Source organism: Chromobacterium piscinae, from assembly GCF_021129175.1.
GTDB lineage: Bacteria > Pseudomonadota > Gammaproteobacteria > Burkholderiales > Chromobacteriaceae > Chromobacterium > Chromobacterium piscinae.
Genome location: NZ_JAJOHV010000035.1, coordinates 56207 through 113190, shown reverse-complemented (window position 1 = coordinate 113190; position 56984 = coordinate 56207). Strand labels below are relative to the sequence as shown.

Annotated in this window: 47 protein-coding genes and 1 tRNA gene (2 of these 48 running past the window's edge); 24 read left to right on the top strand and 24 right to left on the bottom strand. The window is 62.0% G+C overall.

Annotation, left to right across the window (positions count from 1 at the left end):
• Together LQR33_RS11910 and LQR33_RS11905 are read left to right on the top strand one after the other, a co-directional pair.
• A protein-coding gene (locus LQR33_RS11910) for a CesT family type III secretion system chaperone (protein ID WP_166440193.1) crosses the window boundary here: on the top strand, positions 1 to 388 show its 3' portion. It extends 14 nt beyond the left edge of the window; 388 of the gene's 402 nt are visible here — the last part of the coding sequence; its start codon lies beyond the left edge, outside the window; it ends in the stop codon at positions 386 to 388.
• 23 nt (positions 389 to 411) lie between these two features.
• A complete protein-coding gene (locus LQR33_RS11905) occupies positions 412 to 1215 on the top strand; it encodes a hypothetical protein (protein WP_166440194.1) in 804 nt (267 codons plus the stop codon).
• An 81-nt stretch (positions 1216 to 1296) separates the two neighbouring features.
• On the opposite strand, the gene bcsG is transcribed toward LQR33_RS11905, so the two are convergent.
• From bcsG to LQR33_RS11880, 5 genes are all read right to left on the bottom strand, one after another.
• Positions 1297 to 2892: a cellulose biosynthesis protein BcsG gene (gene bcsG / locus LQR33_RS11900; RefSeq protein ID WP_231469090.1), complete on the bottom strand. Its 1596-nt coding sequence runs from the start codon at positions 2890 to 2892 to the stop codon at positions 1297 to 1299.
• A 6-nt stretch (positions 2893 to 2898) separates the two neighbouring features.
• Entirely contained in the window at positions 2899 to 3114 is a 216-nt protein-coding gene (locus LQR33_RS11895) for a hypothetical protein (RefSeq protein ID WP_221668545.1), read from the bottom strand.
• Between the two features lie 11 nt (positions 3115 to 3125).
• Positions 3126 to 4739 carry a cellulose biosynthesis protein BcsE gene (gene bcsE / locus LQR33_RS11890; protein WP_221668544.1) on the bottom strand — a complete coding sequence of 538 codons (1614 nt, stop codon included), beginning with the start codon at positions 4737 to 4739 and terminating at the stop codon, positions 3126 to 3128.
• Positions 4740 to 4837: 98 nt separating this feature from the next.
• Positions 4838 to 5896, bottom strand: coding sequence for a type 1 periplasmic-binding domain-containing protein (locus LQR33_RS11885; RefSeq protein WP_221668543.1), 1059 nt, complete (start codon positions 5894 to 5896; stop codon positions 4838 to 4840).
• 124 nt (positions 5897 to 6020) lie between these two features.
• Positions 6021 to 7937, bottom strand: coding sequence for an amidohydrolase (locus tag LQR33_RS11880; protein WP_231469088.1), 1917 nt, complete (start codon positions 7935 to 7937; stop codon positions 6021 to 6023).
• Positions 7938 to 8141: 204 nt separating this feature from the next.
• On the opposite strand from LQR33_RS11880, the gene LQR33_RS11875 reads away from it, so the two are divergent.
• Together LQR33_RS11875 and LQR33_RS11870 are read left to right on the top strand one after the other, a co-directional pair.
• Positions 8142 to 10961 (top strand): valine--tRNA ligase, encoded by a 2820-nt coding sequence (locus LQR33_RS11875; RefSeq protein ID WP_231469086.1) that lies wholly within the window; start codon positions 8142 to 8144, stop codon positions 10959 to 10961.
• 56 nt (positions 10962 to 11017) lie between these two features.
• A complete protein-coding gene (locus tag LQR33_RS11870) occupies positions 11018 to 11716 on the top strand; it encodes an SLATT domain-containing protein (protein ID WP_231469084.1) in 699 nt (232 codons plus the stop codon).
• Between the two features lie 655 nt (positions 11717 to 12371).
• Here LQR33_RS11870 and LQR33_RS11865 read toward each other — a convergent pair.
• Positions 12372 to 13202 carry a hypothetical protein gene (locus LQR33_RS11865; protein WP_231469082.1) on the bottom strand — a complete coding sequence of 277 codons (831 nt, stop codon included), beginning with the start codon at positions 13200 to 13202 and terminating at the stop codon, positions 12372 to 12374.
• Between the two features lie 450 nt (positions 13203 to 13652).
• Here LQR33_RS11865 and LQR33_RS11860 point away from each other — a divergent pair, with 450 nt between their 5' ends.
• Together LQR33_RS11860 and LQR33_RS11855 are read left to right on the top strand one after the other, a co-directional pair.
• On the top strand, positions 13653 to 14327 hold the full coding sequence (locus LQR33_RS11860) for a BRO-N domain-containing protein (protein ID WP_231469080.1): 675 nt from the start codon (positions 13653 to 13655) through the stop codon (positions 14325 to 14327).
• 332 nt (positions 14328 to 14659) lie between these two features.
• Complete coding sequence (locus tag LQR33_RS11855) at positions 14660 to 15739, top strand: calcium:cation antiporter (RefSeq protein WP_221664969.1); 1080 nt, start codon at positions 14660 to 14662, stop codon at positions 15737 to 15739.
• A 622-nt stretch (positions 15740 to 16361) separates the two neighbouring features.
• On the opposite strand, the gene LQR33_RS11850 is transcribed toward LQR33_RS11855, so the two are convergent.
• From LQR33_RS11850 to LQR33_RS11820, 6 genes are all read right to left on the bottom strand, one after another.
• Positions 16362 to 17327 (bottom strand): sensor domain-containing diguanylate cyclase, encoded by a 966-nt coding sequence (locus LQR33_RS11850; RefSeq protein WP_166440208.1) that lies wholly within the window; start codon positions 17325 to 17327, stop codon positions 16362 to 16364.
• Between the two features lie 88 nt (positions 17328 to 17415).
• Positions 17416 to 17676 carry a hypothetical protein gene (locus LQR33_RS11845; RefSeq protein ID WP_231179599.1) on the bottom strand — a complete coding sequence of 87 codons (261 nt, stop codon included), beginning with the start codon at positions 17674 to 17676 and terminating at the stop codon, positions 17416 to 17418.
• A gap of 1009 nt (positions 17677 to 18685) precedes the next feature.
• On the bottom strand, positions 18686 to 20278 hold the full coding sequence (locus LQR33_RS11840; RefSeq protein ID WP_231469078.1) for an FAD-dependent oxidoreductase: 1593 nt from the start codon (positions 20276 to 20278) through the stop codon (positions 18686 to 18688).
• Positions 20279 to 20778: 500 nt separating this feature from the next.
• Complete coding sequence (locus LQR33_RS11835; protein ID WP_021476426.1) at positions 20779 to 20958, bottom strand: hypothetical protein; 180 nt, start codon at positions 20956 to 20958, stop codon at positions 20779 to 20781.
• Positions 20959 to 21368: 410 nt separating this feature from the next.
• Positions 21369 to 22505: an NHL repeat-containing protein gene (locus tag LQR33_RS11830; RefSeq protein WP_231469077.1), complete on the bottom strand. Its 1137-nt coding sequence runs from the start codon at positions 22503 to 22505 to the stop codon at positions 21369 to 21371.
• 97 nt (positions 22506 to 22602) lie between these two features.
• Positions 22603 to 24381, bottom strand: a complete 1779-nt coding sequence (locus LQR33_RS11820; RefSeq protein ID WP_221668526.1) for a methyl-accepting chemotaxis protein — start codon at positions 24379 to 24381, stop codon at positions 22603 to 22605.
• 194 nt (positions 24382 to 24575) lie between these two features.
• On the opposite strand from LQR33_RS11820, the gene LQR33_RS11815 reads away from it, so the two are divergent.
• The 8 genes from LQR33_RS11815 to LQR33_RS11780 all read left to right on the top strand — a co-directional run bounded on the left by LQR33_RS11815 (position 24576) and on the right by LQR33_RS11780 (position 30565).
• A complete protein-coding gene (locus LQR33_RS11815; RefSeq protein WP_221668525.1) occupies positions 24576 to 25085 on the top strand; it encodes a hypothetical protein in 510 nt (169 codons plus the stop codon).
• Positions 25086 to 25502, top strand: a complete 417-nt coding sequence (locus LQR33_RS11810) for a PaaI family thioesterase (protein WP_021476421.1) — start codon at positions 25086 to 25088, stop codon at positions 25500 to 25502. It begins immediately after the preceding gene.
• 162 nt (positions 25503 to 25664) lie between these two features.
• Complete coding sequence (locus LQR33_RS11805) at positions 25665 to 26402, top strand: Phenylacetic acid catabolic protein (RefSeq protein WP_221668524.1); 738 nt, start codon at positions 25665 to 25667, stop codon at positions 26400 to 26402.
• Between the two features lie 34 nt (positions 26403 to 26436).
• Positions 26437 to 27240, top strand: a complete 804-nt coding sequence (locus tag LQR33_RS11800; RefSeq protein ID WP_231469075.1) for a hypothetical protein — start codon at positions 26437 to 26439, stop codon at positions 27238 to 27240.
• 195 nt (positions 27241 to 27435) lie between these two features.
• A complete protein-coding gene (locus LQR33_RS11795) occupies positions 27436 to 28848 on the top strand; it encodes a cytochrome P450 (protein WP_231469073.1) in 1413 nt (470 codons plus the stop codon).
• A gap of 15 nt (positions 28849 to 28863) precedes the next feature.
• Positions 28864 to 29316: a GFA family protein gene (locus tag LQR33_RS11790; RefSeq protein WP_231469071.1), complete on the top strand. Its 453-nt coding sequence runs from the start codon at positions 28864 to 28866 to the stop codon at positions 29314 to 29316.
• Between the two features lie 117 nt (positions 29317 to 29433).
• Positions 29434 to 30144, top strand: a complete 711-nt coding sequence (locus tag LQR33_RS11785) for a helix-turn-helix transcriptional regulator (RefSeq protein WP_231469069.1) — start codon at positions 29434 to 29436, stop codon at positions 30142 to 30144.
• Positions 30145 to 30220: 76 nt separating this feature from the next.
• Positions 30221 to 30565 (top strand): tRNA-binding protein, encoded by a 345-nt coding sequence (locus LQR33_RS11780; RefSeq protein ID WP_021476415.1) that lies wholly within the window; start codon positions 30221 to 30223, stop codon positions 30563 to 30565.
• Between the two features lie 46 nt (positions 30566 to 30611).
• Here the strand turns inward: LQR33_RS11780 and LQR33_RS11775 are convergent, their stop codons facing one another.
• Entirely contained in the window at positions 30612 to 31016 is a 405-nt protein-coding gene (locus tag LQR33_RS11775) for a hypothetical protein (protein ID WP_221664958.1), read from the bottom strand.
• Between the two features lie 411 nt (positions 31017 to 31427).
• Here LQR33_RS11775 and LQR33_RS11770 point away from each other — a divergent pair, with 411 nt between their 5' ends.
• Positions 31428 to 32060 carry a 4'-phosphopantetheinyl transferase family protein gene (locus LQR33_RS11770; RefSeq protein WP_231179689.1) on the top strand — a complete coding sequence of 211 codons (633 nt, stop codon included), beginning with the start codon at positions 31428 to 31430 and terminating at the stop codon, positions 32058 to 32060.
• Between the two features lie 16 nt (positions 32061 to 32076).
• On the opposite strand, the gene LQR33_RS11765 is transcribed toward LQR33_RS11770, so the two are convergent.
• The 5 genes from LQR33_RS11765 to LQR33_RS11745 form a co-directional block, all read right to left on the bottom strand.
• Positions 32077 to 32535: a hypothetical protein gene (locus tag LQR33_RS11765; RefSeq protein WP_221664955.1), complete on the bottom strand. Its 459-nt coding sequence runs from the start codon at positions 32533 to 32535 to the stop codon at positions 32077 to 32079.
• Between the two features lie 20 nt (positions 32536 to 32555).
• Positions 32556 to 33623: an extracellular catalytic domain type 2 short-chain-length polyhydroxyalkanoate depolymerase gene (locus LQR33_RS11760; protein ID WP_221664954.1), complete on the bottom strand. Its 1068-nt coding sequence runs from the start codon at positions 33621 to 33623 to the stop codon at positions 32556 to 32558.
• 173 nt (positions 33624 to 33796) lie between these two features.
• Entirely contained in the window at positions 33797 to 34714 is a 918-nt protein-coding gene (gene dsdC / locus LQR33_RS11755; protein WP_231469066.1) for a DNA-binding transcriptional regulator DsdC, read from the bottom strand.
• A gap of 6 nt (positions 34715 to 34720) precedes the next feature.
• Complete coding sequence (dsdA, locus tag LQR33_RS11750) at positions 34721 to 36067, bottom strand: D-serine ammonia-lyase (protein WP_231469064.1); 1347 nt, start codon at positions 36065 to 36067, stop codon at positions 34721 to 34723.
• Between the two features lie 83 nt (positions 36068 to 36150).
• Entirely contained in the window at positions 36151 to 36336 is a 186-nt protein-coding gene (locus tag LQR33_RS11745) for a hypothetical protein (protein WP_221664951.1), read from the bottom strand.
• Positions 36337 to 36363: 27 nt separating this feature from the next.
• Between LQR33_RS11745 and LQR33_RS11740 the strand changes: the two genes are divergently transcribed.
• From LQR33_RS11740 to LQR33_RS11725, 4 genes are all read left to right on the top strand, one after another.
• Positions 36364 to 37533: a methyl-accepting chemotaxis protein gene (locus LQR33_RS11740; protein ID WP_221668517.1), complete on the top strand. Its 1170-nt coding sequence runs from the start codon at positions 36364 to 36366 to the stop codon at positions 37531 to 37533.
• Between the two features lie 93 nt (positions 37534 to 37626).
• On the top strand, positions 37627 to 37935 hold the full coding sequence (locus LQR33_RS11735) for an STAS domain-containing protein (protein WP_221664949.1): 309 nt from the start codon (positions 37627 to 37629) through the stop codon (positions 37933 to 37935).
• Between the two features lie 7 nt (positions 37936 to 37942).
• Entirely contained in the window at positions 37943 to 39640 is a 1698-nt protein-coding gene (locus LQR33_RS11730) for a fused response regulator/phosphatase (RefSeq protein WP_231469062.1), read from the top strand.
• A gap of 32 nt (positions 39641 to 39672) precedes the next feature.
• Positions 39673 to 43953: a response regulator gene (locus LQR33_RS11725; protein ID WP_231469059.1), complete on the top strand. Its 4281-nt coding sequence runs from the start codon at positions 39673 to 39675 to the stop codon at positions 43951 to 43953.
• 214 nt (positions 43954 to 44167) lie between these two features.
• Here LQR33_RS11725 and LQR33_RS11720 read toward each other — a convergent pair.
• Positions 44168 to 44252 (bottom strand) — tRNA-Leu (locus tag LQR33_RS11720).
• 182 nt (positions 44253 to 44434) lie between these two features.
• Between LQR33_RS11720 and LQR33_RS11715 the strand changes: the two genes are divergently transcribed.
• Positions 44435 to 45124 (top strand): Bax inhibitor-1/YccA family protein, encoded by a 690-nt coding sequence (locus LQR33_RS11715; protein WP_231469057.1) that lies wholly within the window; start codon positions 44435 to 44437, stop codon positions 45122 to 45124.
• A 210-nt stretch (positions 45125 to 45334) separates the two neighbouring features.
• Positions 45335 to 45766, top strand: a complete 432-nt coding sequence (locus LQR33_RS11710; RefSeq protein WP_231469055.1) for a cupin domain-containing protein — start codon at positions 45335 to 45337, stop codon at positions 45764 to 45766.
• 110 nt (positions 45767 to 45876) lie between these two features.
• On the opposite strand, the gene LQR33_RS24320 is transcribed toward LQR33_RS11710, so the two are convergent.
• Entirely contained in the window at positions 45877 to 48735 is a 2859-nt protein-coding gene (locus tag LQR33_RS24320) for a GGDEF domain-containing protein (protein ID WP_231469053.1), read from the bottom strand.
• 247 nt (positions 48736 to 48982) lie between these two features.
• Here LQR33_RS24320 and LQR33_RS11700 point away from each other — a divergent pair, with 247 nt between their 5' ends.
• The gene (locus LQR33_RS11700; protein WP_231469051.1) at positions 48983 to 50389 is read left to right on the top strand and encodes a purine-cytosine permease family protein; all 1407 of its coding nucleotides are present in this window, start codon (positions 48983 to 48985) and stop codon (positions 50387 to 50389) included.
• 4 nt (positions 50390 to 50393) lie between these two features.
• Here the strand turns inward: LQR33_RS11700 and LQR33_RS11695 are convergent, their stop codons facing one another.
• The 3 genes from LQR33_RS11695 to LQR33_RS11685 form a co-directional block, all read right to left on the bottom strand.
• The gene (locus LQR33_RS11695) at positions 50394 to 51632 is read right to left on the bottom strand and encodes a M23 family metallopeptidase (protein WP_231469049.1); all 1239 of its coding nucleotides are present in this window, start codon (positions 51630 to 51632) and stop codon (positions 50394 to 50396) included.
• 159 nt (positions 51633 to 51791) lie between these two features.
• Positions 51792 to 52232: a cytidine deaminase gene (locus LQR33_RS11690; RefSeq protein ID WP_166440232.1), complete on the bottom strand. Its 441-nt coding sequence runs from the start codon at positions 52230 to 52232 to the stop codon at positions 51792 to 51794.
• Positions 52233 to 52313: 81 nt separating this feature from the next.
• Positions 52314 to 53252, bottom strand: coding sequence for an ArgP/LysG family DNA-binding transcriptional regulator (locus tag LQR33_RS11685; RefSeq protein WP_231179637.1), 939 nt, complete (start codon positions 53250 to 53252; stop codon positions 52314 to 52316).
• Between the two features lie 254 nt (positions 53253 to 53506).
• Between LQR33_RS11685 and LQR33_RS11680 the strand changes: the two genes are divergently transcribed.
• Both LQR33_RS11680 and LQR33_RS11675 read left to right on the top strand, forming a co-directional pair.
• The gene (locus LQR33_RS11680; RefSeq protein ID WP_231469047.1) at positions 53507 to 55843 is read left to right on the top strand and encodes an EAL domain-containing protein; all 2337 of its coding nucleotides are present in this window, start codon (positions 53507 to 53509) and stop codon (positions 55841 to 55843) included.
• A 65-nt stretch (positions 55844 to 55908) separates the two neighbouring features.
• Positions 55909 to 56544, top strand: coding sequence for a LysE/ArgO family amino acid transporter (locus tag LQR33_RS11675; RefSeq protein ID WP_166440235.1), 636 nt, complete (start codon positions 55909 to 55911; stop codon positions 56542 to 56544).
• Here the strand turns inward: LQR33_RS11675 and LQR33_RS11670 are convergent.
• A protein-coding gene (locus LQR33_RS11670) for a LysR family transcriptional regulator (RefSeq protein WP_231469046.1) crosses the window boundary here: on the bottom strand, positions 56514 to 56984 show its 3' portion. It continues 381 nt past the right edge of the window; 471 of the gene's 852 nt are visible here — the last part of the coding sequence; its start codon lies beyond the right edge, outside the window — the gene reads right to left on this strand; its stop codon occupies positions 56514 to 56516. The two genes, LQR33_RS11675 and LQR33_RS11670, sit on opposite strands and share 31 nt — an antisense overlap.

Sequence of the window (56984 nt, the reverse complement as noted above, 5' to 3'; positions counted from 1 at the left end):
TTTTGATGCGTTGCTGGCAGAGCTAGGCCAGCGTGTTGGTTTGAGCGGGCTGATTTTTGATGCCCAGGGGCATTGCGATTTGCTGTTGGATGGCGCTGCGCCGGTTGCGTTGCGAAAGGATGCCGGCAGTGGCCGGCTGATCCTGATCATCCATATCGGCAGCGAGCCGCCGTTGTTTCTGGAGCCGGAGCAGTTGTCCGCGATGCTGGAAATGGCGCTGAACCCGTTGCTGGGCCAGGAGCCGGGAATAGGCTGGAACCCGGAGCTGGGGCTGGTGGCGTATCAGTCGCTGGCCGCCGATGCCCTGTCTGCGGCCAGAGTGGAGGATTGTCTGGCTGGTTTGGCGCTATGCAGGGAAACCATCATGCAACAAGTGCTGAGCCGCTAGCGGCTTGCCGGGAAAGGGCGGCAGTGATCAATTTCAATAGTGTGTCATCTCCTCGCTTGGTGGACACCGATGTGGTGGGCGAGGTGGTCGATCGCGGCGGATTCTCGGTGGCTGGTCGCGAGTTCTCGATAAGCGTGGCGACCGATCATGGGCAGGTGAGGCCGCAGGAGAGCGCCGCAGGTCGTTTCTTTGAAGGCGCGCGGCGGCTTTGCGCGACCGGCTCTTGCGCTTCGCAGACGCGCGCGCTGAACGCCGTATTGTTTCCCAAGCCTGCAGAGGTGCTTGGCAAAAGCCAGGCGGCGTTGAACCGATTGGGAGAGTACGCCTGCACCGATGCCCGCACGTTTGTCCGCCCGAGCCATCCCCGCTATGCGCAGATCATGTCCAGATTGGGAGACTTCGGCCAGGATGCCAACCGCATGCGGGCCAATCAGCAGGCGAATATGAGCGCCAATGTCGCCGCGGGTTTCGAGGTGGATCGTTCCAAATTGGACCGGATAGCCAGACTCGTGGACGAGGCTCAGGCGGGCTGCTGCTCAACTCTGGCCTATGCCGGAGCGGCGGAGTTGCTTAAGCATGCGGGCGCTTGCCGCGTCGAGGTCGTCGCGCACCATCAAGGACACAACACGACGCATTGCTTCATCATCGTCGGCAGGGCCCACCCCAGCGATCTCGCTCAGGTGGGAAGCTGGGGCGCCGACGCGATTGTGGTCGACCCCTGGGCGGCCACGATAGGGGGCCAGTTGTCTGGCCCGCCGTCCCATCCTCCCATCAGCAATCTATGGCCACCGACTCAGTCGCTGTTTGACAGCCGCGGACACGCCTGATCGCGCCGGCAAGCGAGGGGCTGAGTTGCGGGATTCTGGACGCGCCGCGGCTCAGGCGTTTTCAGGTGCTGCTGGCCGTGTTTATTGCACCGGGTATTCTGTCCAGCCGCCGCCATCCTGTTGCAGCAGGAAGCGTTTGCCGCTCTGCATCACGATGGAGCTGGCGCTTTCCGACACATACGGCGTGGCGGGGAGGTCGCGGCCGAAGTCGGCAGGTTGGTAGTCGGCGCCGAATGGGCTCTTGTTCATCATCCGCGACAGGATGCTGGATATCGCCAGGTAGCTGCTGGGCTGGTCTATCCGCATCTGGCTCGGATGGCCCTGGCCGCCGATCACCTTGATCGCCGCCGGCACGATGGTGATGCGCGGCGTGGGAATCTCGCGCAAGCCGCTGAACTGTTGCTTGTCGCCGCGCAAGGCCGCGCCGTGTTCCGGCACCATCACCAGGATCAGCTTGCGATGACTCTTTTCCAGCTGGTCGATGAACTGGGCCAGGTCGGAAAACAGCCGGTTGGCGCGGTACTTGTAACTGTCCATGGTATTCAGCCCCGGCGCGGCGGGGATGGTGTTGCCGTCGTGCAGGCTGATGGTGTTGTAGTAAACCGCCACATGGGCGCTGCTGTCTTGCTGGCGCAGCTCCAGCCAGCGATTGAGCACCGCGTAGTCGCTATAGATCGGGCTGCTGTCGAAAGAGCGCAGGCCGACCGGCAGGCCCTGCTGCGACATCAGCGGCTGGTTCAGCCGGCCATCGGCGCGGATTTGCTTCAGAAAGTCGTCGAAGCTGCCGTCGTGGTTCAGCGCCAGCTCGGTTTTGAACCCCAGCGCCGCCAGATCCTGGAACAGGTAGCAATTGCCGGGCGCGCTCTGGTACAGCTCGCTGTGTTTTGGTTGGCCGCAGCTGGCGCGCAGCACGCGCAGCGCGGCCGGGCCGCTGTATGGCGTGACGGAGTTGAAGTTGCTGAACAGGAAGTCGAAGCGACTCAGCAAGGGGTGCTGGTCCATGCCTATCGCGCGCAGGTCGTCCCAGGCCAGCGAGCAGATATGCAGCAGCAGCACGTCGAAGCCGGGGTCGGCCAGCGGCCCCTGGAATTTCACGATGCGTTGGCCTTCGCTTTTGAAGAAGGCCGCCAGTTGCTGGTCCGGCGTCTGGGGCGCGGCTTGCGCGGCGGCGCCGCTGTCCACGGCCGCGTTTGCCGGCGCTTGCGGCCGGTCCTGCCACAGCTGGCGTCCGCTCAGGCCCAGCAGCGCGATCACCACCAGCGTCCCCAAGCGCAGATAGCGCGACAGCAGCCAGTAGCCGCATAACAGGATCACCGCGCCGGTCAGCAGCGGCAGCGACAATACCCGGCCGGCCAGATCCAGCAGGTAATGCAGGCTGAAGCCTTTGAGCGTGGACAGCTGCTGCAATGCGATTTCCGGCGATGGCAGCCAGCTGTCGTGGTAAAGCAGGGCTGCGCCCGCGATCCAGGCCAGCGCGGCGCGGACGCGCAGCCAAATTCTGCCGGAGACCGGCATCAGCAGCAGCAGCGCGAAGGCGAGGTTGGGCGCGGGGTGGAGATTGAGCGTGCCCTGCCAGGACAGCAGCAGCTTGGCGATGAAATAGACGCTCCAGGCGCCCAGCCCCAGCGACGGGGCGGCTTCGGGAGCGCTGGCGGCGGCGGAGTGGCTGGGCTTCATGTCGGTTTACGGCTCGGCGCGGCGGCTTTGGGCCAGCGGCGCGTCGTCCCGCCGCCTCAGCTTTTGCAGATAGGGGTGGGGCTGGAAATGGCGCAGCCGGCGCAGCAGCAGGCTGCTGAGCCAGGGCAGCAGCCGGGCGCGCAGCTGGTAGCCGGCGATGCCGGCGGCCAGCGCGGCCAGCAGCACCATGAATTGCAACTGGCTCAGTTCGGGGTTGAACATGGGTTTTTCCTTTACTGGCCGCCGTGGCGGCGCAACGGCGCGCGCTGCAGGACGGGCGCGGCATAGGCGTGCCGGCTCTCGCGCAGGTGCGGCTCATCGGACAACTGGTGGCTCAGGTCCGGCAGTTGGTCGAAGCCGGGCTGCCGGGCGAGTTGCGACAGCGCCAGCAGGATGCTGTCGCAGTCGGCGCTGCGGACTTCCGACTGGGCCACTTCGCCTATAGGCATGCGGAACAGATTGCCCAGCGCGGCGTCGGCGTCGCTTTCGCGGCAGGCGAACAGAAACAGATAGGCGTGGCCGCGGTCGGCGGTGCACAGATCGCCGGCGCGCTGGAAACGGCCCAGCGCCAGCAGTTCGGCCGGCGTGGCGCCCAGCGCGGGCTGCAGCTGGATCAACATATTGCTGACATCGATGGCGCGGCTGCGCTGCACGGCGTTCTCCACCATCTCGACAAAGCGCGCGGGCGGCAGGTAGCCGCGGTCGGCCTCCGGATGGCTGGCGGCGTGCAAGTCTTCCGCCTCCACGCCGCCGCCTTGGTAGACGGCCTGGCGCAGCGAATGGATGATGCCGGCCAGGCTGGCGAAGCGCAGTTCCGCCGGCAGCACGGCGTTGGCGCCCAGCCGCAACAGCAGTTGTTCCTCGTTCTGGCGCAGCCGGCGGTTGCCCACTTCTCGCACCATGATCTTCAGCAGCTTGCCGTTTTGCCGCCGCAGTTGCGCGACTGCCTGGCCCAGCGCCTCTTTCTTGGCGCTGGCGGTATCCAGCAGGACAGTGGCGGCCACCGCGTCGCGGGCCGCTTCCAGCAAGCGGGGCAAGTCGTCGAATGTCCGCCACTGCGGGGTTGGCGGCGCATGGCCGCTGAGGGCGGCGCTGGTGGCGAGCACCTGCAAGGCGTCAGTGGCGAGGCGGGCGGCATGCTCCGCGCCGCTGTCGGCGGACCCGTCGCAATCGCCGATTTCCGCTTGCGCGCTCAGCGTATGGCGTAGGCTCATTTCCAGCACGCGCAGCCTGGCGGTTTCTCTGGGAGGCGCGCCAAGCCAATGCGAGATCTGCCAGCTGTAGAGCCCGTTGCCCAGTTGCGCGGCGTAAGCCATGCCGGCGCAGTCGCGGCCCAGTTGGCTCAAGGTCACCAGCGCGGCGGCGTCCAGCCGGGAGCTGTCCAGCAGCAATAGCAGCGCATGGCCGTGGCGGGCCGCCCAGTCGCCGCAGGCCTGCAACGCCCGGCGAGCCGAAGCGGGTTGCTGCAGCGGCAGATAGTCTTCGGCATGGTCCAGCGCTACGGTCATGCCGCCGGCGGGCGGCAGCAGGGTTTTGCGGCAGCGCGCCAGTTCATCCAGGCAGGCGCTTGTCAAATGGAGCGACGGCTTGCGCAGCCGGCGCGGCGACAGCAGTTCCAGATTGCCGGCGTGAATGCGGCGGTCGAGCCAAACGGTGTCTTGCTGCGGAGCGGGTTGCTGTCTGCTGACGCAGAGCAGGGGCTGGCTGCCGGTGGAGGGAAGGTTGGAGAACAGCAGCGCCTGGGCCAGTCCGGAATCGGGCGAGGCGACCAGGTAAAGCGCGCCGCAATTCAGGGTGGCGGCGGAGGGCGGGAGGCCCTCTATGCCCAGGCTTTGGGAGATGTCCATTGCGGTGTTCTGTTCCCGGATCATTTAACAGTATCAGCCGAATGCCGCGCAATCAAACCCGTTGAGCTTGGGCGGCGGAGTGGAATATGCGCCGGGAATCAGGGCTTTTTGAACCAGATGCCCAGGTAGGCTTGGCGGTAGCTCTGGTTGTCTTCGATATCGCCATCGCGGCCATGGCTCAGCAGCCTCTCCTGCGTGACCAGTATCGGTTTGCTGACGAAGCCGCTGGGCGGCTGACGGGCGAAGCCGCGGTTCAACTCATCGGCCATCTGCCAGCCTTGCTGGTTGCACGGTTCGGCCACGGTGGCTTTTTGCTGCGAGATGCCTTCGCGGATGCGGTTCATCGCCGAGTTGGAGCCGTCTCCGGCTGAAATATTGACGATGTCTGCACGCCCGGCCTGGTGCAGCGGGAAGTTGATGTTGTCGTAGTAGAGGTCGTTGATGGCGAGGGTGTGCGTCCATGCCTTGCCGTATTGCCGCGCCAGCTCCGGCACCAGCTTGGGGATGATCTGCGTGGTCTGGCTCAGGTCCACGTCGCGCACCGCCAGCACCTTGCAACGTTTGCAGCGCTCTAGCGCCGTCTTCATCGCCTGGGCCTTGCGCATGGCGATGGAAAAGTGGGAATCGGTGAAGATGACGGCGCCCATCGGCCCCGCGCTGCTGCCTATCGCGTAGTCCACCGCGGTTTGCGCGACGGCCAGCGGATCGGTGGTGATGTTGGCGAACAGCTCGGCATTGGCGCCGGGGGCGCTGCCGGCGTGCCAGCCCACCGCGATCTTGCCCATCCGCTTCAGCATGGCCAGCTCCAGATGATAGCCGGCGCTGTCGGCGCCGATCAGCGCCACCCCGGCGATATCCTTGGCCGTGGCCTGCAGCAGCAACTGTTCGCGCACCGCGTCGTTGCTGCTTTTGGCGTCGGCAACTTTCACCTGCCAATGCAGATAGCCGGCGGCGTTCAGGAAGCTGCGGGTGGTCTTGGAAATGCCGCCGTTGCGCAGGTCGTAGGCGATCAAGAGCACATGACGGCCGGTCTGGGCCGGCGGCCCGGAGACTGGGGCGACGGCGTCCGGCAAGGCGGCATTCGTCGAGTAGGCCGGCCAGACTGTTGCTAGAGCCAGGATGAGACACCGGGTGGCGCGGACAAGCGGCGTGGTCATGGGGACTCCGGCAAGGCGCGGGGCGGCGAGGAGGCGGCTCCATGCTCAAATATAGCAAGCGGCCTGTCCGTTGCCGGACAAGCCGCCGCGTTGCGTCCGGCACGCGCCGGACTTTGCAGTTTGCTTAGTGAGTGTCGGGGTTGGCGTATACCTTAGCGCCCCCGCGCCAGGTTTCATGGACGTTGATGTGGCGCAGATCGGTCACGCTGTCATCCAGCGGATCCTTGCCCAGAATGACCAGGTCTGCCAGCTTGCCCGGTTCAAGCGAGCCCACTAGATGGTCCATGTGGCACTGCCAGGCCGCATCCAGCGTCACGGCGTCCATCGCATGCCGATGGCTGAGGCATTCCTCGGCGTTCAGCACTGGCTTTACCTCCTGTTGAGCGCCTTCCATCTTGCGGTAGATTGCTTGCTCCGCCATCCGCAGCGATCCCAGCGGAGAGACGAAATGATCCGAGTGCAGGCTGATGCGCATGCCGGCGGCGCGGGCCGACTCGCAGCGGTCCAGCAGCTCCGAGCGGGCTTCTCCCAGGATTTGGGTGAGGAAGGCGTCTCCCCAATAGCCGACGTGGCCGATCAGAAAGCTGGGTGACAAGCCCATCTTGGCCATGCGGCTCAGAGAGGTGTCGGTGAGCAACGACGCATGCTCCACCCGCAGGCGAAGGCTGCGCGCGTCGGCGCGGGTTGCGCTGATCGCCTCCTGGTAACTGTCCAGCACCAATTCCATCGCCTGTTCGCCATTCGAGTGAACCAGCACCGGCCAGCCGCGCCCCAACGCCAGTTGCAGGTAGCTGGAAAGAGCGTCCGGCAGCCGTTTTGCGTTTTCCGGGCTGGGATCTGCGGGGACGTTGAAGTTGAACAGACCGATGGGCGATACATCCGGCACCGGATGCTGCCTCGCGTTCTTGTAAGGGCGGTACTGGAAGCCGGTCAGGCCCTGGTTAGAGCCGTCCGCCACCAGTTTCAGCGCCTTGATGCTGAAATTGCTGTCGGTTTGGCTGTGCAGGTCGGGTTGGTAGTCTTTCATCCACTGCAGCATTTGCGGCAGCTCATTGGAGTACAGCGCGCCGGCGATGCGTACCGGCGACAGGCCGAGTTTGGCGATCTGCCTGAGCAGCTTGATCTCCACGTTCTTCAAGGATGAGCCCAGGCCGGCATCGAACAGAGTGGTGTTGCCCCTGGCGGCGGCGTCATGCAGCACGCCCAGCAGGTTGCGCAACAGGTCTTTTGCCAACAACCGTTTGGGAATCTTGCCCATGATCTGGACAATGTTGGCTTCCGTGAGCACGCCCTTGCAATCCTGGATTTGCACCGGCGTGAGTCCGGCTTCCTTCATCGCCGTGGTGTTGGCGTAGCCGATGTGGCCGGATGCGTTGAGCAGGAAGATGGCGACGTTGTCGTCAGGCGGAGCCAGCTCATCCAGTTTGAGAGAGTCGATATCGATCCACTCCCGCATCAGCGAAGGATCTATGCCGAAGCCGAGCACCCAGTTGGACGGAGCGCCGGGTTGTTTGGCGTTCTTAATAGCTGGCCCGAGCTTGTCCTTGATCTGCTGGTAGCTGTAGTCCGGGTTCAGCATTTGTGAGTCTTCGCCTTTTTGTCCGGCTGGCGTGACGCCGAAGGCGCTCAGGGAAATCCAGCTTCTGAAAACCGCGCTGGGGGTGATGTGCATATGCGGATCAATCAGGCCCGGCAGCAGGGCGCGGCCATTCAGGTCTATTTCTTTATAGGGACCATGGCTGCTCATCGCCGCGCGCACGCCGTCCAGCTCCCCCATCGCGATGATTCTGCCGCCGGAAATGCCTAGCGCGGCGACTTGATCCGGGCCGGACGCAGCCAGAGGGCGGATGACGCCGCCGTGAAAGATGGCGCTTTCCTGCTTGCTTGAGTGAGGAAACAGCTTGCCCAGTTCAGGAGCCAGCGCTTCCAGCTCCCGCAGCCAATCGTCCTGGGATAGCTGGGGCTGATCCAACTGCGCCAGCAGCGGCAGGCTACAACATGCGCAACCCAGATGGTGATCGTGGTGGTGATGTTCGCTCATGGCATTCATCCTTCTTGCGTGGGCCGGCGCCGTTAGCCGGCATCATGGACGGCTTGCGAATAATCGCATGGCATTGTTCGGCCGTCCCGCGTCTGGCCGCAATTTGGATAGTTAGGCCGGGAAGTGGGCCTGGGCCGTCTTTGGGCAGCCAAAACCGGGTATAATCGACCCATTTTTCCATCCAGAAAACCAAGATTCAGCACCATGGAACAACTTGCCAAAAGCTACGAACCGGGCGACCTCGAGCGCCGCTGGTACCAACACTGGGAACAGGCCGGCTACTTCAAGCCGAGCATGGACACCTCCAAGCCGTCCTTTGCCATCCAGCTGCCGCCGCCCAATGTGACCGGCACGTTGCACATGGGCCACGCCTTCAACCAGACCATCATGGATGGCCTGACCCGCTTTTACCGGATGAAGGGCAACAACACCGTGTGGGTGCCGGGCACCGACCACGCCGGCATCGCCACCCAGATCGTCGTCGAGCGCCAACTGGCCGACCAAGGTCTGAACCGCCACGACATGGGCCGCGAAGCGTTCACCAGCAAGATCTGGGAATGGAAGGAAAAATCCGGCGGCACCATCACCAGCCAGATGCGCCGCGTCGGCTGCTCGGTGGATTGGGATCGCGAATACTTCACCATGGACGACGTCCGCGCCGAAGTGGTGACCGAAGTCTTCGTCCGCCTGTACGAGCAAGGCCTGATCTATCGCGGCAAGCGCCTGTCCAACTGGGACGCCAAGCTGGGCACCGCCATCTCCGACCTCGAAGTGGTATCCGAGGAAGAAGACGGCCACATGTGGCACATCAAGTACCCGGTGGTGGGCAGCGATGAGTTCGTCACCGTCGCCACCACCCGTCCGGAAACCCTGTTGGGCGACGTGGCCGTGGCCATCGCCCCGGACGACGAGCGTTACCAGCACCTGCTGGGCAAGCAGCTTGAGCTGCCGCTCACCGGCCGCACCATTCCGGTGATCGCCGACAGCTATGTCGACAAGGAATTCGGCACCGGCTTTGTCAAGATCACCCCGGCGCACGACTTCAACGATTACGAAGTGGGCAAGCGCCACGGCACCCAGCTGATCAATGTGATGAGCCTGGAAGCCAAGATCCTGGCCAAGGCGCAGATCTTCGGCTTCGACGGCGCCGCCCAAGGCGCCATCGAGCTGCCGGCCGCCTACGCCGGCCTCACCGCCCAGGAGGCGCGCAAGGCCATGCTGGCCGATCTGCAAGCCCAGGGCCTGCTGCTGGAAACCAAGCCGCACAAACTGATGGTGCCGCGCGGCGACCGCACCGGCACCGTGATCGAGCCGCTGCTCACCGACCAATGGTTCGTCGCCATGAATAAAGTGGGCGAAGGCGACCCCACCGGCCAGTCCATCGCCGCCAAGGCGATCGAGGCGGTGGAATCCGGCGAAGTGCGCTTCGTGCCGGAAAACTGGGTCAACACCTATAACCAGTGGATGAAGAACATCCAGGACTGGTGCATCTCGCGCCAGCTGTGGTGGGGCCACCAGATCCCGGCCTGGTACGACGAAGACGGCAACATCTACGTCGGCCGCACCGAAGCGGAAGCCCAGGCCAAGGCCGGCGGCAAAACGTTGCGCCGCGAACAGGACGTGCTGGACACCTGGTTCTCGTCCGCCCTGGTGCCGTTCTCGACGCTGGGTTGGCCGGAAGAAACGCCTGAGCTGAAGGCCTTCCTCACCTCCAACGTGCTGGTGACCGGCTACGAAATCATCTTCTTCTGGGTCGCCCGGATGATCATGATGACCAAGCACTTCACCGGCAAGGTCCCGTTCAAGGATGTCTACATCCACGGCATGGTGCGCGACCACGAAGGCAAGAAGATGTCCAAGTCCGAGGGCAACGTGATCGACCCGGTGGACCTGATCGACGGCATCGCGCTGGAGCCGCTGGTGGAAAAACGCACCACCGGCTTGCGCCGCCCGGAAAAGGCCCCGCAGATCGCCAAGGCCACCGAGAAGCTGTTCCCGGAAGGCATCCCGGCCTACGGCACCGACGCGCTGCGCTTCACCATGGCCAGCTACGCCACGCTGGGCCGCTCGGTCAACTTCGACTTCAAGCGAGCCGAAGGCTACCGCAACTTCTGCAACAAGCTGTGGAACGCCACCCGCTTCGTGATGATGAACGTGGACGGCAAGGACTGCGGCCAGGACGAAAGCCTGCCGCTGGAATACAGCTTCGTCGACCAATGGATCATCGGCCGCTTGCAGCAGGCCGAGATTGACGTCACCAACGCGCTGGAAACCTACCGCTTTGACATCGCCGCCCAGGTGATCTACGAATTCATCTGGAACGAGTACTGCGACTGGTACGTGGAACTGGCCAAGGTGCAGATCCAGGGCGGCAACGAAGCCCAGCAGCGCGCCACCCGCCGCACCCTGGTGCGCGTGCTGGAAGTGGCGCTGCGCCTGAACCACCCGCTGATGCCCTTCATCACCGAAGAGCTGTGGCAGACCGTGGCCCCGCTGGCCAACGCGAAGAAGACCGACTCGCTGATGCTGGCCCCGTGGCCGGTGGCGGACGAATCCAAGATCAGCGCCGCGGCCAACGCCCGCATGGATGCATTCAAGGACATGGTCAACGCGGTGCGCAATCTGCGCGGCGAAATGGGCATCGGCCCGGCCGTGAAGGCCCCGCTGTTCATCGAAACCGCCGACGCGTCCATCGCCGACTTCGTGCCTTACCTGAAGCTGCTGGCCCGCCTGACCGAAGGCACGCTGGTGGCCAAGCTGCCGGAAGACGATGCCCCGGTGGCGATGTCCGGCGAAGCGCGCCTGATGCTGAAGGTGGAAGTGGACAAAGCCGCCGAAACCGCGCGTTTGACCAAGGAGCAGGGCAAAGTGGAAGCCGAGCTGGCCAAGCTGACCGCCAAGCTGGAGAAGCCGGGCTATGTGGACAAGGCACCGGCGCATTTGGTTGAGCGCGATAAGGCTCAGTTGGCTGAGCTGAATGACAAGTTGGAGAAGGTTAGGGCGCAGTTGGCCAAGCTGGCTTGATAGTTAAATGTCATTTGTGATAAAACCCCCATCATCGAAAGGTGATGGGGGTTTTTATGTCTACTGAAGGCGAGATAAGGGTTGCTAAAGCGAAAGGAGTTCCACTCTACGCGCAACAAGAATACGACAAACAACTTAACTATGGGTTGTGGTCAACATCAAGGACGCGTTTTATTGCTGCGCGGCGTCTGAAGTCTAAGGATTCAAGATCATCCAAGACAATATCATTTTTATCGGCATATATGATCTTGTTTACTCTATTGGATTTTCTCTTTTTAAATAAATTGAATGGATATAATTCGGGGTATGTGATTTTTTTCAATATTTCATGCTCTATTATGATATTGATATTTAGTCAATTTGAAAGCTCTGCTTCTTATGCTGTTCGGTCGCATAAGCACCACCAGTGCGGCCTGGAAATTTCAACATTATATAAGAGATTGAGGAAATTAAAGTCTCAGCATATGGGGGAGCGTGGTGAGGATTTCTATCGGGAGCTGGAGGAAATAGACAAGCAGTATGATCTTATTCTTATTCAAAATGATAATCATGAAATGATAGACTATGATCTTTTTAAAGCTACATACCCAAAGTATGAGGATCATAGTCTCAACTGGTTTGACGTTTTCCTAATTCGGATTCGTCATTACATTGGCAATGTGGCATTTTATCACTTTGCTATGTTTGTCCCTGCAGTTTTGATTTTGGGCGTTTTTATTCTTGTGGTTTTTAAGTCTGGGATCGTAAGTCTCTGATCATTCCTATGATTCTCTAATGGAATCTTCATTCTCTCCGCGTATCCATAATAATTAATTGGTATTTTGTATGCGATGCGTGACCGCATCGTGGTGGAACTCCCTGCGTTGCTGGGATTCCGCCCTACGGGTCGTGGTCGGGGTGTCGCGGTAGGGTGGATGCCCCGGAGGGGCGATCCACCGTTGCCCACTGCTGCTGATGGGGTGTGCAAACCCTGTGGCTGAGTTTGTCGCTGGTCTTTTGACGGCTTGTAATGACCCACTAAAAACCTGCTCAGGTCATAATTCACACAGGAGCATGTGATGAGGGCCGTAGGTTGGGCTGAATGTAATGAAGCCCAACGTTTACCGCGTTGGTTTGTTAGGATTTTTGTGCCCGCTCCGCGGGCGGATGTTTGAGTGCCGGTTCCGCCCGGTTGACGGGTCCATTTCTTTTGCTCCGCCAAAAGAAATGGACGAAAGAAAAGGCGGCCCAGCAGCGCTGCGAAACCCCGTCTTCAAAGCCATTTTCAAGGAGTCGCCGGAACTAGCGGCGCGCTACCGTCGCGCCGCGTCGAACAGCCAGCGACTTAAAACCTTGAAAATGGCTTCGAAGCCGGCTTGCGCTGATGGGGAGGGGTGAAATGATTCGATTCTACGATCTTGATCCGGTTTTCTAGATGCAATTTTCCAAGATGTGCTGTACTAACTCTTTGGGTGTCACTATTTTAATTTCAAAATTTTCCTGAAGCCATTTTCTGCGGCTATGGTGCAGGACAGAGCTACTGCCAGCACTTTTACCACTATCAAGTGTACAGAAGAAATCATGCTTATGGGCATAGTGAGCGGCAAGAGCATCTCCATCAGCCCATTCTGCAATGGCTTGGGCTAGCTCTTTTTCAGACTCTTTTCCGTGTGAAAAAGCACGGTATGGTCCTAAGTTACTTAAGCCGGGATCATTTTCTATTGCCAGGAGACCTAGTTTGTAAACTTGGTATGATCCAAGCCCTTCCTTTTCAAATGCTAAGATGGCTTCATTACTTCTGGCTAGTCTTTCAGATAGTTCTTCCTCGTTGCTTTTAATTGGTTTATATAGTTTTTTATCAAGTCGGAGTGAGCCAATCCGAGGAGCATTTATGAAAGTAAAGCCCAATTCTAATGCTTTCCGAGTGGCGACAAGGAGTGTCTCGCATAGTCCTGTGTGATGATCATATTGGGGTGTTAAGGTTATCTTGTAAGGTTTGGCAATGTCAGTTTTTGTGTCGGAGTTGGCTGAAGGCGTTAAGGTTGTTTTTATAGTGATATCTTTATGGTACCTTTTTCTATCTAATTTTCTTATCGATTCCAGTGTTATTATGACGTCGGATATGTAAGGCGTTATCATTTTGCTTTGTATGAGTAGTACTATTGTGGATAGTGCTTCCTTCTCTGAATGTTCTTTTAATTTCCCTTCAATTACAATTGACTCCCAAATGTTTGAGTCAAAAGTTACATGTATTGATTTCATTCAGTCGCCCTGTCTAATTTTTCCGCCCAATCTTAATCTGCAATGCCAATAAAATATTTTCTTTTTACTTTGCGCGTGTTTTATTTGGGGGTGTCTCTCATCTAATAATTTTATACATTTTAAAAATTTCCGCTGTAATGGTTGCCTGCTGTACTTCTTGCCAGCCCATCCTTTGTCATTTACTCTTGCACCTTCTGTGCCTGGGTTCTAGCCTAGTCCGATCGTGTTCAACAGCACGATCAGGTTTGGCGACCTGGGACACATGGCAGACATTGCTGGTATAGGCGGTGTCTGTCGCGCTTGCGCGCGCTCATGCACTCCATGGCGGGCCGGGCGGGGAGACCTCCGGGTCTGCCGGGTCCATGTGTCCGGTTCGCCAACCCCGTTTCGGCCTGCCACCCCGTTTGGCGACGAGGGGGCAGTGGCTAATACCCACATGGAGCTTTCCCAATGGTACAGTCCATCCAATCACCCGCGTCCTCATTTTTGCGGGAATTCACATTTCTCGATAAACCCTTCCATCTCTTGCATCGCCACAACGGCCTATGGTTCTTTGCCGATGATGTCGCGGCGGCGATCAAATGCCGTACTACGGCGGCCTTGCTAAGCAAGCTGAACAAGGAGGAGGTCCGCGCCATGCCGGTGGGTGGCGGGGAGGTGGTTTGCCTGTCGGAAACTGGTGTGGCCATGGCGATTCGGCGCTATCGCAAGCCGGCGGCGCGGCGGTTTCGGCGTTGGCTGGAGGAGGAGTTGTTGCCGGCCTTGCGGCGGGAGGGCGAGGAGGCGCTGACGGCGGATCAGCTGGAGCTGGCCTTGGCGCTGGCGGCGGAAGCGGCGCGGCAGGTGAGCCGGGCGGTGCTGGATGCGGTGCTGGAGAATGGCGAGGCGTGCTGGCAGCATACACGCTGGCTAGTGACGCTGGACTATGAGCGCCACAACCGTCAAAAACACCCGCTCGGCCGCATGATGGGCCTCAACAGTTCCGTCGCCACCCTGGATGCGCTGGCCGAGCTGATCGCCGTGCCTGACGGCATGCCGGCCAGCGACACCGAGCTGGTGAAGTTGGCGGCGGCCTGCCATTTGAGATTGGCGGAGCGGATGAGCCTGCGCATAGGGGATGAGTGATGTAGGGCGCGTCACCCCCTTCTTGGCGGCGCGACGCACAGATTGCGTCTCACGCGGCGAGATGTGTTGGCGGTGCGTCGCCCCTGCGGGGTGACGCACCCTGCCTTAACCGAGTGGATTTCGCCTTCCCAGCGGAGCGACGCGCCGTTTGTTTACAAAGCCTGAACCCATGGGCCGCGTCATGGTCTATTTACTTAATGCTGCTATGCTGTGGCTAAAGCAGCCTCCATGCTGGTTTCTCGATCGCTCTCCCAGAACGGTTGTCCCCTTGTTCCGGCCAAGCCTTTGCCCGGCGAGGCAGGCCGCTGTTCGTCAACAATAAGGAAAATCCATTGATTCATAACTCGATTCCGCGCTGGACCATTGTCACCCCTGTTGTGGCCTGGGCCGCCATCGCCGCGTCTTCGGCGGCCGGCGGACACGCTTTCTATCTGACGCTGCTGGCGGCGTTGCTGGCGGGAACGGTGTTTGCCGCCGTGCACCACGCCGAGGTGGTGGCGCATAAGGTGGGCGAGCCTTTCGGCACCTTGATCCTGGCACTGGCGGTGACGGTGATCGAGGTAGCTCTGATCATTTCCTTCATGCTGGGCGGGGGCGAGGAGAAGCTGGCGCTGGCGAGGGACACCATTTTTTCCGCCATCATGATCACCTGCAACGGCATTCTGGGCATTTGCCTGCTGCTGGGCGGCTTGCGCCATCGCGAGCAGAACTTCCAGCTTAGCGGCGCCAAGGCGGCGTTGACCGTGCTGGCGGCCATTTCGGTATTGGCGCTGGTGCTGCCCAACTATGGCACTAGCCAGCCGGGGCCGTTGCTGTCGTCCTCGCAACTAGCGTTCACCGGCGTGGTGTCGCTGGTGCTGTATGGCGCTTTTGTGTTTGTGCAAACCATCCGCCACCGTGATTATTTTCTGGTGGAAGGCAGCCATGACGAGGACGAACACGCGCCGCCGCCATCCAACAAGGTGGCCATGCTGGCCGTGGCGATGCTGCTGATTTGCCTGGTGGCGGTGGTGACCCTGGCCAAGCTGCTGTCGCCGTCGATTGAGAGTTTTGTGGTGGACGCCGGCGCGCCGGCCGCGGTGGTGGGCATCATCATCGCCGCCCTGGTGCTGTTGCCGGAAGGGCTGGCCGCCGCCAACGCGGCGCGGGCGGATCGGGTGCAGACCAGCCTGAATCTGGCTTTGGGTTCGGCGCTGGCATCCATTGGCCTGACCATTCCCACGGTGGCGATGATTTTCGTGTTCATGGGCGAGCCGCTGATCCTGGGCTTGGAAATCAAGGAAACCATCTTCCTGCTATTGACGCTGGTGGCGTGCTCATTGTCGCTGTCAGTAGGGCGCACCACCATTCTGCAGGGCATCGTGCATCTGGTGATCTTCGCGTCTTTCGTGTTCTTTGCGATCAGCCCCTGAGCGAAGCTCTGCGAGGTAAAGCAAAAGCCGCCAGCTCAAATGCTGGCGGCTTTTCTGTTTATGAGCTTGCCGGTGTTCTGGCCGCGTCCCAATTGCCGTGCTCTCTCATGTGGTCTGGGCCATTGCATTTCTCTTTTTGGTCATGCCCCCCCCATCTCCTGTATCGCCACATGGTTTGCGGTTCTTTGCCTGATGATGGCGTAAGCAGGGAGGGGGGTACCTTGCCGGAGGCGCAGCGGTTTCGGTGTTGGTTGCTGATGTTGGACTGGGGGCGCCGCTGCAGTCAGACGGCTGCCTGGATGTCGTCAATGGAAGTATTTTTCCAAAATCTTATTTCCATTCATAAGAGTATGGGCGGTTAGGGGTGAGCCGTACTTCTCCTCTAGTCGAATAGTTTCAGTCTCTGCCATGTCATATCGTGGATAAATGGATGAGACAAGCACATCTTCGTTAGTGTGTACGGACCAGCCAAGGAACAAACCGTCCAAGTTGCGTTCGCATGTAATATGATAGTTTTGCATCTGGTATTCCTTTCGGAATATTGCTCTGCAAGGAATGTGCTCAATGTTGAGAAAGTCCATTTTCCTTGATGAGTGAGTTATGGCTGTGTCTTGTGGGCAGGTCAGGCAAGTTTTTTATGGTGATAGATGGTGTGATTTCCGCCTAATGCTTTTGCGCGATACATGGCGGTGTCAGCCAAGGCTACTAAATTGTTTGGGATGGTTGCATCCGTCGGATAGATGGCCACCCCAATGCTGGCTGTCGGGAAAATCGCATTGGCAGGCAGCGGGATCGGCTGGCAAGCCATGTGTGTGATTCTTTTCAGGATTGTTGCGCATTCCGAGCTGTTTTTGAGCCCCAGCAACAATAGGATGAATTCATCTCCGCCAAGTCTTGCAGCGGTATCCCCCGTTCGGATTGCTGTATCTAGCCGAATGGCAAATTCTTTTAGCACCGCGTCACCACTTTGATGGCCATGGACGTCGTTGATCTTTTTGAAGTGATCCAAGTCCAAAAAGCAGACTGCCAAGAACGTTTTATTCCGATCTGCTTGGGCAACCGCTTGAAGTAGTCGGTCGGTAAAAAGCAATCTATTGGGTAATCCGGTTAGTGAGTCTATATGAGCGCTTTTGGTTATTGCCGCTAAATCTAGTTTTTGCTGCGTAATGTCGCTCATTATTCCGATGTAGTGAGAAATTTCTTGGCGCACATCATAGACGGCAGAGATGTTCAGTTTGATTGCGTATAGCGAGCCATTTTCCTTTTGGTTCCAAACCTCCCCTTGCCATTGGCCGTGCTCATCGATGGCTTGCCACATGGACGTGAAGAAGGTTTTGTCGTGAATGCTGGAGGAAAATATACTGGGTTTTCTTCCTATTATTTGGGCATGACTGAATCCTGTAATATTGCAGAGTGCTTGATTTGCCTGCAATATTTTCTGTTGATTATCAGTTATGCATACTCCTTCGCTGACGCTATGAAAAAGGGAGTCGGCAAGTTTCAATCTGGCTTGCGTCGGCCACACTTCGCATTGCTCATTGTTTTTCGCGGGCGAAATGGTTCTTGATTCATCTCTCAACTGGTTCATTTTTATACTCCTTTGTAAGGATTGCTATTTATGCATTAGGGGTCCATTTTAATTCTCTCTTGCATGGTAATATGGTTGGGTTGTGGATCTATGGTGTGATTGGTGTGTGGATTTTAATTACATTTCTTGGATCTTTGACAAGGGAAAGGGGTGGGAATTTTTTATTGCTTCCGCCTGTCTCAAGAGGTTGCTTGGTTTGAGGGGGTGTGGTAGTGGTTTCTTTGTTTGACGAGAAAGTGGCAATGTATCGCGAGCCTACTTTTTGGATGCATGCCACTTGGAAAAGAACCATTTTCCCATCAATGCTTTGAGTGACTAAATCTCCCTCTTTTAAGTCTTGAATTTTCATTTGATACTCCATTCGCGTGAAGTGGTGTGCTGGTGAATGATGGTTAGCTTTTATTGTTTCAAACCGTTATTCTGGCGCGGCGAGAAGGGGTTTTAATTGGGCTGGATTGTTTGGCTTGTCGCGCAGTTTGAGATGGGGCATGCAAAAGCATGCTTTGGCCATTGCTTAATGACAAGAATTTAACCCTATTGCGTTATTGCATTGTCAATAGATTAATTGCAAGCAATGCCATTTGGGTATGACCTGTGGGGCGGGGTGACTGTTGACTGCGCAACATGTAAGGATTGGCTTATTCAGTCTTCGCCTTTTTTTATGGGTTGTCAAATGTATTTTCAAGCGCGGTGATGTCGCCGGGCGCAATTCTCAATTTTGGTTTTCGTTTCCTACGCGGATGTTTTTCAAGGCATAGCCGCGCTGCTTAAGGCTGGGAAGGGGGGATGTCGAACTCGACTTTCTCGTTTGGCTGAGGAGGTCATATTTGCGCGCTATTTTTAAAGTGCGGAAAAGTTATTTTCCTGCTCTTTTTGTCAGGTCTTTTTCCATCATTTAATTCTGGCGCAGGGAGTCCAGGCTTTAATCTTGATCTAATTGAGACAGATAACATGACCAAGTCCAGTATCTGGCGGCGTGGCAAGCATGGGTGTGAAGCGCTTCTCGCCATGTCGGCCATGGCAGGTCCGGCTTTGTAGCAGCCTATTGAATCCGGACACCAACTCATGTTGTGCAGTCACCACCTCAACCAAGGTGAACCATGAGCAGAACACGTCCGCGTTCAAACTCGAAATCCGGCACGCTACGGCCTATCAGAGGATGCCGGCGGCAAGGTTGTAGCGAGGGAGCACGCTCCATACCACGCTCGGTGGAGTAGCTTGTGCCGTCGCGAGCGGCGATGCAGGGCTTCAGGAACGGGCATGGACAGGCCGCGCATGCCGAATGGCAGACGCTTCAAAGGCGAGCGCGAATCCGCCGCCTGCTCCAATAAAAGGCGGAATAGGCGAGATTGCCCAGCCTACTTGATCGGGATGGACTGCGCGTGGTGGAAGTAGTCTTGCGGGTCCCATTGCCGTTTCACCTGTACCAGGTTGCGCGGCGCACTGCGGTAGTTTTCCTTGAAATATAGCTGCATGGCCTGATCGATCTTCCCGTCTTCATGGGTGCCCAAATCGCAGTCCGGGTAGTTGTAATAGCAGCCATCCACCACGCCGTTCTTGTCTTGCTCCGGATTGGGCGTGCCGCCATATTCGGCGTACACCGCCTGATAAAAGCCGCGAATCCAGTTCAGATGCGTCCGGGCCTGTTCCTGATAACGGGATTGTCGGCTTTGCCCCGGCGCGGAGGCGTTGTTCCAATAAGTTTGATATTGCAGTTTCAGGATGGAACTGCGTTGCGGCACCGGGGTGGCGCTGCTGCTGCGCTCGTTGACCGCGCCGCCGTAGCTATCCACTTGCAGCAGACTTTGCGCCAAGGCGCCATTCGCCAGCCCTTCCGGCTTCTCATGCAGCCAGCGGAAAATCTCATCCTTTTGGTTTTGTGGGAAGCCTTTATTCATATATGCGGACTTGTATTTGCCAAACTGGTTGGGGCCGGAGCCATTCACCGTTTGCAGCGCTTCCAGATAGGTCAAATGCTGAGCGCTGAGATTGGCGTGCAGCGTGTTCATCCAGCCGGGATGGCCGCCCATGGGGCGGCGCAGGACGGTTGCGGGGGCAATGGCGGCAAAGCGTTGCTGCAGGCTTTGGATGCGCGCTTCGGCCTGTTGGCAATGCTGGTGAAAGCTGGCGCCGATGGGCGAGGCGATTTGTACAAGCAGGCCGATTTGCCCGTTATCGACATGGTTCAATTTCAGCAAGCTGAAATCGTTGTTGGACATGCGCATGACGAAGTCGGCGTATTCGTCCAGCAATTGGCTGAAGGCTTGTTTGTTGATTTGATCCCAATCCCAGGCAAGCGTGAACTGAGTGGCATGGTCTGGCGCATCCGGCAGCGCGGCAAAATAATAGCGAACGATCACGCCGAAATTGCCGCAGCCGGCGCCGCGCAAGGCCCAGAACAAATCGCGCCCCTCCTGGCTGCCGCTTTGCTCGGATACATGGCGCAATTTCGCCTGGCCCTGTGCCGCATCCCAGGTGACGATATCGACGGCGGTCAGATGGTCTACGGTCAAACCGTGCAGTCGGGACAGCAGGCCGTAGCCGCCGCCGGTGATGTGCCCGCCCGCGCCGACCGAATAGCAGGAGCCGGCCGGCAGGGTTTTGCCATGGCCATTGAGCAAGGCGCGATACACGCTCCAGTTTTCACAGCCGGCATCGACAAAATACGCGTTGCGTTCCGCATCAAAGCCCACTTGGCTCAGGGCGGACATGTCGATGATGGCGCGGGTGCTGTCGTTGTAGACGAAGTTCTCGTAACAGTGGCGGCCGGAGGCGATTTTCACGTCGCGGCCATATGCGCTTAATGCCGCGCCGACATATTCCTCTACTTGCTCGTGGCGGGCTGGCACGTAAACGGCTTGCAGCTGCGGCGCGAACCAGCGCCGGTCAAAGCCTTGCTTGTCGCTCAAGATCAGCGGCTGATCGCCTCCTCGCGTGGGTGCTTGCGTCATTTCGCCGCTCCTTTGCGCTGGCGGATTTCCTGCGGATCATTGTGGATGCCGCGCTTGACGATTGATGCCAGGCGACAACCAAACCGTCCCTCGTGTAGAAGGAGGCACTCTTATTTATATCGCTAGGCTATTAAAATACAAATAAGTATGCGGTTACACTTAAGCTTGCCCTTGGCAGTCCTTCGCATTGCCGCAAGCGCTGAAATACGCTTGATGCGATTTTGCGGCTGGGGTGGAAATTTGTTGAGGCGGCAGGATGCCGCGCTCCGCTTGGCTCGCGATATTGAACTAGTGAATGCGGCTTGCCATTTGCGCTTGGCGGCATGGGCTGGCCTGCGAGAGGAGTGGCAGGACACGTCATCTCAGCGGGGAGGCGCGCCGCTTGTTTTTTGTTATGAGGGCGTGCCTTGTGCGAAGCATGCGGAGCTTCGCGCCATAAGGGCGGGTAGCGCGGCGGAAGTCATGCGGCGGGGAGGCTGGAGCTGCCTCGCGGCGCGCGATCAGATGGAGGTGATCAGTGCGTCGGCTTGATAGCTTGCAGTTTCAATGCCCGAGGCCGAGCTGAACGTTACCTGAAAGCGGCGGCCTATTTGCTTGATGGACAAGACTTTGAACGAGACGATCAGATTGTCGATTTGTTGGGTGATCAGGTCACCCTGTTTCAGTTCCTGAATTTTCATGGTTTATTTTCCGACTCCCATGCCTTTGGCATGGGTTGATATTGTTAAAGCGAGTCCCTATGGCAAGGATGGCTTGCGATATTTTCATGAGTTCTGCCCGGGTGTCATGGAGGCTGCGAGACAACGGATTCCAATCAGCCGCCGCCTGTTTGATATGTTTGGCTTGGCGGCTTGCAATGGATTGCTGGCTAGGCTTGTGACAACTACCTTCGCGTGCCAACAACTGATGATTTGGAGGAGGCTTGGCTAGAGAAGAGGAGCGTTACGGCTCGTTTGAGCGGGACAACATGAAGCGATTCCGGCGAATTCTCCTGTTAATTTTTTGATTTGTCAATATTTTTCGAATAATCAGGATGCCTCATCATGCGATGAGGCATCCCGCTTGGCAGGCGAAGCGGGTGAGCAGGCTCTTAGCGCTCCCGATCCGGTCCGTGGTAGTGGACGGTTTGGCTTGGGACGCCGCAACCCCATAGCGAATAGGAGTCCGCCATTTCATTGATGCCCTCGCCGTACGGAGAGAAGGCAGGAGCCAGGTGCGCGAGGCAGCAGGCGCCCAGCTCGGTGGCGTAAAGGCTGCGCTCGGTGCAGAGCACGCGATGGGTCATGCTCTGTTGCGTAGGAAAGGCGATGGTTTGCTGGGGGCCGAGCTGGCTGTAGTCTTCGTTCAGCATGACCTGCACTACGCCGTTGAGAGCGGAGCTGTTGGCCATCGATGAGGCCAGCAGGTAGATCGTATTTGACTTGGATGGGTCGGGCGAGAAGCCCAGATGGATGAACGAGGCTCCTTTGGCTGGGCCGGCTGTGAGTTGGAACCAATCGATCTCGCCATTGGCCAGGATACGGCCGAAACTGCCGTTTCCGCCGGAGGCGTTGCCCAGCAGGGCGAGCCACAGGTTTCCGTCCGGCCCTGGCACCATGCCGACCGGGGTATTGCCGACCTCTCCGGGGATAGCGATTTCGCTGGGCGCTTGCGCAGGGTTGGCGGGGACGCGGAATAGCGCGCTGGATTGATCCAGGGTGGCGTAGACATCCCCGCTGGCGGGATGCACTTGCACGAAGATTGGTCTGGGCGGGCAGGGGATGATCCGCGGATGGTCGGGGTCATGGGTGTCCACCCGCGCAACGTGGTGGCTGTCCTTGCAGGAGGCCCACAGGATGTCGCCGTCCTCCGCGACGACGTGGGGGCCGCGGGCGGGTTCCGGCAACTGGATTTTTTGCAGCGTTCTGGGGGCGGCCGCCAAGTCGTGTGCGACCGGGTCGATCAGCAGCAACTCCGATTGAAACTGCAGCGTGACCCACAGGCAGCCGGGATGGCGTTTCGACACCGTCAGCCCATGCAGGCCGGAGAATGGGTTGTCGATGATGTGGGCGACGGATTCTATGGGGCGTCCTGTGCCGGGATCCACCCGCATTTTCACCAAACCGCCGGATGGCTGCTGCGAGATGAGGATAAGGTCCGGCGCGATGGAGACGACTTCGTGCGTCTGACTGGATGCGGGGAGAGGGTACTCGATGACGCGTTTGAAGCTTGGCTTGGCGGCAGACATGGGCGTTTCCTCAATCATATGAAGGGGAGCTGGCATTCCGGCGAATGGGACGCGTCGCTTTAATAAGGCGACGCGCCGCCATGAGCGACGGACGCGGTCATGATTTGGCGTTCGTCTTCAGGTTGTTCAGCGAGGCCTCCAGCGTTTTGATCCTGCCGATGGATTCGTCGACGAGGTCGGCTATTTCCTTTGAAGACTTGGTCGATTCAATCGACAGTTTTCTCACCTCGTCGGCCACCACCGCGAAGCCTCTGCCCATTTCACCGGCGCGGGCGGCCTCTATGGCGGCGTTCAGCGCCAGCAGATTGGTCTGCGCGGCGATGTCGTTGATGGTGCCGATGATCGACGATATCTTTTCGCTGGAGGAAATGACCTGGCGCATTTCCTGATCGGTCACTCTTTCCGCCTCCATCTTGGCGGTGACGTCCACGCCATAGGTCACGATATTTTTGACGACCCCATGCTGGGAGGTGAGAGGGCAGACGGTGACGTTCATCAGCACCATCGATCCGTCTTTTTTCCTCATCTTGAACTCTTCGGTCAGCATTTCGCCTTTGAGCGCGCGGCTGAAATTGTCCGAGCCTATGATTTCCGCTAGCGGGCGGGCGTGCTGCTGGAGCTCTTCATTGCTCTTCAGCTCCAGGTGCGAAACCATGTACTCATTGCCTTGCAGCACCTTGCCTTCGGTGTTCCATTCGCAGATGGCGTTGGACATGCCTATCGCGGCGAATTTCTTGCTGTATTCCTCTTCCCGTTCCTTGGTTTCGGTGATGTCGGCCTGGATGGAGATGTAGTTCGACAGACTGCCGGTTTCGTCGAACACCGGGTTGATGGCCAGCGAAACCCAATAGGGCTTGCCCGCCTTGGTGTAGTTGAGGATTTCTCCGTGGAAGGGACGGTGCTCCCGCAGGCAGGCACCGATTTTCCGGACGGTGTCCGGATTGGTGTCTTCGCCCTGCAGAAAGTGCCCCGGCTTCTTGCCGATGATCTCATCGGCCGCGTAGCCGCTCATTTTCGAGAAGCCGTCATTGGCGAAGATGATCAAGCCATTTTTGTCAGCCACCAGCGCGGAGTTGTCGGTCTGGTTGATGATCAGCGACATCAGTTTGCTGGAGTTTCTGGCCCTCACCGCCTCGGTGATGTCGGTGGCGTATTTGACGATTTTTATGATCTTGCCGTCAGGGTCGAAGATCGGATTGTAGGTGGCTTGAATCCAGATCCTCCGGCCATTCTTCGCCACGCGGCAGAATTCTCCTTCGTGAAACGCGCCTTTTCTCAGGCTGTCCCAGAAGCGCTGGTATGCCTCGCTTTGGCTTTCTTCCGGCAATACGAATAGCTTGTGGTGCTTTCCCACGATTTCCTGCTCGTCGTAACTCAGCGCCTGGCAAAAATTCTCGTTGGCGCGCGAGACTACCCCATCGGTGGTGAACTCGATCACCGCTTGCGAGCGGTTGATGGCTTCAATCTGGCCAGTCCGGTCGGCGGCGATCATGACGTCGCTGGTGATGTCGGTTGCGAACTTGATGACGCTGGCGACGCGGCGGCCTTTTCGGATCGGGATGTAGGAGGCCTGTATCCAGACATCTTTCCCATTTTTGGCAATGCGTCTGAATTGGGCTGTCTGATGCTTTCCTTGTTGCAATTCTGTCCAGAATTGTTGGTAGGAAGCGCTATTTTTTTCGCTTTCCGGCAAAAACATGCCGTGATGTCTGCCTACAACTTCATTCAGCGAATATCCCATCAGGTTCAGGAAAATGGGGTTGGCGTCGATGATGGTGCCGTCGGGCTTGAATTGTATGACAGCCTGCGCGGCGCCGATTGCCTTGACGATATCCTGATAACTTCCCGTGCTAGAAAAGTGTTTTGTGATGTCCATTTTCCCTTTTCCTGTTTCTATCTCCGATGAGCGGAATCGATATTATCGGTTGGCCGGATCGTTTCCCTTGTGACGTAATTTTGTAACGAATCATTGATGATCTACGGCTGCTTTTCAATTTAATGCATTGAATTCCAACTCTTTGCCGTGCGGCCCCGCGCATGCTTGCCTTTTGCCTGTTCGGATAGGTGGAAATGCATGCGTTGATTACCATTCTTTCTAGATCAGCAGCTTCTTATCTGCATGGCATTTTTGAGGGGCAATTAGATTGGATCGGGCCGGCGCTGCCTGTTTGGCATTTTCAATCGGCATGGGCTGGCGAGAGGACATGGCCTGGATTCAGAGCACGGGGTTTGGGGCCGCATTTGAGAAAATCGGGGCGTCGGAACTTCTCCGGTTTGACGGCTTTCCCATTCTCGGCGGCCGGGTTTGGGGCTGATGGTTATGGAGGAGAGGCGGGTATGTGGTATTTACTGTCAAGTAAATCTCCCTATTTTAAGCGGGCGCTTTGGGCGATATATTCACTTTTCCCGGCAAAAGGTACAGTTGAAAATGGTGCTGGCATGGAATGTCTCTACCTGTACAGAATGATTGTAGTTAATGTGGCCAGTTCTCTGAAAAAGCGCTTGTTGAATGGTTTTGATGAGCATAATCTACTTGGCAAAAGGATGAGTCAGAATAATGAATATGGAGGAGAGAGGTGAATGGAAAAAGCGCCGCTATTGCTGGAAACGGTTGAGCAGGCTGTCAGGATTTTGCAAGAGTCTCCGTTTGTCGCTATCTGGAATTATCAAGTATTAAGCGTGCAAGCCGGGAAAGTGGATTTGGCGCTGCCGGCACAGCCTCAGTTTTATCGTCCCGGGGGCATTATCCAGGGCGGCTGTCTGATGACCTTGGCGGACACGGCGTTTTGGCTGGCGGCCATGACAGAGTTGGGCATTGATGCTCCCATCGTCACTCTGGAAATGAAAACCAATTTTCTGCGGGCGGCTCAGGCTGACGTTTACTGCCGCGCCGAAGTGATGAAAAGCGGCAGGCGAGTCACCTACGGCACAGCCACCATCACAGATGGAGCGGGTCAAACGCTGTCGCATCACACCTTGACCTATCTCTCCGCCTGAACCCATTGCGGGACACAACTTCATCGGTCGGACCTGGCCCGCTTCATTGACCATCTCCGCTCGCAGGCCGACTTGCGCCTGTTTTCGGCGACACGCTGCGCTCCTGTGAGAAATTCCGCCGCGTCGGATCATCGTCGCCATTCACTCTGGAGAAAGGAAAACATGATGGAAAGCAAGATCAATCCGTATGAAGTGAGCCTGGAGGGAATTGGCTCGATGCCGGACGAATACCGCGACACCTTGATTCATCAGTTGTTGGCTAACGGAGAAGGCGAGCTGAGCGCGGGCGATACCTATATCGATTCCTTCTATCCCTTGGCGCCGGATGCGGACGAACGCTATATCTGCGCGCAGTTCGCCGCGGAAGAGGTGGATCACTTCCGCCGATTTTCCCGCTTGCTGGCTGAGCTGGAAGTCGATACCTCCCATATGCTGGGCCAGAAAAAGGAGGATAGGCGGTATTTCGCGGCGGAAAGCATGACGACTGAATTTCGCAGCTGGGAGGAGCGGGCGGCTTTCAGTTTTTTGTGCGAGCTGGAGGGGCATTACCAGATCAAGGAGATGGTGGGCAGCAGCTACCAGCCGCTGCGCGAAGAAGCCCAGGCGGTGTTGAAGGAGGAAGCTCGGCATTTCAGCCATGGGGCGCTGTTGATGCGGCGCGCGGCGAAGGACAAGGATGCGCGGGAGCGGGCTCAGGAGGCGCTTGACCGCTTGTATCCGATGGCGATGGACATGTTTGGCCGCTCAGACTCGCGCCGCAGCGAAATGGCGGTGAGATGGGGGCTGCGGCAGTACACCAACGGCCAATTGCGGGACATCTATCGCGATGACGTTCGCGGGCATATCCAGCGCCTGGGGTACCAGGTTCCCGACGAGATGGCGCATCGCAAGTATTTCTGATTCCGCAATCCGAGCATGTCGACAGGAGAGCATCATGAAAGATATGGCAATGGCAGTGGAAGCGCTGGCCCGGAAAGTGATGAACCACCGGGTGTTTGATCATCCCATGTACCGACACTGGGCCTGTGCGCCGCTGCCGGCGACGCAGTCGGCGGCATTATTTCACCAACTGCAGAATTTTTGCGCCTCGACCCGGCTGGGAATGGCTTTCCCGCAGGGCTTGAAGAATATGGGGCTGCCGCGGCAAGCGGAGTTGATGTCCGAAATAGAGGTCTCGGAAGGCGGCCACGGCCCCGATCTGGCGAGAATGGCGGGCCACATCGTGAACCTGGCCGGCAAGGAGCGGGTGTTCGATGATCTGGACGACCAGGCGGAAGTGGAGGCCGGGCTGAAACGCTACTCCGACCAGCTTTTGGGCGACCTGCCCGGCTATGATCGAACCAGCGGCCTGACTCGCCAGGCGCGCGAGGCCATCGCCGTGTTTCAGCAGAGAAGCCGGTCCGATCCCGAGTCCACCATCCGCAATCTGGGCATCGCCTTCGCCCTGGAATTGATTTCCAACCGCTCGCTGATTCCGGGCGAGAAACGGGCGCTGGTTGATTCCGGCCACTACGGCGTAAGCCTGAAAGACCCGGAAATGTACTATCTGCTTGACCACTGGGGGGAGTGCGGCGCGGAGCAGCAACATGAGCTGAATGTGCGGCAAGCCATTGCGGGCGTGCTCAATGCCGAAACCGAACCGCTGGTCCTGTCCGGCATCGACGCTTTCCTCGATGCGCTGGCGGCATTGTGGGACGTGATCGACAGCCAGTTATTGCCGGCGGAGGCGGCGGTCTGAAACCGGGAGCAGTCGAGACGGCATTTTGCTCCCGGCCGGTTTCCATGGTTTTATCGCTTGGTCGCGGTTGTCTTGAAAAATACGCCGGTTTGCAGCAGGAAAATGGATCGACTCATGATTTTATTAACCAAAAAAGTAATATTCATGACATGCGACATTTGGCATATCTAGTCGGGCGGGTGGTATGATTTTTGAATGAAAACGCCATCGCAATCCTCCTGTCCATTCCATGCCGGCGGCCATCCGCCGGCATCGCCCAAACCGTCCTCCGGCAGTTGGCCGCCGGGTCCGGAAGCCGGCCTGACCGGCTGGGGGCTGCTGACCCAGCTGTCGCGCGATTTGATGGGCACGCTGGCCAGCTGGCAGCGCGAGTTCGGCGATCTGGTGCATGTGCGCACCTGGCCGGAACATCAGGTCATCGTTTCCGATCCGCATCTGGCGCGCGAGCTGCTGGTCAATCAGGCTGACTCGCTGCGCCGCTGGGAGCGGGCGCTGAGCGTGTACGGCCGGGTGCACGGCCATAGCGTGCTGATCGCCGAGGGAGAGGCCTGGCGCGAGAAGCGGCAGGCGCTGCAGCCCGACTTCACGCGCAAATCGGCGCAGGCGTTCTCGCCATCCATCGTGGCGGCCTCCCGGCGGGCGTTCGAGCAATGGCCGGATCGGCGCGACGCCTGGCCAATAGAGAGTGAGCTGACGTCGGTGACGATGGAAGTGATTCTGCGGATGATGTTCTCCAGCGGCGTCGGAAGCGAGGCGCGGGAGGCGGAGGAAGCCGTCCATACCTTGATGGTGGCCTCCACCGAAGAGTTGTGGAGGCCGGCCAGCCTGCCGGACTGGGTTCCGTGGCAGCGCAAGCGCCGCCGCGCGCGGCTGCTGATGAACGGTTTGATCGAGCGGCACTTGCAGGCCAGGCTGCGCCTGCCGGCGGACGCATGGCCGGAGGATCTGTTGTCCCGCCTGTTGCGGCTCCATCTGCAGCAACCGAAAAGTTGGCCATTGCAGGCGGTGCGGGACGAGTGCAAGACGGCCTTCCTGGCCGGACACGAGACGGTGGCGGCCTCGCTGGCCTGGTGGGCCTGGTGCATGGCGTCCCATCCGGATATCCAGGAAAAGGCGCGGGCCGAGGCGTTGGCGGCATGGCCCGGCGGGGGCGACGGGAACGCGGACTTGTCCGCGCTGCAATACGTAAGCCAGACCCTGCTGGAAACGATGCGCCTGTACCCGGCGGTGCCGCTGCTGATGAGCCGGCGAGCCGTCAAGCCAGTGACGCTGGGAGACTGGACCTTCCCGGCAAAGACGGTATTCATGGTGCCGATGCAATTGATGCAGCATGACGAGCGCTGGTTCCCCGAGCCGCTCAGCTATCGCCCGGAACGTTTCAACCCCGATGCGGCCAGGCCGCAGCAGGGCGCCTATCTGCCCTTCGGCGGCGGGCCGCGCGTATGCCTGGGGCAGCATCTGGCGGTGGCGGAGATGACGCTGGTGGCCGCGCAGCTGCTGCGCAGATACCGCTTGTCGACGCCGGCCGGGATGGCGCCGCCGCGAGCCGTGTTTCATGTTTCGCAACGCCCGAGCGCGCCCTTGGCGCTGGACATCGCGCGCATCTGACCCGCGCGGCGCGTGATGCCGCGTGCCGGCGGCATGCTTGGAGGTTGGCGCGACAGAACTTTCGAGGAGGCGACGCTGATGCTAGAGGGAGGCTGCCTGTGCGGCACCGTGCGATATGCGGTCCGCGATGAATTCCGCTATGCGCTCAATTGCCATTGCGGCCAATGCCGGCGGGCCACCGGCGCGGCGTTCAAGCCCTTTGCCGGCATCGAGCGGCAAAAGCTCAAACTGACCCAGGGGCGGGACAGCCTGCTGATTTATGGCGACGAGCGCGCGCATGACGCGCGCTGCGGCCAATGCGGATCGCTGCTGTATTCGGTAGTGCGCGACGGCGAGTTCGTCCATGTGGCGCTGGGCACTTTGATCGACGTCCCGGCCATCCGCCCCTCCGCGCATATTTTCGTCGGCTCCAAGGCCGAGTGGCACGACATCACCGACAATCTGCCACAGCACGACGAGTTTCCCTGAGGCCCGGATCGCCCGCGCTGTTTCGGCGGGAGCCGGGCCGGCTTGGACGGGGCGGTCCGTTCGGCTATCCTTTTCGGCATTGATTCGACCTCCGACCTTTTTACGATGTCTCACTCCATGTTTTCCGCCCGCATCGAACTGCTGCATTACGGCAGCGACAGCATCCGCCACGCCCATGACGGCCATCACCAGTGGGTGCTTGGCCTGGCGGGGGCATTGGAGCTGGAGATGGAAGGGCTGCCCTATCTGAACGGCGCGGGTTCCGCGGTGCGCATCCCGGCCGGCGTTTCCCATTGCTATGCCGGCGCGCCGGGCAACCGGCAATTGGTGCTGAACGTGCCCGTCCAGGAAAGCGGCGCGGACGCGGCGGCATGCCAATTGACCTTGCCGCCCGCGGCGCGGGAGCTGGCGGACTGGGCGGCGCGGCATCCGCAGCCGGAAGCGCGGCAGCCTATGTTGTCCGGCATGCTGCTGGAGCTGCTGTTTCCCGACGCGCCGGCGGTTTTCCTGTTGTCGCCGCGGCTGGACCGTTTTTTGGCTTCGCGGCTGGGATGGCCGTTGACGGTGGCAGACATGGCGGCCGCCTGCCATTTGTCGCCCAGCCAGTTCCATGCGCGGCTGAAAGCGGAAACCGGGCTGACGCCGATGGCCTATCTATGCCGGATGCGGATGGAGCGGGCGCGGCGTTTGCTGCTGGGCGGCCGCGCCAGCGTGCTGGAGGTGGCGCTGCAGGTGGGCTACCAGTCGGCTTCCGCTTTCAGCGCCGCGTACCGGCAGCGGTTCGGCGCCAATCCCAGCGAAGAGCGGGGCAGAGTCCGGCGCGCTTGAACCGTAGTCCGTCGCGCGTTGCGCTCGCGCGGTTCGGCCATACTGCGGCCATGTCTGATCACATGGAAAACGCGAAATGTCCGATTCAAGCAGCCTCAGCTGGGAAGATTTTCTCAAGGTGGAGTTCCGGGCGGGGACCATCGTCCACGCCGAGCCCAACGCGCAGGCTCGCAAGCCTGCCTATGTGCTGAAGGTGGATCTGGGCGAGCTGGGGGTGAAAACATCCAGCGCCCAGATCACCGACCATTACCTTGCCGCCGAGCTGATCGGCAAGCGTGTGTTGTGCGTATGCAATTTCCCGCCCAAGCGCGTGGCCGGCGTGCGCTCGGAAGTGCTGGTGACCGGGGTGCACGACGAGGCGGGCAGGGTGATGCTGGCCGAGTTCCCGCTCGCGGCGCCGAACGGCGGCCGGTTGATGTGACGCGATCGGCTGAGCCCGCCCCGGGGAACGGGGCGGGCGGCATGGTTTAGCTCAAACGCTTGATGATGCTGCTATTGCCGTTGGCGCGCACCACCACCCAGCTGGCCGGAATCGGTGATCCCAGCATCACCTGCAGTTCGGCGTCGATGGCTGCGCCCTTGGTGTAGTAAATGTCGCTGCTATTGCCGTTGGCGCGGGCGACCACCCAGTTGGCGGGAATGGGTGAGCCCAGCATTACCGTGATCTGGCTGCCATATGACGACCCGGCGACATTGTGGATGGTGTTGAAGTTGCCCATGGCGCGGGTGATCACCCAGCCGTCGGGCACCAGCGAGCCGACGGCCACTTGCAGCTCCGCTTCCCTCGGCGCGTTGTTGGCGTTGTAAATGTCATTGGAGTTGCCGTTGGGGCGGACGATGACCCATCCCGAAGGGATCGGCGAGTCCAGCATCGCAATTGGCGGTGGTTCATGTTTACTCCTGACAAGATGGTTGCGGTGGATAGAGCCAAGGCTGCATTTTGCCGCCATGATATGACGTATGATTTTTTTTGGGGGGGTGGTTTTTACGGGTGGAATTGATCTGGAGCAGGCGAGTTTGGTCTGAAGCGTTGTTTGCCTGACGGCTTGCCGCGCGGCTGCTCGCTGGCACGCGAGGCCTGGGCGGCGTGGGATCGGGCTGATCTCCGAGGTTTTCCCGCCGCGGGTGCTTGCGCCGCCATGCTTGCTGGTTTACCTTGCAACTTTTCGCCGGGCAGTCCGGCTTCCCTTTCTTATCCCATGTCGATCGCCATAGCTGAATTAGCCGAATTTTTGCCGGATGTAGCGCCCTATCCATTGGAGGAATGCGACGGCGTGGCCGTGATGCGTTGCCGTTTTCGTATTTCAGCCTACGATGACGCTTGGTTCGCCGCGCTGGGCGTGGCGCGTCCGGATACGCTGGAGCGGGCGGTGCCCAAAAGAAAGGCGGAGTATCTGGCTGCGCGCTATCTGTGCAAGCTGTTGCTGGAGGCGCGGGGGCTGCCGCCCGGCGTCGGCAGCGGCCAGCACCGGCAGCCGCTGTGGCCGGCGGGCTGGACAGGCGCGATCACCCATAGCGACGAAACCGCGATGGTGGCGCTGGCGCCGTCCGAGGGCGGCTTGATGCTGGGCATGGATCTGGAGCGCTGGATGTCGGACAAGACCGCCGGCAATGTGCGGACGGGCATTCTGGTGGACGGGGAGGATGAAGCCCTGGTGGGGCCGTGGCCGTTTCCGCGTGCGCTGACGCTGGCTTTCTCCGCCAAGGAAAGCCTGTTCAAGGCGCTGTACCCGACAGTGGGCGAGTATTTCGATTTCGACGCGGCGGAAATGGTCCGGGTGGATTGGGATCGGGGGCGTTTCTCCATTCGCCTGCGGAAGACGCTGGCGCCCGGCCTGGAGGCCGGGCGGGCGTTCGTTGGCGGTTTTTATCTGCAAGACGGCCAAGTGCTGACGCTGATCCGGGCGTCTTTCTGAGCCGCGGCCTGGCCGCTCAGCTGTTTTGCCGCTCGGGATCGCCGCGTTGCAGTTGCGCCCAGTAGCCGTAGTTCACTTCCAGGTTCTCCTGCAGGTCCGACAGATTGACGGCGTAGTTGCCGACGATTTGCACCGCCTGCATCGCCAGATTGCATTCCTGCTCCAGCAGCTTGGACAGGGTGTTGGCGTTGCGCAGCTTCTCGGCCTCTCCCAGCCAGCCCAGCCAGTGTTCCGCCCAGGCGTTTTGTTGCTGCTGCAGTTTTTGCAACGCGGACTGCTGCAGTTGGAGCAGGCTGAACCAGGTTTGCGGCTGCGCGGCGCTGGGCAGCAGGGCGAGCGTGGAGCCGGCGTTGTTGAGGCTGCGGGCCAGCCAGTTGCTGAACAGGGTGTCTACCTTGGCCGGCGCCGCCGCGTTCCGGGCGGTGGCGTCCAGCGCGGCGGACAATTGACGGACGTTGTCGTCGGTATTGGACATGGCGATTCCTTTCTGCGCGCTCAGCCGCCCAGGCGGTCGAGCATGGCGTGGATGGCGCGGATTTGCACCGCGTTGCGCGAGTAGTAGTCCGGATTGGCCGGATCGTCGCTGGAGTAGCCCCACCAGTCCCAGCAGCCATCCGGATTCTGCGCCTGGTTGTCGTCGCTGCCGCTGGCCTGGGGATAGAGGACGATGATGTTGTTGCTGTCGGCCAGATAGTTGTAGCCGGTGGTGGTGACGTAGCGGTTGCCGTAGGGCGGCTGGCTGGAAATGTCGGCGCGGCCGTAGCTGAAGTCGACATAGCTGTAGCCCTGCTTGCAGCCGTGCAGCGCGATGTGCACGCGGGCGGGAGCGCCGTCGGCCACGGCTTGCGGCACGTAGGCGTAGCCGAACTTGCCCATGCTGGCGTAGGCCTGCTGGCCATCGAGGAATTCGGACTGGTCGAAGCGCAGCAGGCGGCCGCTGAGCTTTTCCGCCGGCGGCTTCAGGTCCGGATAGATGTGGTTGAGGATGCGGTGGGACTGCATGAAGCCGCCATTGTTGAGATACGGCGGCTGGTTGAGCGCCAGCGGCGAATCCTCGGGGTTGTCGGTGATCAGCGAGTGGCCTGCCGGCAGGTCGTCGTGGTAGGCCAAGTTGGCGTCGGACAGGCCCAGCAGGCGGTACAGCTCGCGGGTCTGGGCGACCACCGGGGAGCGCACCACATTGTCCTGGGTGCCGGTGAAGATGTAGACGCGGTTGTTGCGCAGATTGGACAGCGCGTCTATTTTCCCGGCCTGTTCGGCTTCCTGGGCCAGTTGCAGCGAGCGGCGGGCGTTCGGCGCCAGTTCGGGCAGCAGCGGCGCCATGCACAGCTGCAGCGCGTTCAGCTCGTACGCGTCCTCCGCCAGCGGCGCCGCGCCGCGAAAGGTTTCCACGCCGCGATACGGGCCGCCGGCCACCACGCCGGCGCCGGCGAAGCTGGCGGAGTGGGCCAGATGCAGCTGCACCGTCATGAACGCGCCCGAAGACAGGCCGGAGACCGAACTCTTGCCTTTCTCCACTTCGTATTTTCCCAGCCGCACCACTTCCGGGAATATGTTGGGCATCGCAAACCTCCTGTCTGTTCAAGCGTTGGGAAACGGAACCTGCGCGAGGCATTGTCAGCGCATTTATTGACATTTGCGTGACCGCGGTCATCTGGTATGACGGCGCGTTGACAGAGAGACGGTTTGCGTGTTGTGCGGCGCACAACGCATGATCGGGATGCGCGGGGAGGGGCCTAGCCGGCGGCGGATTGTTGCAGCCAGTCGATCACCGCTCGCAGCCGGAACGGCATGGGGTCGAGTTTGGGGTGGACCAGATAATAGGCATAGCGCTCCACCGGCTCGAACGCGCCCAGGGGCAGCGTCAGCTGGCCGTTGTCCAGCAGCGGCTGGGCGAGCCTGCGGCGGGCGATGGCGACGCCGGCGTGGCCGACTGCGGCGGCCAGGCACAGATCCGAGCGGTCCAGCGTCAGCCCGCGCGGCGGCAGCAGGGATTCGCCGCCATGCCGGCGGGCCCACAGCGTCCACTCCGCGTCGTGGGCGGCTTGGCGCCAGGCTTGCGCGTCGTGCAGCAGCCTGCAGCCGCGCAGCCGCGCCGGATCGGCCGCCAGGCCATGGCGTTCCGCGTAGGCGGGGCTGCAGACGGGCGCCATCTCTTCGTCCATCAGCTTGCGGGAGACCAGGCCCGGGAAATGGCCGTCGGCGTAGTACAGCGCCAGATCGGCGCGGCCGCCGCGGAAGTCGGCGTCGCCGTTGCCGGTGCGGATATCGAGCTCGATCCGCGGATGGCGCTCGGCGAGAACGGCCAGGCGGGGCGCCAGCCAGCATTGGGCGATGGAGGGGTGGGCATGGAGGACGACGCGGCCGGAAGGCTCGGAGCCGGCTTCGGGGTAGAGCGCGGTGTCGAGCTCGGCCATGCTTTTTTCCAGCGCGGCGAAGATGCGCTCGCCGTCCTCGGTGAGACGGATGTTGCGGGTCAGGCGCTGAAACAGCAGCAACCCCAGCGAGCGCTCCAGCCGGGCGATGCGGTGGCTGACCGCGCTCGGCGTCAGGCACAGCTCGTCGGCGGCCGCGGCGAAGCTCAGCCGGCGCGCTACGGCCAGGAAGGTGTGCAGATTGGCGAGCTGGCCGCCGTCAAGCCTTGTCGGATGCATCGGCGCTCAGCCCGTCAAGCTGCGGCCGCGCCGCAGGTAATCGTCCATTTCCGCCTCCGGAACCATGCTGCCGCCCGTCGCCCAGATCAGGTGGGTGGCGCGGGCGAGCCGCTCCGCGTCCAGACCCATGCGCTGTCGATAGCCCTGGTTTTCGTCCAGCACGCGCGCCATGCCCGGCGCGCCGGCCAATGCCGATGGCTCCAGTCGCAGTCCTTCTGATTGTTCCAGCATCGCCAGCAGGCGGAACAGCTCGTCGTCGTCCATCGTGTAATAGCCGTCGATCAGCCTTTGCATCGCGCGGCCGACGAAGCCGGAGGGGCGGCCGACGGCCAGTCCGTCGGCGGCGGTGCGGTTGTCGATGCCGAAATCCTGCACCGAGATCCGGTCGTGCAGGCCGGTGAGTACGCCCAGCGTCATGCAGGGCGAATGAGTGGGCTCGGCGAACAGGCAGTGGACGGCGTCGCCGAAGGCCAGCTTGAGCCCGAAGGCCACGCCGCCGGGGCCGCCGCCGACGCCGCAGGGCAGGTAGGCGAACAGCGGATGGTCGGCGTCCACACGCACGCCGGCCTCCGCCAACTGGACCTTCAGCCGTCCCGCCGCTACCGCGTAGCCCAGGAACAGGTGGACGGAGTTTTCATCGTCGACGAAGTGGCAGGATGGATCGCCGGCGGCCTGCTTGCGGCCTTGCTCCACGGCCGCGCTGTAGTCGGAGTCGTACTCCGCTACGGTTACGCCGTGCGCGCGCAGCTTGTCTTTTTTCCATTGCCGCGCGTCGGACGACATGTGCACGGTGGCCTGGAAACCCAGTTTCGCGGCCATGATGCCGATGGACAGGCCGAGGTTGCCGGTGGAGCCGACGGCGACGCGGTGGCGGCTGAACAGCGCGCGCGCTTCGGGGCCATCGAGTTTCGCGTAATCATCGCCGGGACGGAGCAGACCGTGGGCCAGCGCCAGTTCCTCCGCGTGCTTCAACACCTCGTAGATGCCGCCGCGCGCCTTGATCGAGCCGGAGATCGGCAGATGACTGTCGGCCTTCAGCCACAGGCGTCCGGGCAGCGCCATGCCGTAGCGGCGCTCCAGAGCTTGCTGAAAGGCGGGCACGGTGAGCAGCGGCGATTCGATGATACCGTCGCTGTCGGCGGTTTCTGGGAAGACGCGGCGGATATAGGACGCGAAGCGTTGCAGGCGGGCGGAGGCGTCGGCGACGTCGCCGGCATCCAGGCCGATGTCGCCCAGCGCCTGGCCGGCGGGCGCGACCGCGGGATTGAACCAGGCGCACTCGCGCAGATCGGTCAGGTCCTGGATTTCGGGGTGAATTTGCCGCCATTCGTCCAGCGTCTTGCCGTGTATCATTTGGATGTCCTGTCTTGGCCGCGGAAGTCCGGCGGAAGCCGCTATTAAACGACAGCCCGAGGCGGCTGGCAAAAGACGAATTTTCAGGCGATGGCTGATCCTCGTTCAAGCGCGGCGACATTCCGTGAGTCTGTTTCATGTTGCGCGGCGTCAATGTCGCGCATGGTTTTTGCAACTGGCTGTTTGACAGGCATCGCCTTATGCGCCATATCGCAATAATCGGTGGCGGCAAATTCGATTGGCATGCCGCAAGCATCGATGGCTTTCAATTTTCTCTTCCATACTCCGGCTGAAAGATGAATCCTTCTGACATCAAGGCGGATCCTAGACCCAGGATATTGTTGTGCTGCGCCGCGCTGTGGCTGTGCGCTTGCGGCTTGCTGGCCTTGCTGGGAGGCGGTTTGCCCGGCTATCTGGCAGTGTCCCTGATGGCCGCGGGATGCTTGCTGGCGGTCTGGCTGCTGGGCGCGCCGCCGCACCCGCCGCCTGCCGACGATGGCTTATCCGAGGCGCGAGAGAAGATGTTGAGCGGGCTGGGCCTGTTGGGCAACGGCATTTCAGACGTGTCCGGCGCGGTGGAGCGGGACGTGTCGCAGATGCAGACCATTCTGAGCGACGCCATTGTCAAGCTGGTGCAGGGGTTTTCCGACATTGAGGCTATGCTGCGCGAGCAGCAGGCGCTGGCGCTGAAGATCGTCCAGCATGGCGATCATGGCGACGGCGCCGGTTTCGACGCGTTTCTCAAGCGCACCTCGCAGAGCATGACGGAATTCGTCGACAACACGGTCAGCACCAGCAAGACGGCCATGGTGCTGGTTGACCGCATGCATGAGATCAAGAAACGAGTCGACGCGGTGGAGAGCGCGCTCGGCGACATGGCGGAAATCACCGCCCAGACCAATATGCTGGCGCTGAACGCCGCGATCGAGGCGGCCCGCGCGGGCGAGGCCGGTCGGGGATTCGCGGTGGTGGCCGACGAAGTGCGCAAGCTGTCGCAGCGCTCTTTCGATTTTTCCGGGCAGATACGCCAGTCGATAGATCTGATGGTGCAGGCCATCGAGCACGCCAAATCGGAGATATTCGAGATGGCGTCCCGCGACATGAATTTCGCGCTGGACGCGAAAACCCAGATCGAGGACATGCTGGGACAATTGTCGCGGATGAATTCGGACACGGGGCAGGCGGTGGACCAGCTGTCGCAGATCGCCGGGCGGGTCGGAGACAGCGTGCGCTCCACGGTGACCGCGCTGCAGTTTCAGGACCTGGTGTCTCCGCTGGTGCGCAATGTCAGCAGCCGGATGCAGGGTTTTTATCAGGTGGGTGACAGCATGCGCCAGATGAACGGCAAGGATGAAATCGACAGGCTGGAGGACATGCGCCGCCAGTTGCAGCAGCTGGTCGACAGGCATCAGGCCAACGGCGCCGCGCCGCAGGGCATGTCGGCCGGCGACATCGATCTGTTCTGAGCGGGCAGATATGCCCCGCAAGGGCTTGCAGTCAGCCGCGCGATCGGCGGAACGAACCGCTTCTGCTCAGGGCGGCCAATGGAGGGCGGCGAGATGGGAGTCAGGCTGGGCAAGACGGCGGACAAGTCGGTGATCGTGGTAGAAGGCCGGTTCGATTTTCAGCAGCACGAGGCGTTTCGGGCGTGCCTGGATGAAGCCTTGGAGCGCGGAGGCGGCCTGGGGCTTGAGGTTGACTTGTCGCGGGTGGATTACCTGGAAAGCTCGGCGTTGGGCATGCTGCTGGTGATGCGCGACCGGGCCAAGGCGCTTGGGATAGACAGCATCGCGTTGCTGGGCTGCCGCGGCTTCGTGCGGCAGATTCTGGTCGTGGCCAGCTTCGACAAATTCTTCACCCTTCGCTGAGCGTCCCATGGACCGCACATTCACCGTGCTGGTGGCCGAGGACGTCGAGCCCACCCGGCTGTTGATGGGCCTGGTGATCGAGGAAATGGGACATCAGGTCTGGTATGCCGAAAACGGTCTGCAGGCGGTTGAGCAATGCCGGCGGGAGCTGCCGGACATGGTGCTGATGGACATGATGATGCCGTTGATGGACGGCCACGAGGCCACCCGGCAGATTCGCCAGCTGTGTCCGGATCATTGGCTGCCCATCATTTTCCTCAGCGCGCGCAGCGACGAAGAGGCTCACATCAACAGCCTGGACCTGGGGGCCGACGACTACCTGCCCAAGCCGATCAACCTGACCATGCTGGCGGCCAAGATCCGCGTGATGCAGCGGATCAGCGAAATGCAGCGGCGGATTTCCGACGACGCCCGCCAACTGGTCAGTTATTACCACACCAACGAGCGCGAGCAATTGTTCGCCAAGCACGTGCTGGACAGCATTGTGGGCGGCGAGGGGCAGGATCTGCCGGGCGTGCGCAGCTGGCAGCAGTCCGCGGAGCAGTTCAGCGGCGACGTGCTGGCCCGCGCGCTGTCGCCGACCGGGCAGTTGTGCCTCATGCTGGCGGACAGCACCGGACACGGATTGTCCGCGGCGCTGTCTTGCCTGCCCGCGGTCGACATTTTCTATGCGATGGCGCGGCGAGGCTTCCCGTTGACCTCTATGGCGCGCGAAATCAATGCCAAGCTCAACCGCTTGCTGCCGGTGGGGCGCTTTGTCGCCGCGGCGCTGATCACCATAGACTGGGAGCTCGGCTGCGTCGAAGTCTGGAACGGCGGCATACCCTGCGTGATGTTCGTCGACGACGACGGCTGCCCCATGAGGGAGTGGAAGTCGCAATATCCGCCATTGGGAATCTTGTCTGTCGATGAGTTTTGCTGGGGCAGCGAGACATATTTCTGGGAGCAGAGCGGCCAGTTGGTAGTGTGTTCCGACGGATTGACCGAAGCCGAGAGCCCTGGAGGCGAACAGTTCGGAATGGGAGGGTTGCTGCAGGCGCTGATATCGAACCCGGCCTCGCCGTTGGACGGCATCCGGCTGGCCGTGCTGGAGCATTTGAGCGGAGCGAATAACCGCGACGACATCTCCTTGGGCGTGGTCAGGCTAGAGGCGGGCGTTAACGCCGCGCTGGACCGAGTGGCGGATCACCAGGGGCGCGACGACGGCGGCCAACTGAGCTGTTGGCGGGTGCGGCTGGTTTTCGGCGTGGAGGAGTTGCAGCGCGATCAAAGCATTCCGCTATTGATCGGCTGGCTGAATCAGCTGGGCTTTCGCGGGCGGCAATTCAAGGAAGTGTTGTTGATCGTATCAGAGCTGTTCAATAACGCGCTTGACCATGGCGTGCTGGGGCTGGACTCCGGCATGAAAGACCAGTCGGATGGATACGAGCGCTATTTCATGCTGAGGCGCGAACGACTGGCCGAGCTGGAGCGGGCCGAGATTGAATTGGTGCTCGAGCGCCGGAGGGAAAATGGCGGCGACGCGGTGTTGATACGCATGCGTGACAGCGGAACGGGATTTGATTACCCGGCCCTGATGGAAAAGCTGAACCGGCAGGCCGGCAGCCACCGCCATGGCCGCGGCGTGTCTCTGGTGAACGCCTTATGCGCGAGACTGGCTTACCATGGCCGGGGAAACGAAGTGGAGGCGGAATTCAGGCTGTAAGGTTTCGCCATCGACAAGAGGGAGCCGGTCTGATGATGTCGTTGTCCGACAGCTTGTATGCGCCGTCCCGACGCGGCGCCGCCGCCTTGGCCGGCGCCGTCGCGCTGTCCACGTTTTGGGCGCTGGGGCTGGCTCGCGGCCATGGTCTGATCGTCCCCCTTTACGGCAACGCGCTGGCCTTGCTGCTGCTGTGGCGGGCCTGGACGCGGCTCGGGCGCCATGCGCTGGCGCTGGCCGCATTCTGGCTGGGCGGCTGGGCCCATCTGGGCGCGCTGCCCGCCGCGGAACTGGCCGTCGTCAGTTGGCTGCAGGCGGTTGGCGCGGGAATGTTGCTGAGCCGGACAGTGGAGCGCGGAGCGGCGGCAGGCGGGCTGGCGGCGGCGCTGCTGCCGGGCGCGCCGGGCGCGCTGCTGCTTTGGATGCATCCATGGCTGGATGCCGGCGGCTGGTACGCGGGCGGCATCGTGGCGGGGTTGACGCTGTTGCCGCCATGGGCGGCGCTGAGGCGGTTCGGCGCCGCCAGTTTGAAGCCGGACCGCGTATTGATGCTGGTCGCCCTCGCGCTTGCCTGGTGCGCGCTGACGGTGAAGTGGCGGCCGTTGGGCGTCGCCGATCTGGTTCTGCCCGTATTGCTTGCGGGACTGCTGCTGGATGCTTCCGGCGCGATGCTGGCGCTGCCGCTGATGGCCGTTCTGGCTTGCGAAACCCTGATTCGTCTTTTTCCGGAAGCCATGCCGGAGCCGCTGCGCCGCCCGGGGCTGCTGGTCTGGTCCGCCCAGGCGCTGTTCTGGCTGGCCGCCGCGCTTTTGCCCCATGCGGCTGGGCAAGCCCTGAGCGCGCGCGCGGAGCGGTCGCTGGGGCGGAGGCGTCTGTCGCAGGCGCTCAATGGTCTTGAAAGCCATGGCGCGCTGCTGGACGAGGGGGGGCGGCTGTTGGAGGTGAGCGATGGGCTGCGTCGCCTGCTTGGCGCCGTGCTGCGTGGCCAGGACATGGCGGCTTGCTGCGCGCCGGAGGATGTTCCGCGCTGGCGCGCGGCCCTGGCGCGACGCGACGCGACGCAGCGGTTGCGCTTGCGGCTGCTGGCCGGAGAGGATGCTTTCCTCCATTGCGAACTCGGCCTGACGCCGCTGGAGGAGGGGGCAGACGGCATAGCCTGGCTGTTGCGGGTGGAGGTCCTGGCGCAGCAGAGGCCGGACGAGCGCGAGGCCGCGGCTATTCAGGCGCAGTTGGAGTCTTTGCTTGCCTCGTTCGATATCGGGCGGTGGACGTGGGACGCGGCGGCGCAGTCATTGGCGTGGGATGAGCGGATGCGCGTGCTGCACGGGGCCGGCGGGGAAGAAACGGTCAACTGGGCGCGCTGGCGGAGCTGCGTGCATCCGGACGAGCTGGCGGCCTGGGATGGGCTCTGGACCGATGAGTTGCGCGGGCTGGCGGCCGAGGGCTGGGATTATCGCATCGTGGACGGCGAAGGCCGCTTGCGCTGGTTTCGGCTGTGCGCCCAGGTGGAGCGGGACGAGGCCGGGCGGGTGCTGCGAGCCGAGGGCGTGTGCTGGGACGCGGGCAGTCTGCAGGAGGGGCGGGCCGAATTGCGCCGCGTGCGCGACGAGCTGCAAACCGTGCTCGACTCGATGCCGGCGATGGTCAGCTATTGGGATGGCAATCTGCACAATGTTTTCGCCAACCGCGCCTATCTGGACTGGATGGGGCTGGAGATAGGCGACGTCATGGGGCGCCATCTGCGCCATGTGGTCGGAGACGAGCGCTACCGCGCCAACCAGCCTTATATCCAGGGCGCGCTGGACGGCGTGGCCAGCCTGTCCGAGCGCTGCATCATAGACCTGAGCGGCCAGGAGCGGCATCTGCTGGCGCATTACGTTCCGCATTGGCAGCGGGAGCAAGTCAGCGGATTTTACGTGTTTGTCACCGACATCACGCCGCTGAAGCAGGCGCAGCGGGAGCGGCAGGAGGTGCAGGCCAGGCTGCAAGGCATTATCGATTCCGCCAGCGATTTCGCGATCATCGCCACCGATCTGCGGGGCGAGATCAGCATTTTCAGCGCCGGCGCCGAGCGCATGCTGGGATATCGCGCCGATGAGCTGACGGGACTGGCTACGCCGATGATCCTGCATCTGCCGGAGGAGGTGGCCAGGCTCGAGAGCGAGCTGTCGGAAGAGCTGGGGAGGCCGGTTGCCGGCTTTGATGTTTTCGTGGAGAAAACGCGTCGGGGCGGCAGCATCATCCAGGAGTGGACTTACCGCCACAAGGATGGCCGGCACATCCCGGTCAGCCTGGTGACCACCGGCATCTGGCAGGATGGCTGGCTGCATGGCTTCGTCTGCATCGCCAAGGATGTCCGCGCGGAACGGGAGGCGACGCGGATGCTGGAGCTGGCCAAGGAGCAGGCCGAAAGCGCCAGCCGGGCCAAGAGCGAATTCGTCGCCAACATGAGCCATGAAATCCGCACGCCGATGAACGGCGTGCTCGGCATGCTGGAGCTGCTGTCCAGCACCAGGCTGGACGGCGCCCAGCGCGACTATTTGGACATGCTGCAGCTGTCCTGCCGCTCGCTTATGGCCATCCTCAACGACATCCTGGATTTTTCCAAGATGGAGGCCGGCAAGCTGGAAGCGGCTCGAGTCGATTACGACCTGAACGAGGTGCTGGGCGCGCTGGCGGCGATGATGTCGATGAATGCCGCCCGCAAGTCGCTGGAGCTGGTGATCGCCGTCGAGCCGGATGTGCCCGGAGGCTTGGTCGGCGATCCTCTCAAACTACAGCAGGTGCTGGTGAATCTGGCCGGGAATGCGATCAAGTTCACCGAGCGGGGCGAGGTGGCGGTAACGGTGGGGCTGGAGAAGGGGGCTGCCGGCGACAAGTTGTTGTTCTCCGTTCGCGATACCGGCCTGGGGATGGACGAGGCGCTGTTGAAAACGGTATTCGACCCCTTTGTCCAGGCGGACTCCTCCAATACGCGGCGTTTCGGCGGCACCGGCCTGGGTTTGACGATTTCCCGGCGTTTGGTCGAGCTGATGGGCGGCGAGATGGGGGTGGAAAGCCGGTTGGGCGAGGGTAGCCGCTTCTGGTTTTCTTTGCCTCTCGAGGTCGCAGGGGAGGCGCGCGCGGCGGCTGCCGCCCTTGGGCGCGTGCTGGTGGTGGACGACAATGCAGGCAGCCGGCAAGCAGTCTGCTGGCATGTGCAGCGCCTAGGCGGATCGCCTGAAGGGGCTGCGGACGCGGATGAGGCTCTGGCTGTCTTGGCGGGAGAGGAAGGTACGGCATTCGAGATCGCCTTGGTGGACTGGCGGCTGGGAGAAGAGAGCGGGCTGGCGCTATGCGGCGAGATACGCCGGCGCTGGCCTGACCGCGACATCGCCTTGATCGCGATGGCGAGAGCCGACGACAGGGGCAGGCTGGGCCGGGCGGCGGGGCGAGAGGCGTTGAATGGCGTGTTGGTGAAGCCGGTAATCGCCGGGGCGCTGGCTGATGCCTGGCGAAACGCGCGCGCGCGCGGAATGGAACCCGAGGCGAGGCCGTTCGGCGCCAGGCCCGCGGGATGGCGGTCGGCGCGCATCCTGCTGGTGGAGGATAATCCGATCAACCAACAGGTGGCTTGCGTCTTATTGCAGCAGGCGGGCTTGCAAGTGGAGACCGTGGAAAACGGCCGGTTGGCGGTGGACGCGCTGAGGGAGCGGGGCGGAGATTACGCGCTGGTGTTGATGGACAGGCAGATGCCGGTGATGGACGGCGATACCGCGGCGTCGTTGATACGCGGAGAGCTGGGGCTGAAACTGCCCATTATCGCGATGAGCGCGGGCATGTCGCCCGAGGAATGGTCGGGGTGCCTGCGAGCCGGCATGGACGAGTTCATCGCCAAGCCTATACGGTTCGATCGCTTGTACGCGGTGCTGGATCGTTACCTGGCTTGGCCGCCAGAGGAAGAAAAGGCCGTCGAGCCGGATGAGGTCGTATTTTCAGCAGAGCTGATGCGCCTGGCTGGCTCCAGCCCCGCCGCGCGCGAGCGGGTGCGCAAGCTGATGCAGATGCTGATCGATACCAGCGGACCGGAGATGACACGGATCCAAACCAGTTTGGAGCAGGGTTTGCTGGATGTCGGCGCCAGGCAGCTGCATGCCTTGCGCGGCAGCGTGGGCTCGTTTGGCGCGGCGGATTTGGTGTCTCTTCTCAAGGGCCTGGAAAAAGCGGTCAAGGAGGGGCGAAGCCAGAGTTGGCCATCATTGCTGCAGGATATCGAATTGGAGCTGGAACGGGTGGCGGGCGCGGCGCGAGCCTGGCTGGCGGATAACTCCGCCTGACGCGCTGGACGAATAATTTGTTCCTGCTGGATAAAGCATTGGGCCCGGCTTGCTCTGCTTGGGACACTGTCGGGGACAAATTTGGTCCAAGTTATAGCGTATTACAGCGGTTTGTGCAGGGCTGTAGTGGAGGAGATATGTCTCCGTGACAAAGCCTTTATTGGGGGGCTCTGGTGGGGCGTGGTGGATTGTGAAGGGAAACGTTAAATATGGTTGGTGCGAAAGGAGAGACTCGAACTCTCACGCCTTGCGGCGCTGGAACCTAAATCCAGTGCGTCTACCAATTCCGCCACTCTCGCATCCAAATGGCTTGCAAACGCGGGCTGTCGCCCACATCTGTGCCTTGAGGGAATGCGATATTACCCCAAGGATTCGTCCAAGACAAGCAGGAAGAAGGAATGGAAACTTATTCCCTTCGGCATGGTCTGTTGCTTACAATCCCAAAAGTCGTTCCAGAATAATCAACTCAGGAGAGTTTCACATGCACCCGGATTTTCAAACGGCCTACCAATCGACCCCGATGGCCGATGTTCGCAACAAAATGTTGCGCAACACCTATGGCCTGCTGGGCCTGTCGATGATCCCGACCGTCATGGGCGCCATCGTGGGCACCCATATGAGTTTCGCGTTCTTGGCCGGCAGCCCCATCATCGGCATGCTGCTGATCATGGCGGTGTTCTACGGCCTGGTCTTCGCCATTGAGAAGAACCGCTACAGCTCGCTGGGCGTGTTCCTGATGCTGGGCTTCACCTTCATGATGGGCGTCCTGCTCGGACCCTTGCTGCAGTTCGCGCTCAAGTTCTCCAATGGCGGCCAGCTGATCATGACCGCCGGCGCGGCCACGTCCGTCGTGTTCTTCGTGATGGCCGCCATCGCCACCACCACCAAGCGCGACCTGTCGGGCCTGGGCAACTTCCTGACCGTGGGCGCCATCGTGCTGATGGTGGCCGTGGTGGCGAACCTGTTCCTGCGCATGCCGGCGTTCCAACTGATGATCTCCGCGGCATTCGCGCTGTTCAGCTCGCTGATGATCCTGTGGCAGGTCAAGACCGTGGTTGACGGTGGCGAGAACAGCTACATTTCCGCCGCGCTGTCCATCTACATCAGCATCTACAACCTGTTCACCAGCCTGTTGCAGCTGCTGCTGGCCTTCGGCGGCAACCGCGACTGATCGCACCTCATACTGACAATCCAAACCCTCCGCTTCGGCGGAGGGTTTTTTTATCGCATGCGCAAAATACCTGTCCACTCGACAGGAGTGGAGCGTTTTTTGAGCGCTCGCTGGTGTTGTTTGGTTTTTGGCGAGGGGGAACGCGTTGAACTGGTCCGGTAGAAGCGCGTCGAATCGATTCGCTTATTCAAATCACTCGAAGGAGAAAACATGAAGATCGATTTGACGGGATGCCGGTTGGCTTTGCTCGCCGCGTTGTTGGCGGTGCCGTTTGCTCATGCCGCCGAGGGGGGCGCGGTAAAAACCGAGACGCTGCTCAAGACGGAGCGCTCTTGGGATGGCGATCTTTACAAGGCCTATCCGGCGGGGCAGCCGGAATTGACGATGGTGCGCATCATGATTCCGCCCCATACCAGCCTGCCTTGGCACAGCCATCCGTCTCCCAACGCCGCGTATGTGGTCAGCGGCGAACTGACTGTGGAAAGCCGTGATGGAAAACGCCAGAAGCATCTGAGCGCCGGCGACACACTGGCGGAGATGGTAGGCACCCAACACCGCGGCGTTACCGGGGACAAGCCGGTGGAGCTGTTGGTATTTTACGCTGGGGCAACCGGCGTGCCGCTCAGCGCCAAGGCCGAGTAGCCTGATGAAGATAAACCGCGTTCAGTTTTCTTTGGACAGGACGCGGTTTGTCGTTTCCAAGCGTTTTTCCGAGATCGTCTTGTCTATTTCTTGTGAGGTATGAGAGAGTCTCAGCCCACCCGCATCAGCCGGTAGGTATTGCGCCCGGCGGCCTTGGCCTGGTACAGGCCCTCGTCGGCGATTTCCAGCAGCCGTTCCGGCGTGATGTCGGGCATGTAGGCATAGGCGACGCCGATGCTGGTGGAGACGCGGCGGCGCTCGCCTGACAGCTTTGCATCCTGGCAGACTGCCGCCATCAGCTTGTCGACCACGGCGGTCGCGGTGCGCTCGGTATCCAGGCCGACCAGCAGCACGACGAACTCGTCGCCGCCCAGCCGGGCCACGTGGTCTGTGCCGCGCACGTTCTGCCGCAGCCGTCCGGCGAAAATTTTGATCAGCTCGTCGCCGGTGGCATGCCCCAGCGTGTCGTTCACTTGCTTGAAGTGATCGATGTCGAGAAACAACAGCGCCAATGCCTGGCGCTTCAGGTAGTGGTGCTTGATCTCGTCGCCCAGGATGTCCATGAAAGCCGCGCGGTTGAGCAAGCCGGTCATCGCATCCTGGGTGACCTTGTTGCGTAGCTCGATTTCCCGCGCGCGCGACTGGGTGATGTCCCAGATCATCACGTAAAACCCCGACACTGTGCCGTCCGCGTGCTGTTGCGGAATGTAGCGGCCCTCCACATAGCGCTGGCTGCCGTGGAGGAACATTTCCATCTCGAAGGCGGCGGCCTGCCCCTGCAGCGCCTGCTCGACATAGGGCCGCACCGCCGCATAGCTTTCCTCCCCCAGAAAATCGCGCATATTGCGGCCTATCACCTGCTCCGGCGCAATGCCGAACAGCCGGGTGTAGGTCTTGTTGCAATAGCGATAGCGTTGATCGACGTCGACGAAGGCCACCAGCGCAGGAATGGAGTCGGTGACGGTCTTGAGCAAGGCCTCGCGCAGGACCAGGTCCAGTTCCGCCAGTTTCTTTTGCGTGATGTCGCGCACGCTGATGCTGATGCCGTCCCCGGCGCGGACGATTTCCTGGTGGATCCAGATCGGGTGGCTGGCGTCGTAGGCCTTGGGCACTTCTTCGGACAGCGGCATGCCGGTGTCGATGACCTGCTTATAGCTTTCGAAGTGGTTGGAGACGTTCAGCGAGGCCGCCAGCGCTTTCCAGTTCCTGCCTATCGTTTCGTCCCGGCGCAGCTGCCACATCCTTTCCGCTTCGGCGTTGATGTAGACCACGCGAAAATCGTCCACCTCGCCGATGTGGTCGCGCAGCGCCTCCATGATGATGAAGGCGTCCATATTGGCTTCGGCGGCGTTGCGGAAGCGCTCGGCCGCCATTTCCGCCATCCGGTTGGATTGCAATACCTCGCGCAGCAGCGGCGAAGTGCGCCAGCGCAGGATCAGCGTGCCCAGCGTGACCATTGCCAGCATGATCAGCGCGTCGATCTCCAGATCATGGCGGATCGGCGCCAGCAGGTCCGCCACCCGGATCTTGTAACTGAAGGCGAGTCCGCTGTCGCCGACCGGCGCATAGGCGCTGATCACGTCGCGGCCCGAGTAGTCGACCGCGTGCAGCGAACCGCTTTTCCCGGAAAAGGCCGGCCACATGGTGAAGTGGCGGACGTTGCCGGCGATCGGGATCGTGGGTCCGGGATCCCGCGGCGACTGCGAGAAGCAACGCAGATCGTGGTCGTCGTGGCCGCACAGCGCGTACAGGCCGCTGAGCCCGTCGCGCGGGGCGGTGTCCTGGACGATGCGGTCGAACATCTCCAATTTCTGTTCGATCACCAGCCGCGATGAGCCGGCCGAGGTGCGGTAGATCGCCTCGGTGCGGTATAGGTAATGGCCGTTCCACAGCAGCCGGGAGCCGGCCGGCGAGCGCAGCGCCAGGGCCTGGCGCGGCCGGGTTTCGAAATAGCCGACCTGCACCAGCGCGCGGCCGCCGCCATCCTGGATGGCGATGCCGTTCAGCGTCATGTGGTTGCGGGCCGCCAGCTCGGCGGCGGCGGCGCTGGCGTCCAGTTTGCCGCGGCTGGCGTCTTCCAGCAGCTTCTGCATCGACGGGCGCTGGTAGATGCGGCGGGCGATGTCGTCGCTGATGCCGAACTGGGCCACCAGCAACGCGGCGCGCTGCCGCACGCTGTTGGCCATCACCGTGCTCAGGCTGCGCTCGTGCGCGGCGCTGGAGACGCGGTAGATCAGCAGGCCGGTGGTCAGCGAGATGGAGATCAGCAGCGCGGTGGCGGTCACGGAAATCGAATCGGCCATGTCTTGGGAGCGAAGATGGCGGCGAAGCGCCTGTCGCCTCAGCGCATCCAGCCCCAGGGCGGCGGAGATGACGCCCAGCGCGGTCAGCAGAGCCATCCGCACCGAGGCGCCCCAGCTGTACAGCAGCTCCAGATTGACCAGGTACGCCACCGCCCCCAGCACGCCGAGCAGCAGCGGCAGCAATACGCAGATCTTCACCGCTCGGCGCCGGGTCGGCGTGGAGCCCGGCTGCAGCAGCAGGCCGCAGCCCAGCGCGGCCAGCGCCAGCGCGGTCGGCGGCGCCATCCGGCCCGGGTGGGGCACCATGTCGTTCCGCCAGGCGTGTAGCTGGGGCAGGTCCAAACCCAGAGACCTGCCGCTCAGGTGCTCCAGCAGCGTGGCCGTCGCCATCGCCAGCACAAGCGCCGCCAGCACGCGGTGGGCCCGCCATTGCGGCCGCCATAAGGCCAGCGGCAGCGCGAGACCGTACAGGATCAGGCAGAACGCGGTGGCGATCACCATGTGGATGTTTTCCGGAATCAGGGCGGGAGTGCGGAGAATCCAGCCGCTGATGACGTCGGTTCCCAGCAGGACCAGGAAAAGGCTTGCCGCGATGGCCAGCAATCGATATCGGTCATGCAGCAGCTGGCGTTTGAGTTCGGTGGTGGACAGGGTGAATCGGTGCACTTCATTCCATTCTGCGAGCCGGCGCGAAGGGTTCCTATACGAAATGTTAGGACAAATATCGACGATGGCTGTCCGAGTGCGGGAATGAGCGGCGCGGGGGCATGGACGAGCATGCGGAATGGATGATGCAATGCCGCATGGCTTGGATTTGCCTGCCTTCATGCGGGCGGTATAGATTGTTTGGCGCAGGTCCGGAGCCGCGCCGCGGCAAGATGGCGCTCCGGATGCGGACAAAGGAGAAACCGTCATGAAAGCGAAAACATCCGTCGGCGCGCCGCTGATAGAGCGCCGTTCCATAGACTTCATTCCGGAAGGCGAGCGGCATGGCCTCGTGTTCAGCCAGTTCACGCTGTGGCTGGCGGCCAATCTGCAGATCACCGCCGTGGTCACCGGCGCGCTGGCGGTGGTGCTGGGCGGCGATGTCGTCTGGTCCATCGTCGGTCTGTTGCTGGGGCAGGTCGCCGGCGGCGCGGTAATGGCCTTGCATGGCGCGCAGGGCCCCAGGCTGGGGCTGCCGCAGATGCTGGCCTGCCGCGCGCAGTTCGGCGTCAAGGGCGCCGTGCTGCCGCTGGTACTGGCTTGCGTCATGTATCTGGGCTTCAACGCCACCGGCATGGTGCTGTCCGGCCAGGCGCTGGGCCAGCTGTTCAAGATAAGCGACGCCGCCGGCAGCCTGTTGTTCGCGCTGGCGGTGCTGCTGGCGGCGGCGCTCGGCTATCGGGCGATACACCGGCTGGGGCGCGTGGCCAGCTTGCTCGGCCTGCTGGCCTTCTGCTATCTGTTCATGCGCTTGCTGGAGCGGGTGGATCTGCTGCCGCTGCTGGCGGCGCATACCCGTTTCGAGCCGGCCGCCTTCACCGTCGCGATATCGCTGTCGGCATCCTGGCAGATCGCCTTCGCGCCCTATGTGTCGGACTATTCGCGCTACCTGCCGTCGACCACGCCGCCGGCGCGGGTGGCGCTGGCGATAGGCTTGGGTTCTGGCCTGGGCGCGCAGATCGCGATGTCGCTGGGCGTGCTGGTGGCGGCCATCGGCGGCGCGGCGTTCCGCGGGCATGAGGTCGCCTACTTTGTCGGCCTGGGCGCTGAGGGCGCCATCGCCGCCGCGCTGTTCTTCTGCGTGGCGTTCGGCAAAGTCACGATTTCCACGCTCAACGCTTACGGCGGCTTCATGTGCGCGGGCAGCATCGCGTCGGCGTTCGGCGCGCGGCCGGAGACGTTGGGGCCGCGCCGGCGCTGGCTGATCGTCGCGGCGATGGCGCTGGTTTCCCTATCCGTCGCGGTGTGGGCGCAGCATGGCTTCCTGCCGCTGTTCAAGTCCTTCTTATTGCTGCTGCTCGCCTTGTTCACGCCATGGAGCGCGGTGAATCTGGTGGATTTCTATCTGTTGCGCGGCGGCAAGCTGGACGCGGCGGCGCTGGAGGGCGCGGACTACCGTTTGCCGGGCTTGCTGGCCTATCTGGTGGGCGTGTTGTTGCAGTTGCCGTTCATCGACAGCGCCTTGTTCAGCGGGCCGATGGTCCGCGCGCTGGGAGGGGCGGACGTTTCCTGGCTGGTGGGTTGGCTGGGGACGGCCAGCTTGTACTGGCTGATGATGCGCCGGGGCGCGGCCGCGTGGGCGGCGGCCCCCGGCGGAGGGCGAAGCGCAGGCTAGGCGTTTACCATGGCCGCGCCGACGACGGGCATTGCGGCACCACCGGCGCGTTGCTGCCGGTATCGATGAAGCCGTCGCTGATCCAATGGCCGGCGGCGGTGCGGTTCCAGATGTCGGTGCGGCCCCAGACGCCGTCCACCGCCTCGCCGCGCGCGTGGCACTGCAGCGACACCTGCTCGCCGCGGGCGGCGCTGCCGACGATCTCGGCGCTCAGGCTGGGACCGCCGCGCAGGTTGACGTAGCCGTCGTTGCCGCGAGGCGTGGCGACGCCGCTGGCGCCGCCGGGAGTGGGCGCCGGATCGCCGCCGCCGCTGTAGTGCGTCAGGCGGCCGCCCACGTTCACTCGGCCGCCGTTGCGCGCGGCGTAGCCCTGGTAGGCGCGGCTGCCGGAGAAGAACTGCCAGCCGCCCAGCCACTTGCGGTTCACTGGCTCGGCCTTGCCCTGATGGATCAATGAGAAGTGGACATGAGGGCCGGTGGTGCTGCCGCCGCAGGGCAGGCCGTTGCCTATCTTGCCCAGATAAGCGCCCTTGGCCACCCGCTGGCCGTCGGCCACCGTGTTGAGGTTGATCATGTGGTAGTAGGTGGACGAGTAGCCGTTGTCGTGCACCAGCTTGACCAGCCCGCTGCCGTTGCGCAGGCAGCTTTTGTAGATCACGCCGGCCTGGGGCGCCAGCACCCGGCCGTCGCCGCCGGCGAAATCTATGGAATCGTAGGGCTGGCTTTCGCCGCTGTAGCCGTGCGGGCCGCCGGTCATGCTCCAGCTTGATCCTTCCTGCCAGGGCAGGCCCAGGCCGGTGGCGTCGGGCACCAGTCGCTTGGCCCGAATGGTCTGGCTGCGCCAGGCGCGCCGCTCATCGGCGCTCAGCCAGCCAGTCGGCGCGGTCTCGAGCAGCGCGGCGAAATCGCGGCCTCCCTCCAGCGCCAGCCGCCAGCCTTGGTCGGTCTGATGGGCGAGGAACAGCCGCGACAGCGGCACCTGGTCTGCATCCGCGCCGGCAGTCACCGGCAGCGGCTGGGTGGCGGAGCCCAGCACCCAGCGGCGGTCGGCGCTTTCGCGGTTCAATTCGACCAGCGGCGGCAAAAGGCTTCCCTTGGCCAGGGGCTGCGGTGCGAGCCGCGCTAGCGCGTCAGCGGCTTGTCTGCGCAACGCAGGGTCCTGGGCTTCCTCGGCGGCATGGGCGGGCGCCGCGCCCAGGCAGATCAGCAGCACGGATAAATATGAAATGGCGGGTTTCATCATCACGGACTCCTTATCGTTCTGAACAGGAACTGCGTGACCGACCATATAGCGGGCGATGCTGGTTTTCAGCTGTCCCTAAGAGAGGCGGGGATGGGGGAACCTTTTCGCGGACGTGAAAAAGGGAACCCTCGGGTTCCCTTGCGCGCGGCGGGCAGCGGCTCAGCGCTGGCCGGCGTCCTGCAGGTTCTTGGGGCCGAAGGCGGAGGGCAGCAGCGCGTCCAGCGTGGTGTCGATGATGTCCTCGCCGTCGCAGATCGAGCGCACATGCATAGCGGGGCCGAATTCGTTGAGCACCTGGCGGCAGGCGCCGCAAGGCGAAGTGGGCTTGTCTGTGGGGGTGTAGATGCAGACCGCCACCACATCCTGCATGCCATGGTTGGCGCGGGCGGCGAAAACCGCGGTGCGTTCGGCGCAGTTGCTCAGGCCGAAGGAGGCGTTTTCCACGTTGCAGCCGATGTGTATCTTGCCGTTGCCGTCCAGAATGGCGGCGCCGACGGAGAAGCGGCTATAAGGCGCGTAAGCCTGGCGGGAGGCCAGTTGCGCGGCCATTTCCAGTTCGGCCCATTGTTCGTTGCTGGGTGCGTATTGCTTGCTGGTCATGCTGCCTCCATAAAACCAGATCGGCGACGGATGATGCGCCAGGGGCGGGGCCTTGTCAACGCGATAGCCGCGCCGAGCGGATCAGGCATCCTGCTGCGATTCTCCAACAGATGCGCGATATGCGGCTTTGTCCTGGCGCAAGTGCCGGCCGCAGTAGTCCAGCATCGCCTCGGTCAGCGCCTGCGACAGCTCGGACTCTACCCGCCAGTGGTGCCAGTACAGCGGCAGGTCCATGTATTGGCCGGGGAACAGGTCGACCAGTCGGCCGTCCTCCAGATCGCTGTCCAGCATCAGTTCCGGCAGCAGGCTGTAGGCGACGCCTTGGCGGGTGAGCTCGACGAAGCCTTGGGCCGAGGGCACGGTGAAGCTGGGGAAGCCGCCCTCGTAGCTGGCCGCCTGGCGCAGGAACTGCCCGTGCACCGCGTCCTTGCGGCTGAAGAGTATGCTGGGCGCGCGCGCGAGCGCCGCGTGGTCCACCCCGTCCGGAAAATGGCGCGCGGCGAAGCGAGGCGTAGCCAGGCACAGGTAGCGCATCGCGCCCAGATAGTGCTGAACGCCGCTCTGGATCGGCACCGGGCGGGTGCTGACGCAGCCCATCACGTGGCCGGTGCGCATCAGCTCGTGGGTGTGGTCCTGGTCGTCGACCACCACGTCCAGCAACAGGTCGTGCGCCTCCAGCACAGGCGTCACCGCCTGCAGATACCAGGTAGCCAGACTGTCGGCGTTGACGCCGACGGCCAGCGTGGTGAACTCGCGCTGGCGCGGCGCGGGGCTGAGCTTTTGCAGCAGTTGGTTCTCCATCAGCAGCAGTTGCTGGTAGTGCCGCAGCAGCTGGCGCCCCGCCTCGGTGGCTTCCGCCGGCGAGGTGCGGGTGAGCACCGGTTGCCCCAGCTGTTCCTCCAATTGGCGTATGCGTTGCGATACCGCCGACTGGGTCAGAAACAGCTTTTTGGCGGCCTTGTCGAAGCCGCCGGTTTCCGCCACCGCGGCCAGGGTTTGCAGTTGTCTGGGGTCGAACACTTTTGCTTTCCGTAGTCTTTCGACGATAAGAGATCGTTTAATAATGCGGCCGGACTTGCTTAAAAGCCAGCGCCGTGGCATGTTGCAGCCTTTGGCGGCCGGCCTTGTCTGATGCGGGTTTCAGACAGACCGCGCCAGTAGATACGGTACAAGAAATACCTGCTCCTGGGCAGGTGGGCGAGATAGTAGGGACGGCGGCCCGGCAGGCCGCGTCCCAGCCACGACAGGCGCAGAAAACAATGCATACGGATGAAATGGCACTCCTGGCGAATATGTGCCGCTTTATCGGAATCCGGACCGAACACCTGGCGCAATTGCCGCGCCACGCCGATGCCGGCATGGCCCGCAGGGAACTGCTGGGCAAGGAGCTGGACTGGCATTTGCTGAAAAGCCCCGGCGAAGCGGAGCGCCTGCAGCGGCATCATGGCTGCTGCCAGGATGAACTGGCGGCGATGCTGCTGGCGGAGTGGGACGCGCTTTTGAGGATGCCCTTGGATCCGGCCGTGGCAGCGGCTTTGGTCGAGCAGGGCGAACTGTATTGCCGGCTGGGCGTGAGCCTGGGCTGGCTGCAGGGCCTATACGAGCGTTGCCAGCCGCATTTGCTGGCCAGCCTGGAGCAGGCGGCGGGCGCCGAAGCGGCGCGGTTGCTGCGCAAGCGCATCTTGCTGGACCAGATGCTGAAGACCCATGGCTACCAGCAGGCGCTGAAGCGCGAGGCTTCGCGCCATGGCGAGCACTTCCAGGCGATGTCCGGCCTGTACGCGACCCTCAGAGGCGTCAGCCTGGCGCTTGCCGACAGCGCCGATCGCCGCATCCTGCTGCAGACCGTCTGCGACGTCTGCGTGCGCGAGGCCGGTTTCGAGCTGGCCTGGGTGGGGTTGCTGGACGCCGACGAGAAGCGGGTGGAAGTGGCGGCGTTGTCCCGCGGAGAACGCGCGGCCATGCCCGGAGAACTGCCGGCGCACGCCGAGGACGCGCAGGCACCGGGCCTGGTGTCGCGCGCGTTGCGCAGCCGCGCGGCCCAGGTCAGCAACGATGCGCAATCCGACCCCGCGCTGCGACCCTGGCACGGCGCGCTGAGCCGCCAAGGCATCCGCAGCCTGCTGGTGGTGCCGCTGCTGGTGCGCCAGCAGGTGGTGGGGACGCTGGCGCTGCATGCCGGCGAAGAGGGTTTCTTCGACCAGTCCCGCCGCGCCTTGTTTGAACTGATGGCGCGCGAGATCGGCCGCGGGCTGGAACGCCACGACGCGCTGGAGCGCAGCCACCGCGCCGAAACCGAACTCGCCTTCCTGGCCCAGCACGACGCGCTGACCGGTCTGCCCAACCGCAGCCGCATGCAGGAGCTGATCGCCCGGCTGCTGAAGTCGCGCCGCGACAGCGGCCAGGTGGCGGTGCTGGCGATCGCGGTGGAAGGCTTTCACGACATCAACGCACGTCTGGGGTACGAAGGCGGGGATCTGGTGCTGTGCGAGATGGCGCGCCGCCTGCGGCAGGCCATCTATCCGTTCGGCCATGTCGGCCGGGTCGGCGCCGCGCGCTTCGTCGCCTGCTCGGAACGCACCGACAGGCTGCAGGAGCTGGTGGACGAGTTGATGAGCCTGCTGCCGCAGCCTGTGGACGCGATGGGCGCCCAGGTGGAGATACGCTGCAGCGTCGGCGTCGCGGTCAGCGGCGACGCGCTGTGCGACGCGGCCAACCTGTTGCGCCGCGCCGGCTTGGCCTTGAACCGGGCCAAGGATGAGGGCGGCGGCCATTCCCGTCATTACGACGCGGCGATGGACGAGGAAATCCACAAGCTGCACGCGCTGCGCAGCGCCTTCGCGCTGGCCATTCCGCGCGGCGAGCTGGCGCTGTATTACCAGCCCAAGATCAATCTGCAGAACCACCGCATCGAAGGCGCGGAGGCGTTGGTGCGCTGGGTGCGCAACGGCCGGCACGTGCCGCCGGGCGAGTTTTTCAACGCCATCGAGCATACCAATCTGATGCGCGAGCTGGACTGGTGGGTGCTGCGGGAGGCGGTGCGCCAGATGGGCGAGTGGCGGCGGCGCGGCTTGTCATTGCCGGTCAGCGTCAACTTGTCTGCGGCCACGCTCAAGCATGAGGATTTTCTGTTCGGACTGGAGGCCTTGCTGGAGGCGAACCCGCTGCCGGCGGGCTTCCTGGAGCTGGAGGTGTTGGAAACCGTCACCCAGCAAGAGGCGGAGCAGATCACGGCCAAGCTGGAGCGCTGCCGCGACCTGGGCCTGTCCATCGCGCTGGACGACTTCGGCACCGGAGCATCGTCGCTGGTGCATCTGCAGCAGCTGCCGTTCGACACCATCAAGATCGACCAGCGCTTCGTCCGGCTGCTGCTGGACATGCCGGGCAACGAGGCCATCATTCGCAGCATGCTGTCCTTCGCCCACTACACCGGGCGCAAGCTGGTGGTGGAGGGGGTGGAAAGCCGGGCGATCTGGAGCAGGCTGCGCGAGATAGGTTGCCACGACGGCCAAGGCTACGGCATTTCGCCGCCGCTGGCCGCGGGCGAGCTGCCGGAGTGGCTGAAGCAATGGAGCAAGAATTCTTCCATTAATTCTTCTTATGCATCATGATTTTTATTAGTTTTACTTAAGGAAATTTGGACGTTAATCTGCTTGCAAATAGTTTGGAGCAGGAAATGTTCAATTTCAGTGTTTTCCTTTCCGCGCTGGGCATCTCTTTCAGCCAGATCGTCGGCATCGGTCCGCAGAACGCCTATGTGCTGCGGCAGGGCATCGGGCGCAGCCATGTTCTGCCCATCGTCGCCATCTGCATCGTCGCCGACGTGCTGCTGATCGCCGCTGGCGTGCTGGGCGTAGGCAAGGTGGTGGCCGGCATCCCCGGCTTCGTCAGCGTGGTCACCTGGGCCGGCGCGGCCTTCATCCTGTGGCTGGGCTTCAAGTCTTTCCGCTCCGCGCTGAACGCGGGCGGCATGACGCTGGACGGCGGCGTGGAGCGCGACCGCAAGAGCGCCATCCGCACCATTCTGGTGGTGACCCTGCTCAATCCCTATGTCTGGCTGGACACCGTGGTGCTGATCGGCAGCGTGTCCTCGGTGTACGGAGAGCACGGCGCGGTATCTTTCCTGATCGGCAGCCTCAGCGCCTCCGTGCTGTGGTTCGGCGCCATCGGCCTGTTCGCAGGCAAGCTGGCCCCGCTGTTCACCAAGCCGTCCAGCTGGAGGGTGCTGGATTGCGTGATCGGCTTCGTGATGCTGTTCACCGCCGCCATGCTGATCTACAACTACGGCTTGTCGGCGCCGCTGCCGTTGTGACCGTCCAGAGTTTCCTTGAGCGCCTGCAAGGCCGGCAGCTCCAGCGCTTGCGCCGCGTAGCATAGCCCGACGCGGCGGGCCGGCGTGGCGCCTGCCAGCGGGATGGCTTTGAGGCCGGGGTGGTCGTCGGCCAGCGAGGCGGGCAGCAATGCGACGCCCAGCCCAGCGGCCGCCATGTGTGCGGCCAGCCTCAGGCTGCCGGCCCGCGCCGCCGCGGCCAATGCCGGCGCCGCCGCGCCGTGCAGGTCCAGCAGCCGCTGATGGCTGGGATGATGCGGACAGGTGATCCACTCCGTCTCGTCCAGCAAGGCCACATCCACCTGATCGCGCGCCGTCAAAGGATGCCCCTTCGGCACGGCCAGCACAAAATCCTCTTCCCACAGCGGCAGAAACAGTTCGTCTTCGCAGCGGCCGTCCTCGGCCGCCAGCCGCGCGTCGCC

What these genes read in the sequence shown, in the direction of transcription:
- bcsG (WP_231469090.1), bottom strand. Translation starts at nt 2,892, where the DNA reads ATGAAGCCCAGCCACTCCGCCGCCGCCAGCGCTCCCGAAGCCGCCCCG.
- LQR33_RS11895 (WP_221668545.1), bottom strand. Translation starts at nt 3,114, where the DNA reads ATGTTCAACCCCGAACTGAGCCAGTTGCAATTCATGGTGCTGCTGGCC.
- bcsE (WP_221668544.1), bottom strand. Translation starts at nt 4,739, where the DNA reads ATGGACATCTCCCAAAGCCTGGGCATAGAGGGCCTCCCGCCCTCCGCC.
- LQR33_RS11885 (WP_221668543.1), bottom strand. Translation starts at nt 5,896, where the DNA reads ATGACCACGCCGCTTGTCCGCGCCACCCGGTGTCTCATCCTGGCTCTA.
- LQR33_RS11880 (WP_231469088.1), bottom strand. Translation starts at nt 7,937, where the DNA reads ATGAGCGAACATCACCACCACGATCACCATCTGGGTTGCGCATGTTGT.
- LQR33_RS11875 (WP_231469086.1), top strand. Translation starts at nt 8,142, where the DNA reads ATGGAACAACTTGCCAAAAGCTACGAACCGGGCGACCTCGAGCGCCGC.
- LQR33_RS11870 (WP_231469084.1), top strand. Translation starts at nt 11,018, where the DNA reads ATGTCTACTGAAGGCGAGATAAGGGTTGCTAAAGCGAAAGGAGTTCCA.
- LQR33_RS11865 (WP_231469082.1), bottom strand. Translation starts at nt 13,202, where the DNA reads ATGAAATCAATACATGTAACTTTTGACTCAAACATTTGGGAGTCAATT.
- LQR33_RS11860 (WP_231469080.1), top strand. Translation starts at nt 13,653, where the DNA reads ATGGTACAGTCCATCCAATCACCCGCGTCCTCATTTTTGCGGGAATTC.
- LQR33_RS11850 (WP_166440208.1), bottom strand. Translation starts at nt 17,327, where the DNA reads ATGAACCAGTTGAGAGATGAATCAAGAACCATTTCGCCCGCGAAAAAC.
- LQR33_RS11845 (WP_231179599.1), bottom strand. Translation starts at nt 17,676, where the DNA reads ATGAAAATTCAAGACTTAAAAGAGGGAGATTTAGTCACTCAAAGCATT.
- LQR33_RS11840 (WP_231469078.1), bottom strand. Translation starts at nt 20,278, where the DNA reads ATGACGCAAGCACCCACGCGAGGAGGCGATCAGCCGCTGATCTTGAGC.
- LQR33_RS11835 (WP_021476426.1), bottom strand. Translation starts at nt 20,958, where the DNA reads ATGAAAATTCAGGAACTGAAACAGGGTGACCTGATCACCCAACAAATC.
- LQR33_RS11830 (WP_231469077.1), bottom strand. Translation starts at nt 22,505, where the DNA reads ATGTCTGCCGCCAAGCCAAGCTTCAAACGCGTCATCGAGTACCCTCTC.
- LQR33_RS11820 (WP_221668526.1), bottom strand. Translation starts at nt 24,381, where the DNA reads ATGGACATCACAAAACACTTTTCTAGCACGGGAAGTTATCAGGATATC.
- LQR33_RS11815 (WP_221668525.1), top strand. Translation starts at nt 24,576, where the DNA reads ATGCATGCGTTGATTACCATTCTTTCTAGATCAGCAGCTTCTTATCTG.
- LQR33_RS11810 (WP_021476421.1), top strand. Translation starts at nt 25,086, where the DNA reads ATGGAAAAAGCGCCGCTATTGCTGGAAACGGTTGAGCAGGCTGTCAGG.
- LQR33_RS11805 (WP_221668524.1), top strand. Translation starts at nt 25,665, where the DNA reads ATGATGGAAAGCAAGATCAATCCGTATGAAGTGAGCCTGGAGGGAATT.
- LQR33_RS11800 (WP_231469075.1), top strand. Translation starts at nt 26,437, where the DNA reads ATGAAAGATATGGCAATGGCAGTGGAAGCGCTGGCCCGGAAAGTGATG.
- LQR33_RS11795 (WP_231469073.1), top strand. Translation starts at nt 27,436, where the DNA reads ATGAAAACGCCATCGCAATCCTCCTGTCCATTCCATGCCGGCGGCCAT.
- LQR33_RS11790 (WP_231469071.1), top strand. Translation starts at nt 28,864, where the DNA reads ATGCCGCGTGCCGGCGGCATGCTTGGAGGTTGGCGCGACAGAACTTTC.
- LQR33_RS11785 (WP_231469069.1), top strand. Translation starts at nt 29,434, where the DNA reads ATGTTTTCCGCCCGCATCGAACTGCTGCATTACGGCAGCGACAGCATC.
- LQR33_RS11780 (WP_021476415.1), top strand. Translation starts at nt 30,221, where the DNA reads ATGTCCGATTCAAGCAGCCTCAGCTGGGAAGATTTTCTCAAGGTGGAG.
- LQR33_RS11775 (WP_221664958.1), bottom strand. Translation starts at nt 31,016, where the DNA reads ATGCTGGACTCGCCGATCCCTTCGGGATGGGTCATCGTCCGCCCCAAC.
- LQR33_RS11770 (WP_231179689.1), top strand. Translation starts at nt 31,428, where the DNA reads ATGCGTTGCCGTTTTCGTATTTCAGCCTACGATGACGCTTGGTTCGCC.
- LQR33_RS11765 (WP_221664955.1), bottom strand. Translation starts at nt 32,535, where the DNA reads ATGTCCAATACCGACGACAACGTCCGTCAATTGTCCGCCGCGCTGGAC.
- LQR33_RS11760 (WP_221664954.1), bottom strand. Translation starts at nt 33,623, where the DNA reads ATGCCCAACATATTCCCGGAAGTGGTGCGGCTGGGAAAATACGAAGTG.
- dsdC (WP_231469066.1), bottom strand. Translation starts at nt 34,714, where the DNA reads ATGCATCCGACAAGGCTTGACGGCGGCCAGCTCGCCAATCTGCACACC.
- dsdA (WP_231469064.1), bottom strand. Translation starts at nt 36,067, where the DNA reads ATGATACACGGCAAGACGCTGGACGAATGGCGGCAAATTCACCCCGAA.
- LQR33_RS11740 (WP_221668517.1), top strand. Translation starts at nt 36,364, where the DNA reads ATGAATCCTTCTGACATCAAGGCGGATCCTAGACCCAGGATATTGTTG.
- LQR33_RS11735 (WP_221664949.1), top strand. Translation starts at nt 37,627, where the DNA reads ATGGGAGTCAGGCTGGGCAAGACGGCGGACAAGTCGGTGATCGTGGTA.
- LQR33_RS11730 (WP_231469062.1), top strand. Translation starts at nt 37,943, where the DNA reads ATGGACCGCACATTCACCGTGCTGGTGGCCGAGGACGTCGAGCCCACC.
- LQR33_RS11725 (WP_231469059.1), top strand. Translation starts at nt 39,673, where the DNA reads ATGATGTCGTTGTCCGACAGCTTGTATGCGCCGTCCCGACGCGGCGCC.
- LQR33_RS11715 (WP_231469057.1), top strand. Translation starts at nt 44,435, where the DNA reads ATGCACCCGGATTTTCAAACGGCCTACCAATCGACCCCGATGGCCGAT.
- LQR33_RS11710 (WP_231469055.1), top strand. Translation starts at nt 45,335, where the DNA reads ATGAAGATCGATTTGACGGGATGCCGGTTGGCTTTGCTCGCCGCGTTG.
- LQR33_RS11700 (WP_231469051.1), top strand. Translation starts at nt 48,983, where the DNA reads ATGAAAGCGAAAACATCCGTCGGCGCGCCGCTGATAGAGCGCCGTTCC.
- LQR33_RS11695 (WP_231469049.1), bottom strand. Translation starts at nt 51,632, where the DNA reads ATGATGAAACCCGCCATTTCATATTTATCCGTGCTGCTGATCTGCCTG.
- LQR33_RS11690 (WP_166440232.1), bottom strand. Translation starts at nt 52,232, where the DNA reads ATGACCAGCAAGCAATACGCACCCAGCAACGAACAATGGGCCGAACTG.
- LQR33_RS11680 (WP_231469047.1), top strand. Translation starts at nt 53,507, where the DNA reads ATGGCACTCCTGGCGAATATGTGCCGCTTTATCGGAATCCGGACCGAA.
- LQR33_RS11675 (WP_166440235.1), top strand. Translation starts at nt 55,909, where the DNA reads ATGTTCAATTTCAGTGTTTTCCTTTCCGCGCTGGGCATCTCTTTCAGC.